Source organism: Virgibacillus kimchii, from assembly GCF_055379185.1.
The window spans coordinates 2,881,116-2,938,786 of the sequence record NZ_AP043951.1 but is presented as its reverse complement, the minus strand read 5'-3'; the positions used below and the strand labels follow the sequence as shown (position 1 = coordinate 2,938,786).

The 57,671-nt window shown below is 41.6% G+C and carries 48 protein-coding genes, 1 pseudogene and 1 riboswitch (2 of these 50 cut by a window edge); of the genes and pseudogenes, 27 read left to right on the top strand and 22 right to left on the bottom strand.

Annotated features, from left to right (window positions below; all coding sequences use genetic code 11):
- Positions 1-115 carry the 5' portion of an NADP-dependent oxidoreductase gene (locus ACZ42C_RS14045; protein ID WP_461182153.1) on the bottom strand. It extends 845 nt beyond the left edge of the window, so the window shows 115 of its 960 coding nt (coding positions 1-115); it begins with the start codon at positions 113-115; the stop codon falls past the left edge of the window.
- Positions 116-772: 657 nt separating this feature from the next.
- Here ACZ42C_RS14045 and nadX point away from each other — a divergent pair.
- Positions 773-1,549, top strand: coding sequence for an aspartate dehydrogenase (gene nadX / locus ACZ42C_RS14040; RefSeq protein ID WP_461182154.1), 777 nt, complete (start codon positions 773-775; stop codon positions 1,547-1,549).
- Positions 1,550-1,888: 339 nt separating this feature from the next.
- Here the strand turns inward: nadX and ACZ42C_RS14035 are convergent, their stop codons facing one another.
- Positions 1,889-3,112, bottom strand: a complete 1,224-nt coding sequence (locus ACZ42C_RS14035; RefSeq protein ID WP_461182155.1) for a dicarboxylate/amino acid:cation symporter — start codon at positions 3,110-3,112, stop codon at positions 1,889-1,891.
- Between the two features lie 260 nt (positions 3,113-3,372).
- Between ACZ42C_RS14035 and ACZ42C_RS14030 the strand changes: the two genes are divergently transcribed.
- The 5 genes from ACZ42C_RS14030 (at position 3,373) to betB (ending at position 8,941) form a co-directional block, all read left to right on the top strand.
- Positions 3,373-4,512: a hypothetical protein gene (locus ACZ42C_RS14030; protein ID WP_461182156.1), complete on the top strand. Its 1,140-nt coding sequence runs from the start codon at positions 3,373-3,375 to the stop codon at positions 4,510-4,512.
- A 122-nt stretch (positions 4,513-4,634) separates the two neighbouring features.
- Positions 4,635-5,105 (top strand): signal peptidase II, encoded by a 471-nt coding sequence (lspA, locus tag ACZ42C_RS14025; RefSeq protein ID WP_461182157.1) that lies wholly within the window; start codon positions 4,635-4,637, stop codon positions 5,103-5,105.
- Positions 5,106-5,519: 414 nt separating this feature from the next.
- A complete protein-coding gene (deoC, locus tag ACZ42C_RS14020; RefSeq protein ID WP_461182158.1) occupies positions 5,520-6,266 on the top strand; it encodes a deoxyribose-phosphate aldolase in 747 nt (248 codons plus the stop codon).
- 197 nt (positions 6,267-6,463) lie between these two features.
- A complete protein-coding gene (locus ACZ42C_RS14015) occupies positions 6,464-7,336 on the top strand; it encodes a glycine betaine ABC transporter substrate-binding protein (RefSeq protein WP_461182159.1) in 873 nt (290 codons plus the stop codon).
- 138 nt (positions 7,337-7,474) lie between these two features.
- The gene (gene betB / locus ACZ42C_RS14010) at positions 7,475-8,941 is read left to right on the top strand and encodes a betaine-aldehyde dehydrogenase (RefSeq protein WP_461182176.1); all 1,467 of its coding nucleotides are present in this window, start codon (positions 7,475-7,477) and stop codon (positions 8,939-8,941) included.
- 429 nt (positions 8,942-9,370) lie between these two features.
- Here the strand turns inward: betB and ACZ42C_RS14005 are convergent, their stop codons facing one another.
- The 3 genes from ACZ42C_RS14005 to ACZ42C_RS13995 all read right to left on the bottom strand — a co-directional run bounded on the left by ACZ42C_RS14005 (position 9,371) and on the right by ACZ42C_RS13995 (position 12,621).
- Entirely contained in the window at positions 9,371-9,976 is a 606-nt protein-coding gene (locus ACZ42C_RS14005) for a TetR/AcrR family transcriptional regulator (protein ID WP_461182160.1), read from the bottom strand.
- A 222-nt stretch (positions 9,977-10,198) separates the two neighbouring features.
- Complete coding sequence (locus ACZ42C_RS14000) at positions 10,199-10,819, bottom strand: DUF3298 and DUF4163 domain-containing protein (protein ID WP_461182161.1); 621 nt, start codon at positions 10,817-10,819, stop codon at positions 10,199-10,201.
- A gap of 305 nt (positions 10,820-11,124) precedes the next feature.
- Entirely contained in the window at positions 11,125-12,621 is a 1,497-nt protein-coding gene (locus tag ACZ42C_RS13995) for a S8 family serine peptidase (RefSeq protein WP_461182162.1), read from the bottom strand.
- Between the two features lie 602 nt (positions 12,622-13,223).
- Here ACZ42C_RS13995 and ACZ42C_RS13990 point away from each other — a divergent pair.
- On the top strand, positions 13,224-17,582 hold the full coding sequence (locus tag ACZ42C_RS13990; RefSeq protein ID WP_461182163.1) for a S8 family serine peptidase: 4,359 nt from the start codon (positions 13,224-13,226) through the stop codon (positions 17,580-17,582).
- Between the two features lie 206 nt (positions 17,583-17,788).
- On the opposite strand, the gene ACZ42C_RS13985 is transcribed toward ACZ42C_RS13990, so the two are convergent.
- Positions 17,789-17,953: an anti-repressor SinI family protein gene (locus ACZ42C_RS13985; RefSeq protein ID WP_461182164.1), complete on the bottom strand. Its 165-nt coding sequence runs from the start codon at positions 17,951-17,953 to the stop codon at positions 17,789-17,791.
- Positions 17,954-17,970: 17 nt separating this feature from the next.
- Positions 17,971-18,061: riboswitch (cyclic di-GMP riboswitch) on the bottom strand.
- A gap of 412 nt (positions 18,062-18,473) precedes the next feature.
- Complete coding sequence (locus ACZ42C_RS13980; protein WP_461182165.1) at positions 18,474-19,856, bottom strand: DUF6612 family protein; 1,383 nt, start codon at positions 19,854-19,856, stop codon at positions 18,474-18,476.
- 196 nt (positions 19,857-20,052) lie between these two features.
- Between ACZ42C_RS13980 and ACZ42C_RS13975 the strand changes: the two genes are divergently transcribed.
- Positions 20,053-20,736, top strand: a complete 684-nt coding sequence (locus ACZ42C_RS13975) for a peroxiredoxin (protein WP_461182166.1) — start codon at positions 20,053-20,055, stop codon at positions 20,734-20,736.
- A gap of 129 nt (positions 20,737-20,865) precedes the next feature.
- On the opposite strand, the gene hmpA is transcribed toward ACZ42C_RS13975, so the two are convergent.
- Positions 20,866-22,095: an NO-inducible flavohemoprotein gene (gene hmpA / locus ACZ42C_RS13970; RefSeq protein ID WP_461182167.1), complete on the bottom strand. Its 1,230-nt coding sequence runs from the start codon at positions 22,093-22,095 to the stop codon at positions 20,866-20,868.
- Between the two features lie 137 nt (positions 22,096-22,232).
- Here hmpA and ACZ42C_RS13965 point away from each other — a divergent pair, with 137 nt between their 5' ends.
- Together ACZ42C_RS13965 and ACZ42C_RS13960 are read left to right on the top strand one after the other, a co-directional pair.
- On the top strand, positions 22,233-22,667 hold the full coding sequence (locus ACZ42C_RS13965; RefSeq protein WP_461182168.1) for an Rrf2 family transcriptional regulator: 435 nt from the start codon (positions 22,233-22,235) through the stop codon (positions 22,665-22,667).
- Positions 22,668-22,864: 197 nt separating this feature from the next.
- Positions 22,865-23,005, top strand: a complete 141-nt coding sequence (locus ACZ42C_RS13960; protein WP_461182169.1) for a hypothetical protein — start codon at positions 22,865-22,867, stop codon at positions 23,003-23,005.
- Between the two features lie 143 nt (positions 23,006-23,148).
- Here the strand turns inward: ACZ42C_RS13960 and ACZ42C_RS13955 are convergent, their stop codons facing one another.
- Positions 23,149-23,274: an FbpB family small basic protein gene (locus ACZ42C_RS13955; protein WP_461182170.1), complete on the bottom strand. Its 126-nt coding sequence runs from the start codon at positions 23,272-23,274 to the stop codon at positions 23,149-23,151.
- A 435-nt stretch (positions 23,275-23,709) separates the two neighbouring features.
- On the opposite strand from ACZ42C_RS13955, the gene ACZ42C_RS13950 reads away from it, so the two are divergent.
- The 6 genes from ACZ42C_RS13950 (at position 23,710) to ACZ42C_RS13925 (ending at position 29,647) form a co-directional block, all read left to right on the top strand.
- Positions 23,710-24,549 carry a malate synthase gene (locus ACZ42C_RS13950; protein WP_461182171.1) on the top strand — a complete coding sequence of 280 codons (840 nt, stop codon included), beginning with the start codon at positions 23,710-23,712 and terminating at the stop codon, positions 24,547-24,549.
- A gap of 407 nt (positions 24,550-24,956) precedes the next feature.
- Positions 24,957-26,129 (top strand): Alp7A family actin-like protein, encoded by a 1,173-nt coding sequence (locus ACZ42C_RS13945; protein ID WP_461182172.1) that lies wholly within the window; start codon positions 24,957-24,959, stop codon positions 26,127-26,129.
- Positions 26,130-26,144: 15 nt separating this feature from the next.
- Positions 26,145-26,756, top strand: a complete 612-nt coding sequence (locus ACZ42C_RS13940; protein WP_461182173.1) for a hypothetical protein — start codon at positions 26,145-26,147, stop codon at positions 26,754-26,756.
- 343 nt (positions 26,757-27,099) lie between these two features.
- On the top strand, positions 27,100-27,327 hold the full coding sequence (locus tag ACZ42C_RS13935; RefSeq protein ID WP_461182174.1) for a helix-turn-helix domain-containing protein: 228 nt from the start codon (positions 27,100-27,102) through the stop codon (positions 27,325-27,327).
- Entirely contained in the window at positions 27,324-28,085 is a 762-nt protein-coding gene (locus ACZ42C_RS13930; protein WP_461182175.1) for a DnaD domain-containing protein, read from the top strand. The genes ACZ42C_RS13935 and ACZ42C_RS13930 overlap by 4 nt, the downstream gene beginning before the upstream one ends.
- Positions 28,086-28,207: 122 nt before the next feature.
- Complete coding sequence (locus ACZ42C_RS13925) at positions 28,208-29,647, top strand: IS6 family transposase (protein WP_464891278.1); 1,440 nt, start codon at positions 28,208-28,210, stop codon at positions 29,645-29,647.
- A gap of 502 nt (positions 29,648-30,149) precedes the next feature.
- On the opposite strand, the gene ACZ42C_RS13920 is transcribed toward ACZ42C_RS13925, so the two are convergent.
- On the bottom strand, positions 30,150-30,746 hold the full coding sequence (locus ACZ42C_RS13920) for a hypothetical protein (RefSeq protein ID WP_461181682.1): 597 nt from the start codon (positions 30,744-30,746) through the stop codon (positions 30,150-30,152).
- A gap of 60 nt (positions 30,747-30,806) precedes the next feature.
- Here ACZ42C_RS13920 and ACZ42C_RS13915 point away from each other — a divergent pair, with 60 nt between their 5' ends.
- The 3 genes from ACZ42C_RS13915 to ahpF all read left to right on the top strand — a co-directional run bounded on the left by ACZ42C_RS13915 (position 30,807) and on the right by ahpF (position 33,395).
- A complete protein-coding gene (locus tag ACZ42C_RS13915) occupies positions 30,807-31,079 on the top strand; it encodes an acylphosphatase (RefSeq protein WP_461181681.1) in 273 nt (90 codons plus the stop codon).
- A 158-nt stretch (positions 31,080-31,237) separates the two neighbouring features.
- Complete coding sequence (ahpC, locus tag ACZ42C_RS13910) at positions 31,238-31,804, top strand: alkyl hydroperoxide reductase subunit C (protein ID WP_461181680.1); 567 nt, start codon at positions 31,238-31,240, stop codon at positions 31,802-31,804.
- Between the two features lie 58 nt (positions 31,805-31,862).
- Complete coding sequence (gene ahpF / locus ACZ42C_RS13905) at positions 31,863-33,395, top strand: alkyl hydroperoxide reductase subunit F (protein WP_461181679.1); 1,533 nt, start codon at positions 31,863-31,865, stop codon at positions 33,393-33,395.
- 73 nt (positions 33,396-33,468) lie between these two features.
- On the opposite strand, the gene ACZ42C_RS13900 is transcribed toward ahpF, so the two are convergent.
- The 3 genes and pseudogenes from ACZ42C_RS13900 to ACZ42C_RS13890 all read right to left on the bottom strand — a co-directional run.
- On the bottom strand, positions 33,469-33,903 hold the full coding sequence (locus ACZ42C_RS13900; protein ID WP_461181678.1) for a VOC family protein: 435 nt from the start codon (positions 33,901-33,903) through the stop codon (positions 33,469-33,471).
- 146 nt (positions 33,904-34,049) lie between these two features.
- Positions 34,050-34,448, bottom strand: coding sequence for a hypothetical protein (locus tag ACZ42C_RS13895; RefSeq protein ID WP_464891277.1), 399 nt, complete (start codon positions 34,446-34,448; stop codon positions 34,050-34,052).
- Positions 34,449-34,638: 190 nt separating this feature from the next.
- A pseudogene (locus tag ACZ42C_RS13890) lies at positions 34,639-34,944 on the bottom strand (glutathione-dependent formaldehyde dehydrogenase); the annotation flags it as partial.
- A gap of 340 nt (positions 34,945-35,284) precedes the next feature.
- Here ACZ42C_RS13890 and ACZ42C_RS13885 point away from each other — a divergent pair.
- Complete coding sequence (locus ACZ42C_RS13885; RefSeq protein WP_461181676.1) at positions 35,285-36,640, top strand: cyclic 2,3-diphosphoglycerate synthase; 1,356 nt, start codon at positions 35,285-35,287, stop codon at positions 36,638-36,640.
- 143 nt (positions 36,641-36,783) lie between these two features.
- Here the strand turns inward: ACZ42C_RS13885 and ACZ42C_RS13880 are convergent, their stop codons facing one another.
- Positions 36,784-37,263 (bottom strand): GNAT family N-acetyltransferase, encoded by a 480-nt coding sequence (locus ACZ42C_RS13880; RefSeq protein ID WP_461181675.1) that lies wholly within the window; start codon positions 37,261-37,263, stop codon positions 36,784-36,786.
- A gap of 266 nt (positions 37,264-37,529) precedes the next feature.
- Between ACZ42C_RS13880 and ACZ42C_RS13875 the strand changes: the two genes are divergently transcribed.
- Positions 37,530-38,054, top strand: a complete 525-nt coding sequence (locus ACZ42C_RS13875; RefSeq protein WP_461181674.1) for a sigma-70 family RNA polymerase sigma factor — start codon at positions 37,530-37,532, stop codon at positions 38,052-38,054.
- The gene (locus tag ACZ42C_RS13870) at positions 38,047-38,922 is read left to right on the top strand and encodes an LCP family glycopolymer transferase (RefSeq protein ID WP_461181673.1); all 876 of its coding nucleotides are present in this window, start codon (positions 38,047-38,049) and stop codon (positions 38,920-38,922) included. Before ACZ42C_RS13875 ends, ACZ42C_RS13870 begins: the two co-directional genes overlap by 8 nt.
- Before the next feature lie 272 nt (positions 38,923-39,194).
- Here the strand turns inward: ACZ42C_RS13870 and ACZ42C_RS13865 are convergent, their stop codons facing one another.
- Complete coding sequence (locus ACZ42C_RS13865) at positions 39,195-40,598, bottom strand: purine-cytosine permease family protein (RefSeq protein WP_461181672.1); 1,404 nt, start codon at positions 40,596-40,598, stop codon at positions 39,195-39,197.
- A gap of 314 nt (positions 40,599-40,912) precedes the next feature.
- On the opposite strand from ACZ42C_RS13865, the gene ACZ42C_RS13860 reads away from it, so the two are divergent.
- The 3 genes from ACZ42C_RS13860 (at position 40,913) to ACZ42C_RS13850 (ending at position 45,497) form a co-directional block, all read left to right on the top strand.
- Positions 40,913-41,116 (top strand): hypothetical protein, encoded by a 204-nt coding sequence (locus ACZ42C_RS13860; protein ID WP_461181671.1) that lies wholly within the window; start codon positions 40,913-40,915, stop codon positions 41,114-41,116.
- A gap of 420 nt (positions 41,117-41,536) precedes the next feature.
- Positions 41,537-44,821: an ATP-binding protein gene (locus ACZ42C_RS13855; RefSeq protein ID WP_461181670.1), complete on the top strand. Its 3,285-nt coding sequence runs from the start codon at positions 41,537-41,539 to the stop codon at positions 44,819-44,821.
- Positions 44,814-45,497, top strand: a complete 684-nt coding sequence (locus ACZ42C_RS13850; protein ID WP_461181669.1) for a response regulator transcription factor — start codon at positions 44,814-44,816, stop codon at positions 45,495-45,497. Before ACZ42C_RS13855 ends, ACZ42C_RS13850 begins: the two co-directional genes overlap by 8 nt.
- Before the next feature lie 78 nt (positions 45,498-45,575).
- Here the strand turns inward: ACZ42C_RS13850 and ACZ42C_RS13845 are convergent, their stop codons facing one another.
- The 4 genes from ACZ42C_RS13845 to ACZ42C_RS13830 form a co-directional block, all read right to left on the bottom strand.
- The gene (locus ACZ42C_RS13845) at positions 45,576-45,917 is read right to left on the bottom strand and encodes a DUF4870 domain-containing protein (RefSeq protein ID WP_461181668.1); all 342 of its coding nucleotides are present in this window, start codon (positions 45,915-45,917) and stop codon (positions 45,576-45,578) included.
- 342 nt (positions 45,918-46,259) lie between these two features.
- Positions 46,260-47,783: an AbgT family transporter gene (locus ACZ42C_RS13840; protein ID WP_461181667.1), complete on the bottom strand. Its 1,524-nt coding sequence runs from the start codon at positions 47,781-47,783 to the stop codon at positions 46,260-46,262.
- Between the two features lie 210 nt (positions 47,784-47,993).
- A complete protein-coding gene (locus ACZ42C_RS13835; protein ID WP_461181666.1) occupies positions 47,994-48,452 on the bottom strand; it encodes a Dps family protein in 459 nt (152 codons plus the stop codon).
- Between the two features lie 171 nt (positions 48,453-48,623).
- The gene (locus tag ACZ42C_RS13830) at positions 48,624-49,745 is read right to left on the bottom strand and encodes an NADH-dependent flavin oxidoreductase (RefSeq protein WP_461181665.1); all 1,122 of its coding nucleotides are present in this window, start codon (positions 49,743-49,745) and stop codon (positions 48,624-48,626) included.
- A gap of 531 nt (positions 49,746-50,276) precedes the next feature.
- Between ACZ42C_RS13830 and mqo the strand changes: the two genes are divergently transcribed.
- Entirely contained in the window at positions 50,277-51,785 is a 1,509-nt protein-coding gene (mqo, locus tag ACZ42C_RS13825) for a malate dehydrogenase (quinone) (RefSeq protein ID WP_461181664.1), read from the top strand.
- A gap of 393 nt (positions 51,786-52,178) precedes the next feature.
- On the opposite strand, the gene ACZ42C_RS13820 is transcribed toward mqo, so the two are convergent.
- The 3 genes from ACZ42C_RS13820 to ACZ42C_RS13810 form a co-directional block, all read right to left on the bottom strand.
- Complete coding sequence (locus ACZ42C_RS13820) at positions 52,179-53,444, bottom strand: glutamate-5-semialdehyde dehydrogenase (RefSeq protein ID WP_461181663.1); 1,266 nt, start codon at positions 53,442-53,444, stop codon at positions 52,179-52,181.
- A complete protein-coding gene (gene proB, locus ACZ42C_RS13815; RefSeq protein ID WP_461181662.1) occupies positions 53,401-54,555 on the bottom strand; it encodes a glutamate 5-kinase in 1,155 nt (384 codons plus the stop codon). The genes ACZ42C_RS13820 and proB overlap by 44 nt, the downstream gene beginning before the upstream one ends.
- Before the next feature lie 474 nt (positions 54,556-55,029).
- Entirely contained in the window at positions 55,030-55,665 is a 636-nt protein-coding gene (locus ACZ42C_RS13810; protein WP_461181661.1) for an SGNH/GDSL hydrolase family protein, read from the bottom strand.
- 583 nt (positions 55,666-56,248) lie between these two features.
- Between ACZ42C_RS13810 and ACZ42C_RS13805 the strand changes: the two genes are divergently transcribed.
- Positions 56,249-57,671, top strand: partial view of a 5'-nucleotidase C-terminal domain-containing protein gene (locus ACZ42C_RS13805; protein WP_461181660.1) — the start only. 3,440 nt of this gene lie beyond the right edge of the window; the window shows 1,423 of its 4,863 coding nt (coding positions 1-1,423); it begins with the start codon at positions 56,249-56,251; the stop codon falls past the right edge of the window.

Below are 57,671 nucleotides of genomic sequence, written 5' to 3'. Positions count from 1 at the left end.
TAATTAATACTTCCTCCGGACCGACTTCAGGAATAGGTACTTCCCTTAATTCAATCACATCCGTATCTCCATACTGATTATATACAGCGGCTTGCATCTTATTCTTTACTGACATATTTCAGCCCTCCTGTCCTCGCTACTTTGTATCATGACCGTATTTATTAAAATTCATCGGTGTATCTTATACATTGATGAGGCGGTAAATTTTTATTGTATTATCAAATATACCATAATATATTGGTTTGTTTAGTGAATTGCTCACGTCGTAATTATTCTGTATGTACTGTACGATTGATAGCGATAAACTCCAAATTACAAATGTTTTAACTTATGTAGTCCTGAACATGATGACTATCTTTTGTGACAAAATGACAAATATATGGTAAATGAGGGATGAATGTCTCTGAGAGCGCTTCTCTCGGCCTTCTCGCCTGGGAAATAGGGTGAAAATGTCCATGAGAAGCATTCTCTCAGCCCTTTCACAAGGAAATAGAGGTAAAATTGTCCAGGAGCGCAGATCTATTCATTATAATATGAGAGTTTCATATCACTACTGTTCACCAATGACGGCTTGTATTTTCCACCCATCTGTTTGGACAGGAGAAGCATCAAATTTTATTCCCCAATGACAAGTTCTCTTTCCATATAGTTGATTACCTAAATATGATAGGATAGTAATACATTATGAAGTTCATGATACTCAACCCTCTGTGGACCCCGCTGTAACATACAATTCAAAGCTTGAAAATCATTAAAATTTGGAGGATGAAAAATGGAAGTAGGTTTAATAGGTGCAGGAGCCATTGGAACATACTTACTTGAAGAGCTAAATAGTAAAAAAGATAAAGATATCCGAATCACAAGTATTTATGTTCGTAATCTGGAAAAGTACCAACATTTACAGGAACAATATGATATAAGGCTGTATACAAACCTGGATAATTTTTTGGACTCGAATATTGATGTTGTTGTGGAAGCAGCAAATGTCCAAGCGGCGAGAGAAATGCTGCCAAAAATAGTAATACGAAAAGACACTGTAGTTATTAGTATTGGTGCTTTGGCGGAAGAGAAGTTTCTTAATGAAATAAAAGAGATGATGGAAGTAAATGGTCATAAACTTTATTTGCCTTCGGGGGCGATTGGAGGGCTTGATCTCATTGAAAATGTTGCTGCTGTGGGAATTATCGATACTGTATCCCTGGTTACACGGAAGCCGGCCCATACATTAACGAACAAATCTATCGATGAGGCTGAGGCTGTATTTAAAGGCAATGCGGCGGAAGCCATCAAGCAATACCCTAAAAATATAAATGTATCCATTGCGCTTGCGCTGGCGGGAATTGGCTTTAAGCAAACAAACGTGACATTGATAGCTGATCCGACTATAAATGAAAATATTCATTCCATCCAGGTTGATGGCGATTTTGGAACAGCATCCTTTGAAATCAGGAATAAAGCCCTGCCAACGAATAAAAATACGAGTTACCTTGCTGCTGTAAGTGTCATTGGTACTTTAAAGAAGATGATGAACCAGGTGAATATTGGTTAATGGCATTACAGAGACGAATGCGGAGAATAACTGATACACTAAAACATTTCATGGGTTTTAGATTTCCGTTAATTTATGAAAATGTTAAAAAGGCTTATACAAGAGTTCGACTCTTGAGTAAAAAAATCTGCCTTCTTATCAAGTTCTATCTGGCACTTGGATAAGAAGGCATCGTTTTTGGAGAACTACAACTATTGAACTTTCGCGTGTAAATTCACATCAAAAAGAAAAAGCATCAAATAATCCCACCTGTTTCGAAGTGAAATTATTTGACGCTGATTATGCACATATACCATGCTGGCTTGTGATCATCTATAAAAATCTATGTTTTACCATTCCTTACCCTTTCTGCATTTTCCTATCCCGTCGGTTCTCCCACTGCTGCAACAAACTCGCATTTGCTGTGTTGCCAAACACGTTCAACAAGGTGCGGAAACCTTCCGTTACCCGGTCGATCCCGGCTACAATCGCAATACCTTCCAACGGCAGGTTTGCTGCAGAAAGCACCGTGGTCATCATGATGATCCCCGCACCAGGCACACCGGCTGTACTAAACGAGACGAGCAATGCGCTCAGGAATACGGCGAGCACAAGTTCAACCGTAATATCCACGCCAAATAATTGCGCTACGAAAATCGCATTGAATCCTTGTAAAATTCCCGCGCCATCTCTTTTCAGCGCGGTGCCGAATGGAATGGCGAAACCGGATAATTCGCTTTGCAGTTCGGCTTTTTTAGCGCCATTGAGTGCCAGAGGCAGCGCTGCATTGGAGCTTGCCGTACCGAAGGCCAGTGTCAGCGCCGAACCGAATCCCCGGAAAAAAGTCTTTAGTTTCACACCAGCGATAAATAGGATTAAAATATATAATCCGACCATAATCATGATGGCTAAAATCAAGCCGAGTATATACACGGCCAGGTTGCCGATAATGCCAAAGCCCTGTGTGGCCACTACAGAGGTAATTAAGGCAAAAACCCCGTACGGTGCAATTTTCAACACAAGCTGCAGGATTTTCTGCACAATCTCGTACATACTTTCCACGACATTGTAGAATGGCCGGGTTTGCTCATCCTTCAGCAGGTTAATTGCCGTACCTACGAGAGCCGCAATGACAATGACCTGCAAAAGATTTCCCGATGCCAACGCTTCAAACGGGTTGGAAGGCACAATGCTTACAAGCCATTCCACCAGGGAATACCCTTCATCAGCGGCTGCTGTGTCTCCCGTTGTAATCGCATCTGCATTGTCACCGGGACGGACGATAAAAGCAACCACAAGGCCAAGGATGATGGCCATGGCTGATGTCCCCACATACAGGCTCATTAACTTCGTGCTATACCTGGCAATATAGCCGGTCCCCCTTAACTGTGTGATACCCATAATCAAGGCTGCAAAGACGAGCGGCACCACAATTAATTGAATGGCACGTAAAAATACGTCCCCTACAGGCTGTAATACATATTCATCAAGTGGCTCCACCCAGCCCGGCGCAAGCAGGTTCAGCAAACCACCAAATAATACACCGGCACCTAATGCCACAAAAATTCTGGTTGATAAGGCCATTTTGTACACTTCCTTTAATCCATATATTCTACTAATTATCTATAATAGCATGGTAAGTAGATAATTCCTATCTTTTTAGTTTGATTTAAAAGTTTTTAGGAAATTATTCATTTGATAGAAAGGTAGTGCTATACCTCATGTAGGTTTTTTGCGGGGAATCCGTCTAACCATGCTTTTGATTGTTGGGTGGAGTAAATGTTTGAAAAAGTAAACTGTGACGGTAGATAATAATCTTAGAATAAAAAATCAAGGGGACCGCTATGATTAAACCAAATATCTTTACCTTCGCTACTGGAGAATTATCGCAGGATGCATTTATTTGCTGGAGTTTGTCCTGGGGGCGGCAGTATGAAAATAAGCAAATGCGCAGCTATGGATTATCGCTGCTGAATGCCATGCTGGAAAAACATCAATATCATATAGAAGACCTCGGACGTATGATGATAGACGATGTGGCAAACCAAGTTAACTCCATCGATGTGCTGGTGAAATTCAGGATTGATGAGCAGGAATTCGAACTGATCATTGAAGATAAAACAAACACGACGATGCACTCCAATCAAATAAAGCGTTATTTTGACCAGAGGAAGGAGAAAAACCCCGACAAGGTGATTCTGGCAATTTATTATAAAACCGGCTTTATTTTTGATGACGAAGAATTAAAGCTAAAAGCATTATGTGATAAAAATTATCCCGTAAAAAGCTTTGATAAAGAAGCTATCCTTAATTTTATGCGTCCATACCTGGATGTAACGAATAGTGATATTTTTCATGATTACTACCAATATATAAAAGAAAAATTCGATGGAGAAAAAGCGGTTTTGCAAAACATTTACAGCCCTGATTTAGAGCGCCTGGAAGAAAGTTTACAGACGCCATTCGGTCAGGTGGAAGCGATCAAGTCTATATTTGGCCATGTACCTATTAGTAGAGGAAACAGTTATGGGAGGCCATGGGTCCATTATTCCTTTAAAAAAGGGAGTCATAAATCCCCTTTGCCGGACAGGTTATTTTACCGTATAGATAAAAAGAAAAAAGGCTTTTATTTATCCCTCCGTCAGTACAGCAATTTAAAGGATGTGGCGAGACGAAGAGACAGGGACTATAGTATGGAAACATTAAAGCAAAATAAATTGGAGCGGCTGCATGAACTAACGCGGATTTTTGATGATGTCCTAACAGAAATGAAGAATGAAACTCCGGAAATCTACATTGAACCGGGTAAAAAAACGACTGACCGGAGTGGACATAATGAATCGGAAGTTGGTGTGTTTTATTTTACAGCAGAAAACACAGTGGAACGATTCAGCCACTTTTTTAATATTTTTCATAACCGGTATTGTGATCAAGTGGAAGCGGCTTTTGGTATAGATGGGTTAGAGCGCATAAATGTAAATTGATAAAGGAGTTGTTGAGGCAGCCTTGAAAAAATACAAACTGTATTCATGCCGGAAGCAGGCAGGATACTGGTCGTGCTGATCGCAGGGCAAAACGTGTCAATCATGTCAGCAAAGAAAGAGTGATGTTTATCCTTTTTTATCGAGTTGTTCTTCTCGTCATTTTCATTGATCAGGTTTCGAAGTATTGGATCCGTGCACAGCTGGAAGTGGGCGAGTCGTTGGTCATTTGGGAAGGCGTGTTAAATTTTACCCACATTCAAAACAGCGGTGCTGCTTTCGGTTTATTTGAAGGATATGGCCGTCTGTTCATCCCCGTTGCCTTTATCATTACGCTGGTATGTATTTATGCACTGCAGAAAGGTTATATTCATGGAAGGCTGTTGCAAACAGGGATTGCGATGTATGTCGGCGGTGCAATTGGAAATGCCATTGATCGTATTTTATTCAATCAGGTAACCGATTTTATTCATTTTTCCTTTCGTGATGCGGTGCCCAATTTAGCCGATTATGCGCTTATTCTTGGTATAGTTTTAATTTTTGTGGATGTGGTTGTAGGATGGTTGAGGAAAAAGAGGGTGGAAAACCATAGTTAATTTTTCCTGCTAATCTTGATTTACTGACCAGCGAAGTATGAAGGAGTACGCTGTGAATGCTGTATTTGAGGGAGATACAGAGTTAATAGATTGTGAGCAAGAAGTTTTTGAAAGTATTAGTCCCATTGAACTCTAACCAAATTTAGAGTTCTTTTTTTATATTAAAAATACAGAAGTGATGTGTTAAATTACTTAAACATAAAGGAATAAAAGTAGATTTATTGTAAATGTTTGTTTCCATTCATTGGATTTATTTATTTTTAAAGTAAAAAACGACTCTCTTGTTTTTTTAAGTCAACTGTATTACAATAATATTTATTCAAGAATACCTTCGAAATTATCCCCCAAAACACATTTAAATGTATTAAATCAAAAGCTTGGCAGCCAAGAAATGAACAAGAAGGATGATTAAATATGAATAAAGCGGAGTTTTGCAAGACAATAGATCATTCTATTCTATGGCAAAACAGAAGTAAGGAATCAATAGAAAAACGAAGCAACGAAGTGATTAAATACGGTTTTGCTGGTCTATGCTGTTATCCGACGGACGTTGCCGTAGCCAAAAATATTATAGGTGATAAAGCAAATATTAGCGGTGTAGTCGGGTTTCCGATGGGCTTTGAAACGACTGAGGCCAAAATTGTTGATGCTTTGGCAGCAATTGACCATGGTGCTAACGAATTGGACCTTGTAATGAACATCGCTCGCTTTAAAGATGGTGACTATGACTATGTGCTGGGTGAGCTAAAACAAATTGTTGAAGCAGCTAAAAAAAGAAGAAGTGACTGTGCTGTTAAAGTGATCATTGAGACACCTCACCTTAAAGACAGGGAAGAGTTAGCCAAAGCATGTGAATTGGTGATTGATTCCGGAGCCGATTATGTGAAAAACGCTACAGGATTTGCTGTGGGATATGACGGGACTGGAGAAGCTGGTTATACCGATGAAATGGTAGAGCCTTATGATAATGCGGGATTCGATAACGTAAAAGCAATGCGTGATATTGTAGGCGACAGAATCAAGATCAAAGCTTCCGGTAACCCTGAAAATTTGGATGAATGTCTCTATTATATCGAAGAATTAGGTGTCTCCCGAATAGGTAATGATTATATTATTCAATGGCTCGAAGAAGTAGGAGAAGATTACTGGAAAGATAAATAAACGATGTAATTTACGCCTGATATCGATTGGCTTCATGATGGTGAAGAATTAATTTTCATAAAGTTAAAGTTTAATGGTGCAAATGAATCAGAGATGATTATTATTATTCTATGATAGCCAGCAATGGCCTGAGTAATTTTTACACATGATAAGTTTGAATTATTATTTCTAACAAATTGAAAGGATTGGGTTTTGTAATGAAGAAAATAATGGTGATGATAACAGTCTTACTATTAGGATTGTACGGATGTGGAGCAGTCGAAAATGGAGATGAAAATGAAGAAGTAAATGGTGAAGTAAATCAAGAAGAACAGGAATTAGTCGTGGGTTTAACAACTTGGACAAGTACGGTCCCACCAACCGAAATTATTATAGATATACTGGAAGATAGAGGTTATAGCATTGAAGTAGAAGAAGCAGATATCGGCGTTATTTATGCCGGCCTGGCAAATGGAGAAATAGATATTTATATGGACTCTTGGTATCCACAACAGACACAATACTTGGAGGAATACTCTGATACCATTGAACAACTTGCACCAATTTATGAAGATGCAAATGCTGGAATGGTCGTGCCAAATTATATGGAGGACATCAATGATGTTTCAGATTTAATTGGCAAAGAAGATATGGTGAATAATGAGGTTATTGCAATTGAAGATGGTGACCCTGCCATGGACGAATTGCAGGAACTTATAGATGCTTATGAGCTTGATGTTGAATTAGTGAATTCTTCAGAGGGAGCGATGCTTGCTGCAGCCAAAGCAAGTACAGATCAAAATGAACCGATTTTATTATATGGCTGGGATCCCCACTCCATGTTTAATGATATGGGCTTAAAAATACTGACGAATGAAGAGCATCCGGAATTTTTTAATGGAAGTTCGGTTCACCCTATTGTTCATCAAGATGTAAAAGAAAAAGCGCCTGAAGCCTATGAACTTCTAGAGGATTGGACAATAAGCATTGATGATATGGCAGATATGATTACTGAAATCGATAACGGGGCAGATGCTGAAGAAGTAGCCCAAGAATGGCTTGATGATAACCCGGAGTGGTTAAACAATTAAAATAAGATGGATGGATAGCAAGCATTACAATTAAGGTTTCACCACTTATACAACGAAAATTCCACCGACTTGCCTGCCTATCCATCTGTTCCATACTATGTCAATTAAAATACGAGGAAGAGAGTGTTTGCTTTGGAAATGAAAAAAATGTACATCAATGGTGAATGGATTGAGTCAAGTTCCGGCAATGTCCGTGATATAATCAATCCCTACAACCAGGAAATTATCGCAACTGTTTCAGAAGGTGATAAAGGTGAGGCAAAGAATGCAATTGCCGCAGCGCGAAAAGCTTTTAATGAGAGTGATTGGTCTGCCATCCCAGCCATTGAGCGGGGCAAAGTGGTTCATAAAATTGCTGATTTGATCGAACGTGACCGGGGAGAACTGGCTGATCTAGAATCACTTGATACAGGTAAAACTCTTGCGGAAAGCCTGATAGATATGGATGATATTGCGGCTGTTTTCCGGTATTATGCGAAAATGGTCGATAAAGAAGCTGATGGGGAGATTATCACCTCACCAATCCCAAACTCAACCAGTAAAATTGTTCGTGAGCCTGTTGGTGTATGTGCGCAAATTACACCATGGAATTACCCATTACTGCAGGCATCCTGGAAGCTGGCACCTGCACTTACAGCAGGCAATACACTTGTTATGAAGCCAAGTGAGATTACACCACTGACATCGATTAAAGTATTTGAATTAATGGAAGAAGCTGGTGTACCTAAAGGTGTAGTTAATTTAGTGCTTGGTCCTGGCCATTCCGTTGGGGAAGAAATGGCTTCGAATGATGATGTTGATCTGGTTTCATTCACTGGCGGACTTGAAACAGGGAAGAAAATTATGAAAGCTGCCAGCTCCAATGTGAAGAAACTGGCACTTGAGCTGGGTGGAAAAAACCCAAATGTGATCTTTGCTGATGCTGATTTCGAAACAGCAGTGGATCAGGCCATGAATGCCGTGTTTTTCCATGCGGGCCAAGTTTGTTCGGCAGGTACACGATTGATTGTGGAAGAAAGTATTCACGATCAATTCGTTGAGGCATTGGTCGAGCGAACAAAAAACATTCGACTTGGCAGTGGTTTTGATGAATCCACGCAAATGGGACCGCTTATTTCAAAGGAGCATTTAAATAAAGTAATTGATTATGTAGAAAAAGGGAAACATGAAGGAGCGACTGTTGCTGTGGGCGGCGGGATCCCTGAAGATCCTGAATTACAAAACGGCTTTTTCTACCTGCCAACGGTCTTAACAGATTGCACGACAGATATGTGTGTGGTACAAGATGAAGGGTTCGGTCCGGTCATTACTGTGGAAAAATTCACGACCGAAGCGGAGGCTGTTCAGCTGGCTAATGACTCTATTTACGGACTTTCCGGCGGGATTTTTACCAATGACATTGCAAAAGCCGAGCGGTGTGTAGCTAAAATGCGCATGGGCACGGTCTGGATCAATGATGTGAATCTTTACTTTCCACAAGCACCATGGGGAGGTTACAAGCAATCCGGTATTGGCCGTGAGCTTGGCAAGACAGGCCTTGAAGAATATCAGGAAATAAAGCATGTTTTCCGTAATTTGAAGCCCGAGCCATTGAATTGGTTTTAGTAAGAATTAATATAGACGAGGCTTTAGCATTTGTAATACATCTGCCCGACAACATTACTTTAGCCATAGCATATACATGGCGGCCAGGCTTGTTGCGATTTCCATCGGATTCTGTTAGTTATAATGGGAATCGATGTAGAAAGGGTGGATGTTTTTTAATGTAAGGGAGAAAAAAGTTAATTAGCGAGTTCTCATCAATCCTGGTTTCAGTAACCTGAAGGATTGATTTTTTATGAAACTTTCAATCGTTCCAATGTTTATTTCAAGACAATACTATATGCTTACAAAATAAGAACAGGGTACGCTTTGATCGCTGTACTCACTGCATGAGCAGCTTTAATCAATTGAAGTTTGGCGGAATCGTTAGAGGATGGTGGGTGAGGTGGGGGTTAATTATATATTGATTTGCGAATCCCTGTTCTTCTTAATTCAACTGGTTTCCTTACAAATGTTTGTTAAATATTCTCTTACTTTTTGTTCAACCACTTCATGGTTGTATAGTTGAGGATAAATTACAGACTCAAACGTCAACCCAGTGATGAATATAATCAACGAATGCGCTTTTTCCTCAATATTTATGTTCCTTGAAAGGTATCCATTATCATAAAGTGTGCTTATAATGTTCTTTGCAAAATTTAAGTTTATTTTTCGATAATTTTCTTTAAGCTCCTGGTATTCCGGGTTCATCGTAGCCATCAGGGTAAATTTCACCCATATATCATTTTCCATTCTTTCTACGTCTGTATGAACTTGGACAATCTGTTTTGCCATATGGACGGCATTATAAAAAACATCTTCATCTATTTGTTCTACTTTTTGCATTCTTTGTTCAAACCTTTGGAAAACGACGTCCATGGCGTACGTATATATATCCTTTTGCTTTGGAAAGAAATGTTGAACGGAACCTAATGATAACCCAGCTTTTTTGGCAATTTCCCGTAATGTCGTTTTTTCAAAACCATAATTGTAAATAACATCAAACGTTGCTTTAACAATTTTATCCTTTCTTTGATTATGGTCTACTATTTTAGGCATATAATTGCTCCTTTGGTTTTTTTAAGTTAATTGTATTGTAACACTTTTAGTGACTGTGTGGTTATTATTGATGTTACGTTGTAGGTGATTGGTACAGGGTGGAGTGGTTTAGCAATATTAATTCCTAAGGAGTCTTACGAATGGTTAAACCGAGATAAATTGAATACGTATTATTAAATTAATTTTTATTGAAATGAAATTAATTATTTGTAGTTCAAGCATTCAATTATTCACTGCCAGTCTGGCAAGTGGACCATCTTCATTAATAATATCCTGTATAGCGTAAACGGAAATGGGGAACATTGGAAAACCAAATGCATAGGGAGCCAGTTCATATAGCTGAAAATAAATGACCAGCGTTCTGTCTGCAATGTAGTAGTCCTGATTCGGTGCAATTCCCTCAAATTCATTAATCACCGGGACATCACGCTGATTAATTTGTTCCTGAATTATTTGGGAGAGTCTTTCCACATAATTGCTGTTCGGTTTAAATAAATCCTCCAGTGTACAAGCTTTTTGTTTTTGCAGGTCATATGTTAAGGAGTTGATATAGGTCATTCCGTGGGCGGCCTGGTAATGGTATGCGTAGTTGGAAAAAGTGAAGCTCAGTACATCACGTTGGTTGTTTTTAACTTCATAATAACCAATCATTTCTACGAGTGTTGATGGTGCGTCGGCTGTTTGCAGGTCAATTAACTGCTGGGTTTTCAGAGTGATGTCCTGGTTAATTGAATGCTGCAGGCTGTGATGATCTTTGAGGGAAACTTGAGGGTAATATACTGTTTTATTGGTGTCATCACCAATCTTGAGTGTCTGTATATCTACAGGTAGGGTAATAGGCATTTTTCTCATCCTTTTTCACTTCATTTTATGTTGGGAAAGTGGGATTGTGATGAATGTTTAAGGAGAATTAGAAGTACATGACAATCACCTGGCCAAGTCCATTTGTGGCATTTCGCATTCTAAAAGGCAAATTCTTGAAAGAATAGACTAATAAAACAGAGAAGAGCGAGTAAATTATAATCATTTACGATTCACCTGGTCCTTTCGGTTAGCTCAACAAATAAAGATAGGGACAAAGGCAGTGCCCTTGTCCCTATTCCCATATAATAGTTTCCCCGAACCCTGCAAAGTTAGGGGAGTTACTATTACCTCGGACTCCAATACAGCGGATCATTCGGCGGTTCCCATCCAGGGAAAGATAGGTGTGAATAGTTGCAAACATATACTTGTCCATTGTAAGTCACTTCATCACCAGCAGCATAAAATGTGTATGCTTGCCACTCAGGTGCTTGCGGTGGATCACCATCACCACCATCACCACCATCACCGTTATCACCGTCATCGCCATCTGTCATCTGCTGTATAGCTGCATATGCATCAACGATACCGTTTCCATATTCAAAAGCACTACCCACTTCTTCGGCAGTGTTGTTCATGGCGTCGCGTACTTCTGCTACAGAAGCATCAGGATCGGCTGCGCGCAATAAACCGGCCACTCCTGCCACATGCGGAGATGCCATGGAAGTTCCTGACAAACTATTATAACCATTATTCGGTACCGTACTGTAAATATTTGAGCCAGGGGCCATTAAATCCAGTCCATTTCCATAATTGGAGAAAGGAGATCTGCTTTTATTGGAGGTTACTGAACCTACTGCAATGACACTTTCATATGCAGCCGGGTAAGAGATGCTGCTCTGATACTCATTCCCTGATGCTGCGACGACAATTGTACCAGCGTTCACAGCTGTCTGTACAGCATCATCAAAACTCTGGTTATAGCCGCCTCCACCTAAAGACATATTAATGACATCTGCGTCAACGCTCACGGAATGAAGCACACCCTCAATAATTCCGAAAATGGAACCGCTTCCATCATCGCCCAATACTTTTACCGGGATGAGTGTTGCCTCCTGCATAACACCTGAAACAGAACCATAACTGGCTACTGTTCCGGCAACATGCGTACCATGCCCTTGGTAATCCATTGTTGAACTCCCACCGACAAAGTTCCCTCCGAGATCAGTCCTTACCAAATCACGAAGGCTTTGGTGGTTGTGGTCGATACCTGTGTCGAGTACAGCGACCCTTACGTCACTGGAACCATTTGTTGTATCCCAGGCTTCAGGTGCATTAACCATTTCATAGTGCCATGCCTGCTCCGGGTGAAGATCTGCAGCCACATTGTTCATTACCGTGCTCTCAGTCGTGTATACCTCTTCATTTTGCGAGATATGCCTCACTTTCAATCCTTCATCTTTAAGTGCTTTTTGTAATGCAGATTCAGCTTCTTCAAATGACTTGTAATCTGATGCATTGTATTCTACCAGGTAAACCCAACCCATTTCTTTTACCATTAGTTTCTTTAATTGCTGATTTTCTTCAGCTTGCCATGTAGTTGAGTCCTCATCGAATACAGAGTCTACAACTTGAAAACCTAAATTTGCTAAATTATTACTGTTATTCATGATGCCTGCAGGTGACTTTTCAATGGAATTTTCCGACTCAATCGATATGATCATCTGATTTTCAAAGCTATGCTTCTGATCATTCTTTGATGTATGATCATCATTGGCTAAAGCAACCGACGAAGTTCCCATGGTTATAATGATTACTGTGAAAATTAGAAAAAATTTCTTCAAGCTTTCAGCCTCCTTTAGATTGTGGCCCTGTGAATTGAAAAGTGGTTTAAAGACTATAAAACTAGCTACCCCCTTTCTTTAAAAATTAGGAAAATTTAGTTTTGGTATTTTTTACAAGGCCAACTTGAATTTAACATTTTATTCAAGGTTATACTATAACGAAAACGTTAAAATATTATTAACAACAAGTTACATTATTTTACAAAAGTTGTATTAAAGATACAAATCTCATAATATACCTTATATAGAAATGGGGGTGCAGGTTTGCGGGGGAAAAGAAGATGGGTAACCAGGGAGTGGTTTGAAAACCCACTTTTTTTACTGATGCGCATTCGGTTGAACAAGTGGAGTGCCAAAAGTTTTGCAACTTCTATCCTGTGTTTAATAGAAATATAGTTATTTTGATTTGTTGTAAAGATCGTTTTATATAGTACCTTTCTATTAATTTTTTATAAATGAAAAGGAAACGACAATATTCGATGGAATCTATAAATCCCACCTGCTAGTGTACAGATGTATCCGTTGTCATAACAACTACAGGGAAGGGAGGTTAGATTCAACTGTTTGCAGCGGTTAAATAGCAGGAGAGGAGAAATTTACGGATGAAAAAAATACATAAGAAAAAATGGGAGAAAAATCTTTCCATTTTTCTTGTTCTATTAATGACGTTATCATTAGTTTTCCCGGCTGGTAGCCTTGCAAAAGATTCGACCACAGCAGGTAAGCATCAGCAAAAACAGGGCGATACTAAAGTGGATGCAGCCTTACTGGAGGCTTTTGAGAAGGAAGAACACGTACCTTTTATCGTAATACTGAAGGAACAGACTGATACGGAGGAGATTGCTCAACATGCAAAAGACAGCGCTGCAAAGCAATCCCTATCAGCGGATGAAACAAAGGGACGTGTCCAGGAAGCTGTCGTATCCGAATTACAAAATAATGCCGAAATGACACAAAAGAACATTATTTCCTATTTGGACAACCACGGCAGTATCAAGGATTATCAAAGCTTTTATATTGTGAATGCTTTAGCGGTGACCGGCACGGAAAAAACAGCACATGAAATTGCGAGTCGTCCGGAAGTTAAGTCTGTTATATTGGACAAAAATGAAAAGCTGACACCGATTGAGAATAAATCCTTTGAAAACAGTGGTATTGAATGGAACATTGATCGTGTTGGTGCTCCGGAAGTGTGGGAAGACGATGTTACCGGAGAAGGAGTTGTCATCGCCAACCTCGACAGCGGAGTGTCCTGGCAGCATCCGGCTCTAAAAAGACAGTATCGTGGGTTCGATCCGGATGATCCTGATAATGCCTCCCATGAGTTTAACTGGCATGACGCAGTACTTGGAGCGAATAGTCCGATGGATTCGGATGGCCACGGTACGCATACGATGGGTACTATGGTTGGTCAGGAAGAAGATGGGGCAAATCAGATAGGCGTAGCCCCCGGTGCCGAATGGATCGCGGTACGTGCATTTTATGGGGGTTCAGGCTACGATCACCATATCTTGGAAGCGGCTGAGTGGGTGCTTGCCCCGACGGATGAATATGGTGTACCTCATCCGGACAAAGCACCCGATATCGTGAATAATTCTTGGGGAGGCAGACCAGTAAATAATGACTGGTTTCTTCCTATGGTACAAGCCTGGCGTGCTGCAGGAATTGTTCCTGTATTTTCTGTAGGGAATGCTGGATTATTTGATGATCCTGTGCCCGGTTCCGCTGCTGCGCCTGGAAATTATGAAGAATCCATTGCTGTTGGAGCTACCGATGAAGACGATATACTGGCGGAATTTTCCTTGAGAGGACCTTCTGAAATGGGAGTCCTTAAACCTGACCTGGCAGCCCCGGGTGTTAATATTCGCTCCTCTACTAGAGATGATTCCTATACAGAAAACAATGGAACATCTATGGCTGCCCCGCATGTGGCGGCTACAATCTCGCTGATGTTGGAAGTGGATCCCGATCTGACCATTGAGCAGATAGAAGATGTATTAAAATTAACAGCAGCTGAACGGACCGATGAGGATTACCCGGATTCCCCAAATAATGGATATGGGTATGGACTGCTTGATGCTGCAGCTGCAGTTGAAGCAGTACAAGAAGGCATTGGCACTATTGATGGGCAGGTGACCGCCCCGGGTATAGATGATGAGGCTCCAACCTATGAGCATGATCCCAGAGAATCCCTGTATAAGAATAAAGATGAGGAATTTCTAATCAGGGCAAGTGACAATGTAAGTGTCAATGAAGTGACATTAACTCTAACACTGGATAACGGTACGGAAAAATCCTTCGAAGCTGAAGCGGTAGAAGGTGACCATCTGGATGGGGTGTATGAAGCAGTAGTTCCCAAAGATGAGATTATTGGAGACACGTTGGATTATAGGTGGTCCATCCATGATTTTAATGGAAACGAAACAGTAACCGATGTTTATACCGTGAGTATTGAAGAGGGTGTGGGCGAGGGATATATTGAAGATTTTGAAGGATATCCCGACGGCTGGTACTCTTTTGGCAGAAACAATAGCTGGGAATGGGGTATCCCGACATACGGTCCGGATGGCGCGCCTTCCGGGGAAAAAGTAGCAGGTACCAATTTGCGAGGGCTTTATGCCATGGATGCAGACATGACGCTGATGATGCCACCTGTATTTGTTGAAGAAGACACTGTTCTCCGGTTTAAAAACTGGTACAAATTAACATTACTTGGACAAGATACAGGTACAGTTTTCGTTTCAACTGATGGAGAGAGCTGGGATCCTTTATATCAAGTGAGACAGGAGAATACACGCTGGCATGAAATAGGATTGGATTTATCGGATTATGCAGGAGAGCAAGTCTATATTGCATTTAACCTGGAGTCCTCCTCCAATGAAAATGACGGCTGGTATATAGATGATGTTAAGGTGGTCAACGATAGTTCGGGAGTGAGCATTGCAAATCAAGTATATGATGAAAACGCAACGTTGAACATACCGGAAGAACAAGTGAATGATAAATTACAGCCGATGTTGGAATTTAATGGAGTGGAGAAGGAATCGGAAAACACAAGAGAAGGAAATGAAGCATTCAATGAAGGAATTATACCTGTTGAGGCAACAATTAAGGTTGAAGAGACCGGTTGGGAGACCGAAACAGATTTAAGAGATGGCAGTTTTGCTGTCCACCATAAACCAGGTGAATATACGCTGCACGTAGATGCTTATGGGTACGAACAGGAGACTGTAGCCGTCTCACTTACAGAAAAAGAAACCATCTCACCGGAAATCCAAATGACTCCTTTACCAAGGCAATCTATTTCCGGAACGGTAGAAAGCACCATGGGACAGGAGATTGAAGACGCGACAGTCTTTTTACTGGAAGATGAAAACAGCGGTCGCATTTCTACCAATGAAGATGGAACATACCAACTTGAAGCCATCGAGGGAACCTATTCGTTAAAAGCATATGCCGATGGTTATTACGCTAAAACGGAAGAGATCACCGTTGTAGAAGGAGAAGATTTACAGCTGGATATTACACTGGAACCTTTCTATGAAGCGGGAGACTCAGAAATAGCATATGACAGTGGATCCTATGCGAGAAATCTTGCGTTCAGCAAAAAAGGAAGCGGATTTGCTGTGAGAATGTCTCTGGAGGAAGGGGGATCTTCCGCCATGCTTACCGGCGCCAAATTGCAGTTTTGGGCGGATCATGTACCACAACCTGGCGGGACGGACATAATGATTGCTGTTTATGATGCCAATGGGGAAAATGGTGCACCCGGAAATAAACTGGCCGGTCCGGTAGAGGCGACAGCAGTTCGTGATTTAGATACGTGGACAGAAGTTGATTTGACGCATTTAGGTGTTGTGGTCGAAGATGATTTTTATATTGTCTATCTGCAGGCAGACGATTATCCGTATATTCCGGGATTTGTTGCAGATGGAGAATCCAATAATTATGCTGATCGAAGCTGGCAGTATGCAGGTGGACAATGGACCAAATCGGATGGCGGTTCAGGCAACTTTATGATTCGTGCAAATGTGGATTACGGCGAAGAGCCGGAGTATGTGGCTCCAGAAATTACTGCTCCTGAGGATGGGCTTATTACCAATGAAGAAGAGATCGTCGTAGAGGGAACGGGAAACCCAAATACAGCTGTTCACATTACAAGTGACAGTAATACGGTCGGAACAGGCATTGCAGATGAAAATGGGGAGTTTTCCATTAATGCCACATTGGAAGAAGGGGCAAACGAATTGCAGGCCATCACATTTGTTGATGATGAGCCCGTGGCGGAATCCAATGTAGTATCTGTGGTACTGGATACGCTGGCACCTGAGCTTCGTATAGAGAGCCCTGAAGAGGGAGAGACCCTTACAGAAACATTCGTAATGGTAGAAGGGACAGTGGAGGATCAGCATCTTGACAGGGTTGAAGTGGAAGGAATGGAAGCTGATGTGGACGACAGTGGGCATTACTCCAGGGAAATATCGCTGGGGCCAGGAGAGCAGACAATCGAAGTGACTGCATATGATGCAGCTGGAAACTTTGCCCATAATCATGTGACAGTTTTCGTGGAAACAGAGGAGGAAGAAGAGGGGCCGGTGATTGAAAATGTAACACCGGAAGAAAATATTTATCTCTCTACCGGTGAAAGTGTCAAAATCACATTTGACAGTGAACCGGGTCTTCGGTCAACCTTCCAAATTTACTTGCCACTGGCAGAAAGTTTTTCGCAGATATCCGGACCGGGGCCGATAGAATTGCCGATGATGGAAATAGAAAACGGTAAATATGTAGGTTACTGGACCGTGCCGACAAACTTGACGGCAGCCGGAGCGCAAATTCAGGTTAAGGGAGTAGATCAGGCAGGAAATGAAGCAACGGAGCTGGCAGATGGCAGATTATTTATAAATGTAGAAGAAGAACAGGATGAGCAGGCTTCATTGTTTTTGAATCGGCTAAAGTAAGTGCCCTGATGTGTAATTGACTTTCGGCAACCTCTCGGACCATGAAGGGCGGGAGGTTGCTTGTTAATAAAGTATTCGATGTAGGACTTATTGCATTTTAGTTCATATTCTCAAAAATAAAAAAGAGGACAGAAAATTGTCCTCATCGGCAACTTTATATTCACTCTTACGCACTTGAATTCTCAGCTGTCCCAAAAATCGTTATACTATGTTCCTTTTTCGTTAAACATTATCCATTTCACATATGTAAAGTTATAAAGAAGGTGTCGGACTTCCAGTTTGGTAAGTCCACTGTTTTTTGCCATTTTTATTAATTCAACCCATTCTTCATCAAGATGCCTAATTTCCACTGAATTTTCTTGTTTTACCATGTCAATTAACCCCCAATTGAGGCAGCCCAGCCACCATAGGAGTATAATATAACCCTTAGGTCTGCAGCTTTGCGTATCAACCTTTCGGAAGAATTGCCTTTTCACTCTTGATGTAGTGCTATTTTACTATATTTGTTAAGCATGTACTACCACTTTTTTACAAGATTCGTTCGACATATTTCGCAGATAATCTATAACCAGGTTGTTTAGTTCGAGCTTTTCCAATAACAATTGCTTCAAATTCTTTCATTTCTCAGTAATAAACCATAGGAACTTGATAACGAAACTCCCCGCAATTTTGGATCAATTTCAACTATCGCTACCCACAGTAAACTTGAAGAATATGTTTACTCTCGGAGTAGATAGGACGAAGGTTACGTTATTCATTCATCCGAGACACTTAACATAAGGATATACTACAGAATTTTGGGCTTATTGGACGTATGCTGATTTTAATGTAACCATTGAATGATACAAAAAGCTCCCGCCAGCAATATCTGTTCGGGAGCCATTCTATCTTTTACTGTACAAACCCTGCTAAATATTGATCCTGCATGAGGACCGTATAGGTGCCGGCGCCGTCCAGCATGACGTGGACTTCGACTTCTATAGGGTCAAGGAGTTCATCAATGTCATAATATTTTTCGGTTAATAATTCAAGGTTCTTGGAATCAAGTTCATCATCTGCAATTTCGCCTTCTTCATAAAGCGCGATCAGTTCCTGTTCTGTTTCGAGATACACGGACGTATCACTGAAACCTTCCACTGAAACGGTGACCGTAATATTTTCTGCCGACTGGGCATCTGCACCGGTTATTTCATACTCCGTCGTGGATAATGCATGTATAAATGCGTCTGCTAAATCTATGATTTCTTCCTCTGTTACATTGGCACCCGCCATATTTTGCTGGGTATTCTGGATGTATATTTCCTTGAAAAAGTCCCGTTGCATTTCAGCCTCGGATACTTTTTCCTCTTCCGGATAATTGTCCGGTGCCCGGTTGATAAATTCTTCGGCATTCTGAAAGACAGTCGCCTGAATCAGCGCATCAAGATAAGCGGCTGCTTCCGTTTCCAAGGTTTCCCGCTCTTCATCACTTATTGAAATCTGCCCGGGGACATCAGTGTCAGTGCTGTTGTCAGGATCTTCAGCAGTATCTTCTTCCATGGTTACAGCCGGTAATGCCACTTCTTCGGTTTCATTGTAATTTGTATAGGTATAAACATAGCTTTCATCCTGGGAAAAGTCATGTTCTTCGATAGAATAGCTTATATCCTGTTCCACATGCTGAATCAGATTTGTTTCTTTATCAATAATGATTTCTAATACATAATTATCAATGTGAATATTGGAAAGTTCAATATTGCTTCCCAAGAAATTAGACAGGGAGTCGATGGATGGCTCTACAAAACCCCTGCCAATCTCGTCTATGTCTGCTTCCTCACCGTTGTATGTAAAGACATAGTAATCTTCCTGCTCTTCCCAATCAAATTTTTCATACAGGTTCTCATTCAGTTCTCCAAAGAAGACAAGTGGACCTTTCATAAATCTAAATTGCCTGTCTAAGGCGCTTTCCACTTCATTTGCATCCGCTCCGGTTTCTGCAATCGCATCTGCTACTATTCCGTCATCATATTCAATCAGAAAGTCATCATTACTTTTATAGAGGGCAAAACCCGGTTCGTTCATCCTGTAGTAGTCCACATTGTTATCAAAATCAAAAATGGCATTTCCGGTAACTGTTTCCCCTCCGTCCGTTTCTTCAAATTCCACTTCCACTGAAGTCAGCTCCTGCTGCGCTTGGTTTGCTTCTTCAAGAATCTCTGCAGGGCCCGGCTCTGCACATGCTGCTAAAAATAAACAGATGATGAGTGCAACCCCGGCCATGTACTTTTTCACCACATTCTTCGTCTCCCTTCATTTTCCGTATAAAAGTTCCACATGAATTATACGGGAGGCCCGGAGGATTTACTACAGTTGGACAGCAAAATGGGAGGAAAGTCCCGAGGATGGCGGGCTTGTCCACTTTACTTATTAACCATATTTTCACGAGAATAAATATAGGCGAATATATATAGTGGTAAAAGGAGGAAAATTTATGATACATCATCATGAAAAGGAAAATGTGCCGCGAATCGGGGATCGCTTTCCATCCATAAATGCGCACTCTACGCTTGGAAATATAAGTTTGCCGTCCGATTACGAAGGGCGATGGTTTATGTTATTCAGTCATCCGGGTGACTTTACACCAGTATGTACGACAGAGTTTATTTCTTTTGCAAAGAATCAAGCTGCATTTCAACAGCTGAATTGTGAACTTATCGGACTATCGATTGATACAGCATTTGCCCATATGAAATGGGTCGAGTGGATTCAGCAGAAAATTGGTGTCAGTATACAATTCCCTATAATAGCCGATGAGCTGGGAGTGGTATCCCGCCGTCTGGGTATGATACCGGCGGAAGGGGTAACACGAACGGTCCGGTCCGTATTTTTTGTTGATCCAGCCGGTTATATTCGACTTATGCTTACTTATCCAAATGAATTGGGCCGCAATACAAATGAATTACTGAGGATCCTAAAGGGGCTGCAAACTGCTGATGCTTATGGTGTTGCCATGCCGGCTAATTGGCCGAATAATGAGTTGCTGGGTGATCAGGTCATTTTACCGCCGGCCAACACTGTGATGAAAGCCAGAGAACGTGTAGAACAGGCAGAAAAGAGTGAAATCGACTGTTTGGATTGGTGGTTTTGTTATGAGGAACTGCCTGGGGGGTTGTAGAGAATGCAGGAGGTTAGTATTCCTCTAATTGACGTGCTGTCTGACTGTATCTTGATTTGGATGTCCGGCTACGGCCACATAATATAAATAAGAGGACAGAAGGCCTGTCCTCTTCGACATGTGTAGATCCTACGCACTCATATCTTCAGCAGGTCCAAATACTTCATAATGAATATCTGTATCTGCTACATCCAATTTTCTTAAGTTCTGATATGCTGCACGCATGAATCCTTTTGGTCCACAGAAATAAAATGCGGCGTCATTTGTCGGTATAATGGATTGCAGCCAGTCATAGTCAATGTGACCTGTTTTATCACACTGTTCTCCTTCGGCAGGACTATCGTAAACGATGTAACTTGTTACATTCGTATGTTCCCTGCAAATTTCCTCCACGCGTTCTTTCATCGCATGGTATTTCTCTGATCTGGCAGCATGAATATATATGACTTCACGTTCCGGCTGTGTTTTAATCACTGTCTCCAGCATACTCATCATTGGAGTTAAACCAACACCGCCGCTCATTAATACGAGTGGGCGATTGTCTTTTTGATCAAGGAAAAAGTCGCCGCCTGGCGCGCTGATTGGCAAAATGCTGCCTTCATATATGTGATCATGCAGGAAGTTGGACACGACACCTTCCGGGAACTCTCCATTTCCTTCTTCCCGTTTTACACTAATCCGGTAGTATTCTCCACCTGGCGCCTGTGATAAGCTGTATTGTCTCAAATGATGATGAGGTTCTCCTTCGATTTCAGCTTTTACAGTAATATATTGACCGGGCTCATAAAGCGGGAATACACCGCCATCTGCGGGCTCTAAATAGAAGGAGGTGATAACATCACTTTCCACCACTTTTTTGGCCACTCTGAAGTTACGGAAGTCCACCCAGCCGCCGGGTGTGTTTTCCACTGCTTTGTACATGTTTGCTTCCACGGAAATAAATACATCCGCAATGGCGCCATAAGCTTTTTCCCAGGCATTCATAATATCATCTGTTGCGGCATCACCGAGAACATCTTTGATTCCCATTAATAAATACTTGCCGACAATCGGGTAATGTTCAGGTTTGATATTCAGGCTTCTATGTTTTTCCGCAATTTGTTTTACGACAGGTAAAATAGCTTCTAAGTTATCGATGTGCAATGCTGCAGCGTAAACCGTGTTGGCCAGTGCTTTCGGCTGGTCGCCTTTGCGCTGATTTGTTTGATTGAAGATGTTTTTTAATTCAGGATGATCATTAAACATTTGACGGTAAAAGCTTTTTGTAATTGCAGTACCATGTTCTTCCAATACAGGCACAGTTGATTTCACAATATCTCTTGTTTCCTGATCAAGTACATGAGTTGTTTGTGTTGTCATTACATAGCACTCCTTGTTATTTTAAACATGTATTTCGTATACATCTTTAATTGTAAATGACTATTATCACTGTATCAATAGTGAAAACCCGTTATATGTTACAATTATTTGAAGTAATAATCTTAAGGAGAAGAACAATGCAATTAAAAAAATATACGGATTATGCCTTGCGTGTACTTATATTCACAGGGACGAAACCGGATGGGGAGCTCTCCAGTATTAAGGAGATTTCAGAGGTGTTTCATATATCCTCGCATCATTTGGGGAAAATTGTATTTGAATTAAATAAGATGGGATTATTGGAAACCGTACGCGGGAGAAACGGGGGAATCCGTTTAGCCAAGCCACCAGAGGAAATTAATGTCGGATTGCTTGTCCGGCGGCTGGAAAGTGATTTAAATCTGCTGGAGTGCTTTGATCAAGAAACCAACCATTGTGTCATTACACCCGCATGCACATTAAAGCATGCGTTAAATAAAGCATTGCACGCCTTTTTCAGCGTACTTGATGAATACACAGTAAAAGATTTAATCAGGAATGAAGAGGAATTGCGGGAATTGATGGGGATTTAGCAAATATCTTCCAGCCTGGTAAAAAAAGAGCGTATCCTATGGTGTGTAGGTGCTTTACAATCTGAATCATTATCTATACTACGTAAACTAAAAAAGAAAATTGTTATGTTCTTTGCCCGTTTCATAAATTTGAACCTGAAAGAGTTTTGCAGCGTGATAGTTTACATTCAACAATTTATAATGATAGGAGAATCGTAATGTCTAATAAAAACACCATTTTACTGTTTGTGTTTTTTACTGTTTCCATCGCCGGCCTGCTTGATTTGAAATATAAAGGGCTGTTTTATCGGTTGCTTCCCGAATCCATGCAGAATTATGTGGGTAAGCAATTAAAGTAAGCAGGAGGTGCCTGCCCCTGCACGGCCAGGCACCCGATTAACTTAATGCGGGTCCTTGAACATAGTAGTCTCCATCGCAGAAAATTTTACAAATCAGATAAATAACAAAGCTCAGCAGATCCAATGTCTGCTGAGCTGTAATATTACATTTCCTTTGAATGTTTTTCTTCAAGTTTTCGCTCGATTTCGTCCAGCGCCTCACTGTCTTCGAGCAAAGCCTGTTTATTTTGTTCAATCAGTTCTTCCATACTTCTTTGTTGTCCAAGCATAACTTTATCCCTTCCTTCGTCATACTATTTCAACTATAAGTATAATATAAAAAGAAGGTAAATAACCAACGCAATTATGACAAATGTGTGAAAATTCGTCTTTTGTTTGTGTTTGGTAAGAATCGCTTGTCTAATGGTGAATATCCTTTGCATATACATAAAATTAATATAAACAAAATATTATACAATGGTTAATTATAACTTGTCAACGAAAATATTGCATTTTTTTAAGATGTATGATAATCTATATTTAGAATCATAATAATACGGAGAAAACATTCGGTGATCGTGCGCAATTTCTTCTAAAAGAATTGAAGTGCGGTTTTTTATTTTGGTTACCGTGTTTTGTTCCCTTAGTAACATTGTTGGAGACGGATGTTTAGTCAATGACAGGGTGAAAATAAACGCCTTGCTACAAATAAGGAGAGTGTGTTAATGAATTTACTAAAAGAAGAAATAACGCATGAAGTTTTTGGTAAAGGAGATATCGTGGATCAGGATGAATCTTTCATCACCATTGATTTCAAAGAGGGTACCAAAAAATTTGTTTACCCGGATGCTTTTGGAAAATTTATCACACTGAAGGACCAGGACACGGCAAATTCTTTGAAGAAAGTTGTTTCTCAAAGGAAGAAGGAAAAAGAAGCGCGAGAAAAGAAACAGGAAGAAGAAAGAGAACAGTTGGCACTTGAGCAGCAGCTCAGGGAAAAAATGAAAAACCATAAAATCCATGAAAGCTCTCAAATAGTCTTTTGGCTGGATGAAGAAGAGCAACAAAATGTTTTTAATGAGTGGCGAGTGTCTACAGGTAAGATTCAAAGCGGAAAAAATGCAGGCGAGCCCAACAGTCCGGCCCGATTGCGTCTGAATAGCGCAGCCCTGTTGACCGCAAAAGCACCTGATCAACCTGAAACGGAAAGACAGATTCTCGGTCTCTATATGGTAAATGAAATGTTTACTGGCCAGCTTGGCGATGATGGCATGATCCCGGCTCATACGGAATTCAAAATTAAGCTTACGGATCAGGAAGCGGAAAAAATGCTTTTCTGGAATTATTATATTAATAAGGCTTACCCGCATCGGAAGACGTGGAAGTCTGGTAAATATCGTTATTTTGATAATGTGTGGACCGCTCAAATCCTGAAAGATATTATTGCATTAAAAACGGATGAAGCGGAAATCAAAGCAGCTGAAAGCTTTTTGGAATACTTCTGTAAAATGAATGCCATTGATGTGGCTAATATTCCGGAGGCAGACGGAGTTTTAAAACAATAGTAATCAGATTATTTAAAGGGGCGATTCCCAAGCTATGGGGAATCGTCCTTTTTTGTGTTTTTTGAAATTTTCCATCTTCCCCCTCTCTACATGTCAGTAATCGTACTAATAACCATCACAGGTAAACATGTAAACGAAATTGTACACAAATGTTTACATGTGAGTATACATGTAAACAAAAGCGTTTACTTCGTACTGTGGTAACGTGTTCACCGTTTTGAGAATATTGTTTACATAAATGTATACAAAAATCAGGATGTTTACTGAATGTTTACAGGTTTACATTTATATTTCTTTTTCATGAATGCCATTGAAGAAACGAATAATCTCTTTTAACGTTGATACACAGTACAATTTTACTTAGTACAAGGTATTAAATAATCTTTAAATGGAAAAGGATGAATGAAATGTCTGATTCGAGAATTGCAGCTGTTGATGTTGGTAATGATTCGATTAAAGCTATCTTTGGAGAAATGGATTATGAATTAAATATTCCCAATATCATTGCCAGAGATACAGAAGACCGTCCGGTAATTGGAATAGAAGATTTGGACAATAAGGATCCGCTAGAGGGAATTCATGTAAAGGTGCATTCCCCGGCTTTAGAAGAAAATAATGCAATTTATCGTATCGGCCACTTAGCCACGAAAAGCAGTAATGCAACAGAGCTGGACCCGGGAAGCAGTAAATCGGAGGAAGATCAAACATTGATTATGCTCCTGGCCACATTGGCACTGGATGCTGTTCGGAAAGAGAATGAGTCGGTTTTTCCGTGCGAAAAGAATGTGGTAGATGCTAAATACACACTGGGGACGGGGCTCCCTCTTCGTGAAGCGAAAGAGGGAAAGGATGCCGGTTATCGCTCGAAATTAACAGGAGGCGTGCATCAGGTGGAATTTCTCGTTACACCAAAGTACCAGGGTTTGAAAGTGAATGTTAAATTTGATGAAGTTAAAGTATACCCTGAGGGGTTTGCCGCCTATATTAACCTTGTCATGGATAATAATCTTAACGTGATTAATAAAGACCTAATCGATAAGAGAATTTTAATTCAGGACATTGGTGGGTTGTCTACAGATATCGCCGTAATTAGAAACCGGAATGTGGATGATGATAAGGCGCAAGGATTCCATCTTGGTGTATCTGAATCATTAGAAGCGATAAGAGAGGAAATCCGGTCCAAACATGGGGTGGAATTGGATAGCCGCCGCGATGTGATTGATATAATCACAAGGAAAAATAATCGTAATCATATTATGGTCAAAGGAAACCGGACAAACATTCATGATATTACAGATCGAATACTATTGGAACTGGCCAAAAAACAATATCGTTTATTGCGGAATATATGGCAGAAGAACTCTCAAACAGAGATTTGTTATTTTGTTGGTGGCGGCTCCAGTGCTTTAAAAGATTATTTAAAATCGATAAATAATAGTTTGGATGGATATAATATTGAGTTTTTTGAAGATGAAAAAGAGAGTATATGGATGATGGCAAACGCTTATTACAAGCTCATCAACGACCATGTAAAGAAGACCGAGAAGAAAAAGGCGCCGAAGGAAAAGGCGAAAAATTAAAGTTAAGGTGATTCTATGAAAAAGCCCGGCTCAAATGAGGTGAAAAGGGGACAAGCAATCTCTTTCCGCGTCCCTGCTGATACACCGGATCATTTACTAAAACAGCTGCAGAAGCTAAAAGAAACAGAAAGAAGGAATTTTTCCAGTAAAATTGCCGAGTTTGTAATGCAGGGGGTAGGGCAGTCCCTCTCAAGGGAAAAAGAAGTGCTTTCCATTCCCCTCCCCCATAAGTTAACGAAAGCACAGCGGAATTGGTTGAAGCATGAACATTCGGAGGCGTTGCTTGGCAGCATTATCTATCAACTTTTAATGGACCCGGCCCGAGCTGCTTCCCTGCTTGCATCGATAAACAGCAATTCCTTGGATTTGGATGAGGCTCTGTATCTTCAGGAAGAAAGTGATATGGATGAAGGTGGCACAGAAGAATCAAACAAGGAAGACCATTTATCTTCAAAGCAGAAAACAACTTCAACTGAGATGTTAAATAAGTCCGGTGATGACTTGGATGCATTGAAGCTGGAAAACATAAAAGAAGCTCAAGCCGAAGAAAAGGAAGAAAAAGAGGATTCATCGGATGATGATTTAGATAGTCTGTTAGGTGATTTTCTTGCAGAAATGAATAAGTAGTAAGCATAAGTGAGTTAAAATATTAAGAGAGTAAAAATAAAAATTGTTAATGACAGTAGAATTAGGTAGAGCGCTAAATTTATTAAAGTTTGCCCGCGCTGTTTCATGGAGCGGCCACAATAGACTGTTCCCCGCCAAGATGGCTAGGCTGCGTAGAGAATAATCCCTCATGTACCTGCAAAAGCGCATGAGGATTTTTTTAATGGTTATTATTTTCGTAGATTGTAAAATAAGTGACCTGAACAGGAAAGTGTAATCATTAAAAAAATCCAACCTAAAATGCCACCAACCTTCCTTATTGTTCGATTAATAGTCATGAAAGAACAAAAGGGAGGTTTATTATATGAAAAGAAAATCAATGACCGTAAAGGAAATGGCTGCATATTTAGGTATTCACCGCGATACCGTCTACAAGATGGTGCGGGCAGGAGAAATACCGCATTACCGGCTTCGGGGAAAGATTCAATTTTCCCCAGAAATGGTGGATGCCTGGATTCGGGAGCAGGAACTGCAGGGATATTATGATGGGGCGGCTGAAGTGATGAAAACAACACGTGGGACGGAACAATGAACTATATAAAAGAATTAAATGCTTTCCGAAATTGGCTGTTGCTGCACGATTTATCAAGTGGTGCCATATTGTTATGGCACACCTTGATGTCCATTAATAATATGGCCGGGTGGAGCAGCAAATTCAATGCAAATGAAAAGATAATTCATCAGCTGACCGGTTTACCGGAAAACAGACTTGCTGAAGCTCATAAACAGCTCCTGGACCACGACTTAATCGTTTATCATAAAGGATGTAAAGGAAGATCTTCTGTCTATCAAATGGTTTCCATGGATGAAAAAATGAACCAAAGCACCGGCAAAAGTCAGCATCAAGATGCTAAACAATACAACCCTCCATTGGCCCGGTTTGAAGGAAAAAACGAGGAGGGATGGCGGGTTCCATTCCGGACTGATTCCGTTGCGATACATAATCATCATAAAGAAGAACAAGTACAAAGCAGACACGCATACGAGTGTGAAAATCCATTTGATGTGTACAGGAAAAACTTTGGTATTTTGGGCCCTGTTGCCATAGAAGCGATTAGTGCGTGGTGCCGCGAGCTGGGGGATGAAATCGTGATTGCCGGAATAAAGCTGGCAGTGAAAAGAGGTGGACTTTCGCTTAGGTGTATTGAGGAAATTTTGAAGGAATGGACAATTTCCGGGCTTGTATCGATGGAGCAGGTATGGGCGTATGAGAAACAAAAAAGCGGAGAACATAAAAAATTGCATAGACTTCCCCCGGCGTGCCGTTGCGTATTGTCAAAAGTTTCTTAGTAAAAACCTGTGTTTTTGTTGTTCTAAAGCGTTTTTTAACGAAAAAACTTGCCACCCCCTTAAAAATAGGCTATTAATGAGGTAACCACACACCCAAAAACGCCTAAAAAGGAAGTGACAAGTTGTTACCTCAATTTATAACTTATTTGCTTGCTTATATCAAGTTTCAAGAGATAATTATTTTTGGTCTCTTAGGAATAATTCTTGGTAAGTCTGTTGCCAGAGACCTATTTGATGAACCTGTTAATAAGCCTTATCGAAAATTAGAAGTTGATGATATGCCAGTGATTGAAACCCTGGAAAAACTGGATTATCAGGAACTTCTGAAAGATTATCAAGCTACCCATGGAAAGGAACTAAAACCAGTCAAACGTCATAAAAATAGTGTGGTTAACATACCAACGATGATGACTTGCCCTAAATGTTCAGCACCTGAAGCCTATTTATATGCCAACAATGGTGAAAAAGGTCAGTATCAATGTAAAGTGTGTGCATGTCTGTTTAGTAAACAAAACCGGTATCTGAAAGAAGCTGTCCTTAAATGCCCACATTGTTTAAAAACCTTAGAAAAGATCAAGGAACGTAAAGACTTCTACGTTTTTAAGTGTAAAAACGATAACTGTTTGTACTACAAAAAGAAAATCCAGCAAATGTCGAAAGAAGAAAAGAAACGTTTTAAACAAGATCCGCAGGCATTTAAAGTCCGGTACATCTTTCGGGAATTTCACTTTGACTTTAAACCGTTATCCAAGGATACTCCCGTGAAACCCAAGGTTGATCTTTCACGCATTTACGTTTCGTCACATACACTTGGGTTAATCTTAACCTATCATGTGAACTACGGGCTTTCAGCTCGTAAAACAGCTGCATTGATGTTCGATGTGCACCAGGTTAAAGTTTCACACCAGACAATATTGAATTACATGAATAGTGTTGCTCTCATCACAAAACCGTTTGTCGATCACTATCCTTACGAACTGTCTAATAGCTTTTGTGGTGATGAGACATATATTCGTGTAAAGGGCCGATGGCACTACTTGTTCTTTTTCTTTGATGCGGTAAAAAAAATTATTCTATCGTACCCTGTCTCACCAAATCGTGATACATTGTCAGCCATCAAAGCTTTGGATCAGGTGCTTCAAAAGTTCAAGAAAATACCTGAGGATCTAATGTTTGTCGTAGATGGCAATCCCATTTACATTCTGGCACAGCACTATTTCGCTCAACATGGCATTCACTTTGATGTTCATAAAGTAATTGGGTTAACCAATGATGATCCAGTTTCAAAGGAATATCGTCCCTTAAAACAAATTATTGAACGGTTAAATCGTACGTTCAAAGGCAATTATCGAGCAACAACCGGGTTTGGTTCTCAGGCAGGCTCCGTCTCTTATGTGACACTTTTTGTGGCGTATTTCAATTTCTTGCGCCCACATGCCACACTAGAGTATAAATCTCCTGTGATCATCCCAGAGCTTAAAAGAATGCCTAATATGCCCGAAAGATGGGTGAAATTAATTGACATGGCTCAGGATTTCGTGGTTGACAAGCAGGCATCCTAGATTGAATTTTCCTGACCAGAGTTTTTCCTTTGTTTGCCTTGGCGACATTACCTTAGATGGATGTGAGGTTGTCAAGTGCTTTCCTTGACTACCTCTCATTCATCTGAGACCATGCGAAGCAGCAAACAAGGAAGGATAATTAACCGCAGTTTCATCGGTTTATTTGGTATGTCTTTTTTTATTTATAGTACAAGTCTTAAAAGCTAATTTCTTATTTCTTAGACTGTTTTTAGACGTTTCAGATCAGCGAAGTGACAAGTATTTTATTTTCACTTGTTTTTCATAGAACTTTTTACACTACCTGCCGTTGACAACCCTTGTTTTGCGTTTTACAAGTTCAGTTATTGGACTGCGGGAGATGACAGGCACCGGAGATGGTCCGCTGGTTACTTGGTATCTAGCTTATGATGGAAATGAAATATATCTTTTGTATAAGAAAAGCCTTCAAATACTACATGTTTAAACGATTGAAGGCAATTTCTTATGGTAAAAGAAGAGAAACTCAGGAATGAAGATCACTTTTTTTGGCTTTCCTGAAACCAGCGATAATATCGTAAATCAAGTACGTAATAATCGAAACGACAATGACCCATAAGATTAAATAAGGAAAAATCTCCATATAATCCATCGGCAGGTTAAATTTCTCTGATAGATCAGCTAAGTAAGCTGTATTAAACAGATTAGCCTGACTGGAGATAATGATAAGGAAAGTCATATAAATTAAATGATAAACTCCATTTATGACTGCAATTGATTGACTCCACCAGCCTTTCAGCCATTGATAACCAATCAGCCCGCCTTTTAAAATCAGCAAGCCGATAACGAATGGGAAAAAGGATTGGAGCATGGATTCATTAAATACGACTTCATCCAGTATTACTGTATAGCCTGCAACTGCGAAATACAAAGCAGCAGCAATAACTGTCATTACGATGCTCGACAGGATGGCGGTTTTTGAAATTTTCTTTTTCAGCGGCATGGAGGTCATGCTATTCAGGTCATCAGGCTCCCATGGCTTTCCGGTTGCGGCAGAGACCTTTTCATCACTATATACGCCGATAAATTCCAGGGGTGGAAACCATGGAGATAATAGCAGCACTTTCTAAATCAGATGTGGATCCCGTTAATTTTTGTTACGATCAACATAGAGGTGATAAGCATGAGATATGTAAAAGTTAACGTACAAGGTGATGTGCAGGGGGTCGGCTTTCGTTATTTTACACAGAAAATGGCCATGAAGTACACCATTGTTGGCTGGGTGAAAAATGAGCGGGATGGCAGTGTACTTATAAAAGCCTTTGGGGAGGAAGCGGCTATCTCGGACTTCTTGAATGAAATTAAAAAAGGACCTCCAGGGTCGTCGGTAAAAGAAATGGATGTAACAGATCTGAAGGATGAGCCGGCATTTACGGATTTTAGAATTACAGGGTAAAAAACCGATGGACTGTGGTGCCTGTCACTCCCCGAAATTGCTCGAAATTTGTCGAATCCTTAAATGGGCTGTTCTGCACTCTTTGCCCGACTTATAATTAAAAAGTTTTTGGTCAAAACTACTTTAGTATGCAGAAGAAATTTAAGGAGGAGCTACATATGTCTTTGGTAGGAAAAGAAATATCATCATTTAAAGCGCAGGCCTTCCGGGCTGGCGAGGATTTTTTTGAGGTAACGGAAGAGGATTTAAAAGGAAAATGGAGCATTGTTGTTTTCTACCCGGCGGATTTTTCTTTTGTTTGTCCAACGGAACTGGAGGATGTGCAGGAACAATTACCCGAGCTGGAGAAGCTTGGCGTACAAGTATATTCCGTTTCCACGGACACACACTTTGTCCACAAGGCATGGCATGACCATTCCGATGCAATCAGCAAAATTACTTATACCATGATTGGGGACCCGTCACAGCAGATTTCCCGGAACTTTGAAGTCCTTGACGAAGAATCCGGGTTGGCCCAACGTGGCACATTCATTATTGACCCCGACGGTGTGATTCAAACAGTTGAAATTAACGCAGACGGTATTGGTCGTGATGCGAGCACCTTGATTGATAAAATCAAAGCCGCCCAATACGTGCGCAAAAATCCGGGAGAAGTTTGTCCGGCGAATTGGGAAGAGGGAGAGGAAACGCTGAAGCCGAGCCTCGACCTTGTAGGCAAAATTTAAGTATTTTTTGGCCAGGGCCTGCTTTTTCAAATGCAGGTTCATAGAAGGAGAGATTAACGTGTTGGATGAGAACATTAAGCAGCAGCTGGAACAATATATGCAGCTCATGGAGAATGATACCGTCATTAGATTGAGTGTGGGAGCAGATGATCTGTCCAAGCAGATGGCAGAATTAATAGATGAGTTGGCGGCTATGTCTTCCAAAATCAGTGTGGAAGAAACCACTCTGAAAAGAACACCAAGTTTCAGCGTGAACCGGCCAGGGGAAGATACTGGCATAACGTTTGCCGGCCTGCCGCTTGGCGAAGAATTTACCTCCCTTGTTCTGGCACTGCTGCAGGTGAGCGGTCGTCCGCCCAAAGTGGATGAAAAACTGGTAAGCCGCATTGGGAAGCTGGACGGGGAATATCACTTTGAAACATACGTCAGCTTAAGCTGCCACAATTGCCCTGTTGTGGTGCAGGCACTTAATGTAATGGCGGTTCTGCACCCCGGCATTTCCCATACGATGATTGAAGGCGGCGCCTATAAAGATGAAGTGGAAAACAAGCATATTATGGGGGTGCCGACTGTTTTCCTGAACGGGGAAGAATGGGGCGGCGGCCGGATGGAATTGGAAGAGATACTTCAAAAATTAGGGAGCACATCCGATCCATCTGAATTTGAAAATAAAGCACCCTATGATGTGCTGGTGATAGGCGGTGGTCCGGCTGGCGGCAGTGCTGCTGTCTATGCAGCAAGAAAAGGTATCCGTACCGGCATTGTTGCTGATCGTTTTGGCGGTCAGGTGCTTGATACCAGTTCAATAGAGAATTTTATCAGTGTAAAAGAAACAACGGGTGACTCGCTTGCCGCAAGTATCAGGGAACATGTGGACCAATATGGAATAGATGTAATGAATACACAGCGGGCGAAAAACGTGGAGAGAAAAGTGGATTTCATTGAAGTAGAGCTGGAAAATGGCGCTGTGCTGAAAAGTAAAACAGTAATTGTTGCTACAGGTGCCCGCTGGCGAAATGTCAATGTTCCCGGCGAGCATGATTATAAGACAAAAGGTGTAGCTTACTGCCCGCATTGTGATGCGCCTTTATTTGAAGGGAAGGACGTCGCTGTGATCGGCGGCGGGAACTCAGGAATTGAAGCAGCAATCGACCTGGCCGGTATTGTAAAGCATGTGACGGTGCTTGAATTTGCGGATGAACTGAAAGCAGACTCCGTACTTCAGGATCGCTTAAACAGTCTGTCAAATACCAAAGTGATAAAAAGTGCTGCCACGAAGGAAATTCATGGTGACAGCACGAAAGTTACCGGACTGAGCTATACGGATCTCACGCTCGGTGAGGACAAGCATATCGCGTTGGATGGTGTTTTTGTACAAATTGGACTGGTGCCAAACACGGAATGGATTGGTGGCGCCATTGAAAAAACAAAAACAGGTGAGATTATCGTAGATCAACAAGGTGCAACAAATGTACCCGGCATATTTGCTGCGGGGGACTGTACAGACAGTGCATATAAACAAATCATCATCTCCATGGGATCCGGAGCCACAGCAGCATTAGGCGCATTCGATTATTTAATTCGAAATTAGAACGGTGGAGAGGTGCCTGGCTGGGCGAGGTGCGGGACGAGCATTTAGCGCAGTCCCAGGCACCCACCACAATTTACCCCTCTCTATTCTCTTCCCAAAGCTGAACTCTTTCTTCAAAGCTCACTTCCCTGTGCACCTCATGCAGCATCCAATGGTAACCGAAAGGATCGTTAAAGCTGGCATTGGACACACCGAAATCAGCCAATTCCGTAACTGCCTGCATCTCCTTGCAACCGGCTTCCATCGCTTTGGCATAGATTTCCTTAATGTCAGGAACAGTAATATTAAACCACATCGTTTGGTGCGCATCCGCAGCAGGTGCTTTCAACCCAAATTGCGGATTTTCATCCAGCATGTGAAAATGCATGCCATACAGGGAGAAAATTACTTCATTCTCTCCTTTGGGGAAATTTGTGACCTCCACACGTTTAATATCAAATATTTTTTCGTACACCTCCAGTGCCTTCAGACTGTCCGGGACAATGAAATCTATTTCTACTCCTGTCATGAGCCACCCTCCTTTAATGAGTTTCATTCATCCTTCTTTAGTATAACCCTGTAATGGATTTAATTAGTCCTTCAGGCCAGGTATTAACCATGCATGTATTTTTGCGTAAATATAAACTATTTCAGATTAGGCATCCCCATAATAGATTACTCATCTTCCAGGTGTTTTAATGGTTGATTTGTTTCCCTATGTACAGCATCCACCTGCACAATTTGGTCGGTATCTTGCTTGTAGGAGTAAAAATAGTGCACGGCCGGTTCATCTTTAAATGTCACGACCACAGCTTTCATTCTTTCGTCCTTACCTGCATTTACAATAACCGTTTCTTCAATATGAGCTTCTATGTCATAACCTTTTTCTTCCAAGTGGGAAATCGTATCTTCTCTCAGTGCGTTTTCTTCCTGTTGTGCCATATATAAACGAACCCCGTTAAATAAAATAAATACAATAATAATTAAAAGCACAATATGTTTTTTTCGAATAATAACAACTCCCGTATTGAGGAAAACCAAAACCTGTTTCCAAAGTCGCAAAAACTCAAACATAAATACTGCTTTCATTTGCTGTTCATTATCTCAATTCTTTAATGCACGTGCAATAGTTTGTTAAATATTTATCATTCGTCTTCAATGCAGTCAAATACAAAAAGCCTGCTCTCCAATAGTTTATGGAAAACAGGCTCTTTGATGGTAAGCCGCCGCTCAATTTGTGAATGGGCAAAAGACTGACAGATTATTACGGCTTGAAAATAATTTTAATTGATCCGTCTTCTTTCTTATTAAATATATCATAAGCTTTTGCTGCTTCATCCAGGCTGACTCGGTGTGTAATAATATCTGTCGGGTCAAACGCATTGTTCTCAATCATCTCATACAGTTTCGGCATGATATTTATGACGGGAGCTTGTCCCGTTTTTAGAGAAACATTTCGTGTGAAAAAATTCCCAAGCGGAAAGTTATTTGCTTCTGTGCCGTATACGCCTGTAACCTGAACCGACCCGAATTTACGTACAGATTGTGATGCAGTGATAAGCGGGCATAAGTGAAGGTCTGAACCGCATATTCCACTCGCGGTAATACGTACAATCATATCCGTACTTTCCTGGATTTGCGGGTCATCCACCTTTTTTGCCTCCATTGCCTCTTTTCCCTGAAAGGTTACAGCCTTCATGTGAATCACATCCTTCTTCATAATATGTATAAAGTCTGTTACCATAATTACATATAAATAAACACAGGATAAAAAAATAGTTTCATTTTCATCCTTTTCCCTTTTGTATTCGAGTTAAGCGGATTGCAGACATTATAAAAAAACCATTGAATAATTATACATTTTTAGTTATAATTATAACAATTCATTTTAACGTACAGGAGAGAGTGCCATGGAAACAAAAAATGTTATTATTATCGGTGCGGCAGGAAGAGACTTTCATAATTTCAACACGTATTATCGTGATAATAGTGCATATAACGTCGTTGCTTTTACAGCAGCACAAATTCCGGATATCGATGGAAGGAAATACCCGGCTGAACTCGCAGGCGAATTGTATCCGGAAGGAATTCCAATTTACGCCCAGGAGCAGTTACCGGAGTTAATTAAGAAATACGAAGTAGATGAATGTGCTTTTGCATACAGTGATGTGAGTTACGAAACGGTGATGGGAGTCAGTGCAATCGTGAATGCAGCCGGCGCCAGTTTTACGTTGCTCGGTCCGAATCAAACCATGTTGAAAAGCAAGAAGCCGGTTATTTCCGTATGCGCTGTACGTACGGGTACCGGCAAAAGCCAAACGTCCAGAAAAGTTGTAGAAACATTGCTGGAGCAGGGTTTAAAGGTGATCGCTGTGAGACACCCCATGCCTTACGGTGATTTAACTGCACAGCGGGTCCAGCGTTTTGCGACAGTGGAAGATTTGAAAAAACATAATTGTACCATTGAAGAAATGGAAGAATATGAACCGCATGTAGCACGGGGGAATACGGTGTATGCCGGTGTGGATTACGCGGATATTCTCGATGCAGCGGAAAACGACCCTGATGGTTGTGATGTGATTTTGTGGGACGGGGGAAATAATGACTTTTCTTTCTTCGAGCCTGACCTGGCGATCACCGTGCTGGACCCACATCGACCGGGCCATGAACTGAAATATTATCCTGGTGAGGTCTGCATGAGAACAAGCGATGTGTCCATTATTAATAAGGTGGACAGTGCAGAAGAAGCCGCTGTTCAAACAGTGGAAAGCAATATTAAGGCTGCCAATCCGGACAGCACGATTATCAAAGCTGAATCCACCATTACTGTTGACCAGCCCGACAGTATTGCAGGAAAACGCGTACTAATCGTGGAAGACGGTCCGACGCTGACCCACGGAGAGATGAAACTTGGTGCTGGGACAGTAGCGGCAGAACGCCTTGGAGCCAAGGAAATTGTGGACCCGCGTCCATTTGCAGTAGGTACGCTGAAGGACACGTTAAATAAATATGACCATATTGGAAATGTGCTTCCGGCCATGGGGTATGGTGAGCAGCAGTTAAAAGATCTGGAAGAGACGATTAATCAGACAGACTGCGATGCTGTTATTATCGGCACGCCGATTGACCTGACCCGGGTCATTTCCATTAATAAACCGACAACCCGTGTACACTATGACCTTGATGAAATCGACGGCCCGAATCTAAACGAAATACTGAAAAACTTTACCGAGAAACATCAGCTGAATAAGAAACAGACCGTATAGAACAGGTGGTGCTTGGGACTACGGCACAGTAGTTCCTCGTCCCACCAAAAAACTGTCACTCCCCGCAAATGCTCGAATTTTGTCGAATAGCAAAAAGAGGGGGTGGCAGGCTTTTTCATGCTGTTAAGAATTTTTCACACCTACTATAATATTTTTTTAATAAACCACGTATCCATGGTGCTGTGCTCGGAACCTTCGAGCGGTTTCTCGAGTTCCTGAAAGCCTAGCCGAACATAAAGCTGATTGGCTGCCTGGAGTTTCTCCATGGTTTCCAAATAACAGTATGTATAATGTTCTTGTGCGAAGTCAAGCGCCGTTTTCATCAGCTCCTTAGCCAACCCTCTTCCCTGGTATTCCGGTGAAATATACAGTTTTTGCAGCTCACAGACTCCCGGCTCTTCTCCAAACGGGGCAATTCCCACACCGCCGGCCACTTCATTTTGTTCATTCACTACAACCCAATAGTTTGCATTTGGCTGCTCCCTGTAATATTGGGCAAGACTGCCCAGCTGCGGATCAAAATAGGCTGTTCCCGGAATATCCAATCCAAATGACTCCAATGAACGTTTAATAATCTGCTCCATTGTTTTATTATCTTTTTCTTCTATTTGACGTATTTGCATAAACTAATCCCCTCGTGCTCTATTTATCTTTCATAGATTTTAACATATATATTGAGAAAAAGTTTTTCGATTTGCTTGTAAAGATCATTTAACCAGGGAGCCGCCTTTATGTAACAGGTGTGGATGAGGTAAGATTGAATGCATATGCATAAGGGTGCAATACGACAATCCAGCAATAACTCAACCATTAATGAATGTTTGAAACCATTTTCGTCCCGCTGTCGTCAAAAGGTTAAATATATATCAGGCTGAAAAGAGGAGGAGTCATGGAAGAGGGGAAGAAAGAAGCGCTTTTGGAGCAAATCATGGTGGAATATGGCAGTGATTTGGTTCGATTGGCATATAGTTACGTCAAAGATACAGAAACAGCAAAGGATTTGGTTCAAACTACCTTCATTAAGTGCTATGAAAAACTGGACCATTTTCGTTTTGAGTCATCGATAAAAACATGGCTGTACAGGATTACCATCAATCAGTGCAAGGATTATTTAAGAAGTTGGCACTTTCGGAAAGTACAGGCCAGAAGTGTACTGGAAAGTGCGATTGGGTCATTCTTACCTTCAGCAGAAGATAAGGTGATAAAGCTTACTCAATCCGAAGAGGTGGAGCGGCTTGTCTTTTCTCTATCCAAACATTACCGGGAAGTTATCTTCTTGTATTACTATAAATCTTTTACCATTAAGGAAATAGCCGAATTAACAGACCATAATGTTAACACAGTGAAGACAAGACTAAGGCGGGCAAAGCAAAAGCTGAAAGTTTTACTGGAGGAGGGGAATATTTATGGATAGAAGAAGGAAGAAAAAGTTTTTTTCCTATTTGGAAAAGGAAGAGCTGGAATTTACGGAAAAAGACCGGGTGGAAACCGTACATAAGATTCGGGAAAGGAAGTATAAACAACAGCAAACACTGCTGTACAAAAGCAAACGCTATATTGTTCCTGTATTTGGTACTGTTACAGCACTTATTCTGGCAATCATTCTCCTTTTTCCAAATCTCGACTTTGGTAATGAAATTGTTCAGGAGAACCCTCATCAGGCAACACAACAGGAACATTCCTCTTTTTCCATCTTAATATTGGGGAAAGATACCGCTGATGAAACAAATCGCAGAAACAGTTTAAACATATTGCTTACGTACAATAGTCATGAAAACAATTTGAATGTCGTGTATATCCCTCGTAATGCGTATGTGGAAGTTGTTGACACAGAAGGGGACGTGATGACCGAGGATAAGTTAATACATGCTTCTGCCTATGGAGGTGGACCGGAAGCTGCTGTATTAACGGTGTCGAACTTATTGGATATCACCATCGATTATTACGCCGTTAATTCGGAAGAACGTATATATGAAAAGCTGGGAATTGGCAAGGCGGATGTGAAAGAAAATCGAAAGGTAATCAGTGACATGGGAGAACTAATAAAAGAGGAATTGACTGCACCAAAAATTAAAATGCTGCTGGAAGAAAGCAGTGTCACCAATATTTCAAGTAATGTACTGAATATGATGGAGGATATGGATTCCGTATCAACAAGAGTGATTGATATGGCGGAAGGTGCTCAAGAAAAATTTATGGACGGTATTTATTATTTAGAAATTGATCCTGCATTATCGAAAAAAACTTCTCAAACGTTAAATGAACATGTGGAAGAAAACTAGTTGAATATACCTCAGGATAAGAATTGCAGCATGGACAAAAAAGCAATGTATCCTGAAAATTGAGGGAAATATAAAAGGGATGTACTTTCCACCTGCAGTATGACTTAAGTGGAGGTGCATGACAAATGCTGAGAAAAGCAGAAAAGCCGCAAACACTATAAGTTTGCGGCTTTTCCCCGTAAATTATGATTGCCATTCGACAAAATCCGAGCTATTTCGGGAAGTGACAGGCACTCTCCCAGGCACTCTCCCAGGCACTCTCCCAGGCACCCTCAGGTACGAATGAAATCTTCTTTTGGTATATCGCCGGTTTCTTTTTTTATATAATATTTTCCTTTTGTAAAAATAGCGAGTATAACGGTTATGACAGCTGCCAGGATGGATGCAAAAAATGCTGCGGTGCTTTGCAGGAATTCTCCCATTAACCCTATGGCAGCTACGGTTCCCAGAACACTTGCAATAAGCAGGGAAACGACACCGACCGGATTCCACTTAAACAAGTTATCCTGTCTGGCCTCATAATAACCTGGTCCGAGTTTCAGGAACCGTTTAACGATAATGGCATCCGTTACCAGAATACTCGCCCAGGTCATCAGAAATACACCCTGGAAAGTCATGACAAGTGTCAAATGGTCCACGATCTTCCCGAGCATTAAAATAATTGCAGTTATACCTGTAACTACTACCCAGAATCTTCTCCCGGGTGTAAATTTAAATATGTTTTCAAAAAAGGATGACAAGGATAGAGAACCACTGTAAATATTTGTTATATTAATGCGAATTTGTGTCAGCATGGTAAATAAAACTCCCCAGAATCCAAGAAGCAGAACGATATAAGTTCCGGGGTTGGGTTCTCCCAGACGAACACCAAACCAAATTCCAAGTCCTCCCATGACTCCAAAACAAAAAATCTGCGGAATGAATCCGATGGCAAAGATGCCCACTTTCATGTCTTTTGGTTTCAGGAAACGGGCATAGTCTGATGCAAGTAATGGTGTCAGTCCCATAATCCCATGCTGCATGCCAATACATAAAAGCAGTGCCGTCCCGCCAACCTGAACTCCTTCAGGCATGTACGTCCAGAAAGTTCCTTCATATCCGGAAGGCGTCAAAGCAGCCATAATGATGGCAGCAAATAAAAATAGAAAGAATAATGGTAAGGACCATTTTTGCAATTTGTCCAACTGCTTGATACCAAACCAGTTAAGCGGGATTACAACTGTTCCAAATATAAGAATCCACACCCATTCCGGTACACTTGGAAAGAATACATGAAACGCTGCTACTAAAATGAGTCCTTCCAGTGCGCAATACATAATAAAATTGGTGGCATAGATAAATGAGGTCAAAGATGCACCAATGTAACCAAACCCGCCGCCTCTTGAGAGCAGGTTCACGTTCATCCCTGATTTTGCGGATAAATAGGCAATGAAGGTGCCGAGTATTCCGGCAACAATAATAGCGTATATGGCAGATATGAGCGCATTGACGGCTCCGAACTGGAGAGCCATGACGCTGCCCATTTGAAAATAAAAAATAGCTGTCGCAATACCAAAGGTAATATTGGTTATACTTAGCCATCCCATGTTTCTTTTGCCCCGGGGCACTCTGTCCAATGAATAATCGTCCCCCAGGTCGTCAGTATTTTGTTTTGCTGTAAGTTCCTTAGCTTCCATCGTACGTTACTCCTTCTTGTAAAGTTATTCACATAATCGTTGTTTGGAATAAACACCTACTTTCCCGATATGATTTTTTGACACTATGTAAAGATACCAATTTAAAGATAGTTCAACAAACGCGATAATGGACTGTAAACCGACATAAAACTGTCACATTTGTCGATATCTGTCGAATACTGCATTTATCATAGGTATAGTACTTTTATGATGGGTGCTTGATACTTTCTGAACTTTGTCACTTTTAACTTCCTATCATACATATACCTGCCCTGTTCGGAAATACTAGAGGTTAAAAACGGAGGTGATTGCAAGTGTGGAATGATATACGTAATAAAAAGCATCTGCGTAATGTGCGGAAGGAAACCGATAATCCTGCTATATTGAATGATGTTATTGATAGTGGAATGGAGCAGGAGCAGAATGAATCTCCTGGAAAAGGGAACCCATTATCTCCACTGCAGGAAATTGTCCGAAATAACACGGACGGAAAAACGTGGCAGAATGTGGATGAATAAAAGTTCACGAATAAGTCGTTCCATTTTCCGATTCGGCTTTGACATCAAAACGGCGGGGATGCATAGAGGCATCGTTGTAGCCGAAAATACGGCCAAAAAAATGCAGCCAGCAGCTATTATACTGCTGGCACTGTACTTTCCCATTTCGATGTCTGCAAGTAAATCTAATATTACAGAGCTTATGAGCTACTGTATAAGCAAATATACCCACACTTCACAATGTTCTTCAGGAAATAACTATACTCCTAAAAAGATTACAGGCCTAACTGTCACACCTTATCTCCTTATACTACGTCAAACTAGCCCATTTACCTGTCCTGTTCCAATTCCAAAACAAAATTTTAATTATTCCCTATTTTCATCATTCACCTTCCAATTACCTATTAATGTACGTTATAATGTACACAGAAGGGGGGTGGCATGGTGAGGTTTCTGTTGGCTGGTATTTGCTTTTTCATTTTAACATTGCCCACCGGTTTTACCGATACTGTGTTTGCTGAAACGAATGCGCTTATTTTGGATGATGACACCGAAGTGTTGGATGTGTATGAGGAAATGCTTTTGTTCAAAGACCGGGAAGATGAAATAACGATAACGGATCTGGAAAATCGCATAGCAGAAATCCCTTTTGTGCGCGAAGCGGAAATTCAGCAACAACCGGGTTTTTTTATGAGGAGCAATTGGCTTCGGTTTGAAGTGGAAAATCAATCGGCAACTGACGAATGGCTGTTGGAATTTGCCTTCCCGCTTATTTACGAATTGCAGATTTATCAGCAAGCAGATGACGGGATGGAGGCCTTATATGATACAGGAGCCGTCCACCCTTTCGATCACCGTCCCACCCTTTACCGGAACTTTGTTTTTGATTTGGAAATCGAACCGAATACAACAGAAACCTATTTTGTGAGAGCGGTAGGCAGCGGTGATCTGCATCCCCCGATTAACATATGGGATACGCCATCATTTTTGGAAAAACAGCAAGTGGAATTAATTTTGTTGGGCATTTTCTACGGTACGGTTCTGGTTATGATCTTATACAATTTCTTTTTATATCTCAGTTTGCGGATGCGCAGTTACCTTTACTACGTATTGGTTATCCTTTTGACATTAATGGGGAAATTGTCCATTAACGGATTGGGGTTTCAGTATCTTTGGCCGGACTTTCCTGAATGGAATGCCATAGCAACACCTGTATGGGTCAGTTTGGCTTGTATTATGATTGTGATTTTTTCCAGGTCTTTTCTGGATTTGGATTATTACTTGCCAAAAGTAAAATACATACTCTATCTTCTTGTCATCTTGAACGTAACGGTGATTTTATTACTGTTTTTTAATCACTTCTGGGCATTGTCCATGATGGTGATCAGTGCGTTGGCTACCTTTATTACCATCATCCTTGCTGCTGGGATCAGCCTGCTTCGCGGGGCCAGGCAGGCGAGGTTTTTTCTGGCGGGCTGGCTTATATTTTTAACAGGAGTTTCCATTACTATATTGGAAAGAACTGCTGTCCTCCCGTTTAATCTGTTCACGGAATATGCAGGGCAGGGAGCATTGACATTGGAGGTTGTGCTTCTCTCCTTTGCGTTGGCTGATAAAATCAATATGATGCGGAGAGAGAAAGAAGCAGCAGAAGCAGAAGCAGCGAAGAACCAGGAAAAGGCCCTGGAAAATTTGAAACAGGCGGATAAATTAAAGGACGAATTTATTGCTGTAACCTCCCATGAATTACGCACGCCACTATACGGAATGATTGGCATTGCCGAAAGTATAAGGGAAGGCGGATACGGACCGGTAAATCCTGCGCTGCGTAATCAATTGTCCATGATTATGGCAAGCGGACAACGTCTCACCCAATTGGTGAATGATATTTTGGATTTATCTGTAATGAATCAGCGATCATTAAAATTAAAGCGGAAAAAAGTCCATGCTTCTAATATTGTGGAAAACGTCTGTCTAATGTGTCAGGTGCTGGTGAAAGGAAAACCCGTGGAACTGATTAACCGTGTCGGACAGGAGCTTGCGCCCATATATGCAGATCCGGCCCGGCTGCAGCAAGTAATGTATAATTTGGTTGACAATGCGGTGAAGTATACGGAAGAAGGCAGTGTCATTATTGAAGCTGAAGAAGTGGAAGGCATGATAAGGATTGACGTGAAAGATACCGGTATCGGCATCTCAGAAGAAGATGTGGACCGGATTTTTCTTCCATTTCAGCAGTTGAATCCCCACGTCGACAGGGAAACGGCAGGTTTGGGGCTTGGTCTTGCTATTACAAGACGGCTCGTTGACATGCATGAGGGGAGGATGGAAGTCTCCTCCTTCCCCGGGGAAGGTACTGAGTTTTCCGTTCAGATTCCTTTGTATAGGACAAAATGGGAAGGGTCTGCAGAGCAACACCCGACGGTATCGGAAGCTCCCATTCCATCTTCTCTTTTTCCAATGAATACCGATTACCATGTAGATTTGCCTGAAGTGGAAAGTAAAAAAATGAATGGAACGATACTGGTCGTGGATGATGAACTGGTAAATGTACAAATTATGATCAATCATTTGGCGATGGAGCATTTCCGCGTACTTCATACGACAGATGGGAATGAAGCCTATGAAATATTGGAGAATCACGAAATTGATCTGGTCATTTTGGATTTAATGATGCCGTCGATCTCCGGTTATCAAGTATGCCGGAAAATCAGAGAATGTTATTCATTGCTGGATTTGCCGATCCTCATGCTGACAGCCACCAGTCAAAGCCAAAGCAAGGTGACTGCATTTGAATCCGGGGCTAATGATTATCTGGTAAAGCCTTTTGATAAATCAGAACTACTATCTCGTGTAAAAACGCTGGTGCGAATAAAGAAGTTTAATCGTGAACTCATGGATCTAAATCAGCATCTGGAAGAAAAAGTGGAAGATAGAACGGCCGCCTTGCATAAACTGAACCATGAACTGATGGGTATGAATGAGCAATTAATTCAAATGGCAAAGTCACGTCGTGATATGCTGCAAAACATTGCCCATGAACTTGGAACTCCCGTGACAATCATTCACAGTTATATGCAATCTTTAAAAGAAGGATTGGTAGCGCCTGATGATGCAGCATATGCCAAATTGGTCACCAACAAGCTGAATATTTTACAAAGATTGATTCAGGATTTATATGAACTGGCTCTCCTGGAGAATGGCAGATCAAGCCTGATTTTACATACCTATCATCTTGGAAACTGGTTATCTGATCAATCAGCCCAAATTAGACTGGCAGTCCAGCAGAAAAATAGAAGGTTTGAAGGCTCGCCTGTTCCAGAGCGAGCATCAGCATATGAGATACAGGTAGACCGGGAAAGGATGGGCCAGGTATTTTTAAATTTAATTTCCAATGCGGTAAAGCATACAAGTGATAAGGAAGGCGCTATAGCATTTAAACTTGCCCTGGATGAACAGGAACAGGTGCTTACCATTCACTTTTCGGATAATGGAACAGGTATGTCCGACGATGCTCTTCCGCAAATTTTTGAACGGTTTTATAAAGGTCAGCCAAAAGAAGCAGAGACACAGGAAAGCATCGGCTTGGGACTTGCAATTGTAAAAAAAGTAATGGATGCCCATCAGGGGCAAATCAGTGTGAATAGTAAAATCGGAAAAGGAACAACATTTTCCCTCCGGCTGCCGGTGCATAAAATGGAAGGAAAGGAGCTTGAACATGTCTGAATATAAAATTCTAACCGTGGAAGATGAATATGCTTTAAGGGATATGGTGCGCATGTATCTTGAAAAAAAGGGATACAGCGTAATTTCTACTGCTGATGGGCGAAAGGTATTGTCCCTCATGGAAGCCCACGAACCCGATCTCATCCTTCTGGATATAGAAATGCCCGGGATAGATGGGTTTGAAGTATGCCGGCAAGTGAGAAAGAATAGTGATATACCCATCATTTTTATCAGTGTAAGAAGAGAAACCATCGATAAAATAAAATCCTTGGAACTGGGAGGCGATGATTACCTGACCAAACCATTTGAATTCGGTGAACTGGAGGCAAGAATTAAAGCGCTCCTCAGAAGGACGGGTCGGGGTATAGATACATCTCATCAACTTGTTTTTGGTGATTTGCGGCTGGATGTCAAAAGGTATCAATGCTTCCTGAAAGAGGAAGAGATCCGGTTATCCAAAAAAGAAATGGAATTATTATTGCTGCTTGCCGGTAATCCAAACAGGGTGTGGTCTTCCGAAGATCTGTATGACCGGGTATGGGGAATTGACTCCATGGGAAATGTAGAAACTGTGAAAGTGCATATCAGCATGCTGAGAAGGAAGATTGAGCCGGATCCTGACGGGCCAAAATATATTAAAACAATAAGAGGCTTTGGCTATACATTTCGTGAATAATTGGACCCGGCCATTTTACGCTTTTGGACTTTCTCTGTTTCTGTATTTGTCGTGTCGGGAACTGTCATCTTAGTCAGCTCAAGCAGCTTTTTCCACTTGGTCCTTTGCAATCTTGCCAATCATAGGCAGTTGGAAATCACTCCCATTGTAAGCTTTTACCATGCAGTATATCCATAAAATGAGGCCAACCGGCATGAGCAGTAAAGAGATGACCCAACCAATAATCGGTACCATTCCAGCGACAAAGCCGATAATAAAAAGACCGGCCCATAGGAAAATGGATTGAAAAGCATGATAACGAACAAACTTATTGTCCTTTTCAATAAATAAGAAAATAATGCCGGTAATAAAACCGAAAAGATAGCAAAGTGCACCAGACACGTTTGGTGTCATGCCGGATTCTGTTTTTTCTTCCATCATAAAACCCCCTCCTCATACTTATTTACTATATTGTATAAAGCGAAGGTTAAATTCAGGTTAAATAACCGGGAAAACTCACAATTATTGCTTAGTTTTATAATGAAAAGAAAGTTTTATGGTTCTTTGTCAAAAGAAGGGTGGGATCCGGGTATACTGGAGCTATATTATAACTGAGGGAGCAGAAAACATGTTTTGTTTAGGGAGGAAAACATGGTTTTTTAATCTGCAGTCCCATAATTGGTTTTTAAGTAATGGGAGCATGTATGAATATCATAGCAGTGCCCAGACATGAAGTACTTGCTGCTGGAACAGGCAGAAAGGAGCCCTGTCCCCACTGTCCAGCTACAAGTAAATCTCAATCCCCGGTCCGATTGGTATCCCCAGAAAAACAAAAATCAATAGCAGCAGTGTCCATATGGTGAGAAATGTGATCGTATACGGGAGCATTAAAGCGATCAGCGTGCCAATCCCAGCCTTCTTATCGTACTCTTTCATAAAACCAAGAATGACGACAAAATAAGGGTTCATCGGCGTAATTATTCCCGTGGATGATTCGGCCAGCCGGTATGCTGCCTGGATAAATGCCGGGTGATACCCAAGGAAATAAAACATTTGCAGGAAAATCGGCGCCTGCAGCGTCCATTGAGCAGCCCCGCTGAAAATAAGCAGGTTTAACAAAGCTGAGAAAAAGATGAAAACAACTATAACCCCAATGCCGGTCATTCCTGCAGATTCCAGGAAAGTGGCTCCACTTACGGCAATCCAGGAACCCATATTGGTCCAGTCAAAATAGGCGATGAATTGGGACGCGGCAAAAATCAGCACAATAAACCCGGACATGTCTTTCATGGCTTCTCCCATCAGCTGGGCTACAGAACGGGAGCTTTCAATTTTTTTCGTCGTCCGTCCATACGCAATAGCAACGGTAATAAAAAACAGCATAATGATCGGTACAATACTGGCCAGGAATGGGGATGGCACCATGCCTCCGTCCTCGTTGCGAAGCGGGGAATCCGGGAAAAACAGCACAAACAGCAGCAGTGCAATATAACCGGCAGCAGCCAAAGCGGCGTGCTTCAGTGCCTTTTTCTCCACCGGCTTCACGGGCTCAAATTCTTTATCCTTATTGCCTTCATATTTGCCAAGCTGCGGCTCCACCAGTTTTTCTGTAATCAATCCGCCCGCGATGGTCAGCAGGAAGACAGAAGTGAGCATGAAAAAGTAATTATCCACCGGCGTAACGGTGACGTCCGTATTCAATGTTGCCATAACATCCGCAGAAATACCTGCGAGCACCGCATCTGTATTGGCAATAATGATGTTGGCGGTGAAGCCGGCGCCAACCCCGGCAAAACCTGCAGCAAGACCTGCCAGCGGATGCCGTCCGATACTGTAAAATACCATCGCTGCCAGCGGCGGAACAATAATAAAAGCTGCATCAGCAGCAAGGTTTGCGATAATGCCGGTGAAAATAACAGCATACGTTACAAGGGATCGTGGTGCTTTTAAAATCGTCCGCTTAATTACTGTCTCGATCAGACCAACTTTATTGGCCAGCCCGATGCCGAGCATCATGGTCAGTACAATGCCAAGCGGGCCAAAACCAATGAAGTTGTCAATCATGGAAGTGAGCATGAATTGCAGGCCTTCCGCAGAAATGAGGCTTTGGATGGCAATTACCTCATCTTCCCCTGGCACGGTGAAGGTAATATCAAATAAGGAAATAACCCATGATAAAATAATGACAATTACCGCCAACATAATAAATAAAATAAATGGATCCGGCAGTTTATTGCCGATTCGCTCAATGCCCTGCAATATTCGGCTTCCTTTTCCTTTTTGTTTCGCATCCCGCTGTGCAGCCATTTGTCCCACTTCCTTTACATTGCGTCGTTAATTATGCTATCAGCATACTAAACTTTTCCCATAGAATATGTCAAGTATGTAAGATTTTACTGGTAAAATATCAATAAGCCAAACGAAGTGTATTCACGCTATCAAAAAAGCCCTGGAATCACCAGAGCTTTTCGCATAATCGGCCGGGGTGTTTGCCCGCTGCTGTCTTTTGTCTTTATTTTATTTCGCTTCATTGCCAAGATAGGCCTGCAGCATCCAAACATTCAGGTCAATTTTCTCTTTTATTGCTATCGACATATCAGCGGAAACGTGATCCCCTTTGTCTTCTGCCAGCTCAATTCCTTCTGACAGGAACTCACCCAGTTTTTTGTAATCATCTACAAGCGCACGAACCATGTCGTCTGCGGATAGGTTTTTGTCCGCCGCTTTTTCTTCTATAATGGAATGCTCATTGAACTCTGCCAATGTAGAATACGGCTCTCCGCCGATCGCAAGTAAACGTTCCGCTACATCATCCAGGTCCGCACTTACATCATTATATAATTCTTCAAATTTCTCATGAAGCGTGTAGAAATGCGGTCCCTTTACATACCAATGAAATTGATGCAGCCGAGCGTATAATACCCCTTTCGTTGCCACCAGCTGATTCAAAAAGTCTTTTACTTCTGTGTGTGCCATTAATTTTTTCCTCCCTTTATATAATTGAAATAAAAATAAAGCAAAATCAGATGCTGTTTGTACAAAGTTTTATTTAAAAATTATTATAATCTAAGCGTCTTTTGATTGCAAACAAAAACATGTGGAAAATATAAAGGAATAGATGGGATGCCTGCCTGTTGCTTTCACTGTCTATTTTTTATCAAGTCCTGGAAGAGGTGGCAGTATGGAACCTTCCATGTTAAACCAGTCAATGGCTTTCTTCGGGATGCTAAGCTCCTCCAGATTTTCCACTGTGGTACGAATTTCACTTACACGGTTTTCTTTGATTTTCTTTATAAATTCCGGCTCCAGCAATGCGGCTCGTCCCACCGCTGTAATATCCCCATGGTTCAGTGCATCCAATGCATCATCTGCTGTAAAAATATTGGATACAATAATAACCGGGCACCTTCCGTTGATTTGCTCTTTTACCAGTTTCCCGTATGATTTGTTATACCCTTTTGGACGGCTTGCATAACCTGTCCAAAGTGAAATATGGACATAATCAGCTTTTTCGGAGACAACTTTCTCAATTAACTGCAGTGATTCATCGATGCGGTATCCCACATTTTCTCCATGAACTTCATCCGGAGAGATCCGGTAACCGACTATAAAATCATCTTTGCCTTTTTCTTTTACGGCACGCTTTACTTCTTTTAATACAGCCAGCGGGAATGCCATACGCTTCTCCAAGGAACCGCCCCATTCGTCTGTGCGACGATTTGAGTACACGGAGAAAAACTGCTGCAGTAAATAATGGTTGGCACCGTGCACTTCCACTCCGTCAAAGCCTGCTTCCACTGCTCGTTCCGCTGCTTTTCCAAAATCCTGTATCGTATTTTCAATCTCTTCTGCGGTCATTTCATCAGGTACATGGTCAAGGAAAGGAAACTCCACGGCACTGGGAGCGACAGTCCGCCCCAATTTTTCATGAACTGCTTCACGTCCGGCGTGGTGCAACTGGATTATGGCTTTGTTTCCATCTTTTTTAATGGTTTTTACCAGTTTTTTCAGGCCTTCTATATCCTCGTCCTTTGAAATGGATATTTGCCCATCAAACCCATAGCCAGCTTCATTTACATATGCCGCACCTGTAATAATCAGGCCTGCAACATCCGAACGTTTTTCAAAATACTTCACGTCCAGATCAGATATGGTTCCATCGTCATGGGCACCCTTCGCAACCATGGGAGCCATTGCGGTTCGGCTGGGAAGTTCTGCACCATTTGGTAAAGTAATTGGTTTTAATAAGTTTTCATAAGCATTTCTCATAATAAATCCCTCCTTCATATAATGTGACCGATGCCACAGGTGGACTTTGGAGTACTCATCAGTTCACATATCTATCGTAACACAGTAATCATGTAAGCAGTTTACAATACCGCATAATGTAACAGAAGGTTCATTAACACTATAGTGGTAGGGAAAAAGGCAAGGCCATTTGCCAATTTGATTTCACAAAGAGATAAAATGAACGATGTTTCCTATAAAAAGTTTCTGCCATCGTCAAAATGATTTCCGGAAGCTTAAAAGCTCTAAATATGAAGAAGAGATTCACTTCCTTATAAAATGCCACCCAATGTAAAAAAATTACTTCTGCCCCGCAGCAATAGGAAGCCAGCCCTTTTGTTTAAAAAGTGAATTTCTTTGGAAAACAAGTATAACAATCGATCGGGAATGTGATATAATATAGTAAACTAATAATCATTCAAAAAGGTGTGTTTCAACGCGCCTTGTTTTTCTGCGAATTTAAACGGAGTATTTACATATTTTTTCTAAATTTAAAATGTAAGGAAGGTTGTCATGAAGAATAAACAAGTCAGCACAGATGTTATCTTAATTGGTGCCGGTATCATGAGCGGCACATTGGGAACACTCTTAAAAGAATTGGCGCCGGACTGGAAAATTACTGTATTTGAGAAGCTGGCACAAGCGGGAGAGGAAAGCTCCCATGAGATGAATAATGCCGGGACAGGACACGCAGCACTCTGTGAGTTAAACTACACAAAAGAAGGCCCCGATGGGTCGATTGATATTAGTAAAGCAAAAAAAATCAATGAACAATTCCGCGTTTCCCTGCAGTACTGGTCATACCTTGTAAACAAAGGCCTGCTGCCAAACCCGGAAGAATTCATCATGCCATTGCCGCATTTGAGTATGGTTCAGGGCGAGGCGAATGTGAACTTTCTAAAAAAACGTTTTGAGGCCATGTCCAACGATCCGCTTTTTGAAGGGATGGAATTTTCCGATGATCCGGAAACGCTGAAGGAATGGATGCCGCTTGTTATGGAAAACCGTACGTCCAAAGAACCTATTGCCGCAACGAAAATAGATACGGGCACAGACGTCAACTTTGGCGCATTAACCCGTAAAATGTTCGATCATCTCGAGAAAACAGATGTCGAAGTGAATTACAGACATAGTGTGGAGGACATTAAGCGTACCGAAGATGGGGCATGGGAAGTCCGAGTCATTGATTATGAAAACCATGTGATAGAATACCATACAGCAAAGTTCGTCTTTATCGGAGGCGGTGGTGGCAGTCTGCATCTACTGCAAAAAACTGGTATTCCGGAAAGCAAGCATATTGGCGGGTTCCCGGTAAGCGGGCTTTTCATGGTGTGCAAAAATCCGGAAATCGTGGAGAAGCATCATGGGAAAGTGTACGGAAAGGCAAAAGTGGGCGCACCCCCGATGTCTGTACCGCATCTGGATACCCGTTACATTGATGGGGAAAAGTCATTGTTATTCGGACCGTTTGCCGGATTTTCACCGAAGTTTTTAAAAACAGGATCCCTACTTGACCTGATGACCTCCGTCAAGCCGAACAATGTTTTTACGATGCTTTCTGCAGGGGCAAAAGAACTGCCGCTGACGAAGTATCTTATTCAGCAGGTGATGTCATCCAAAGAACAGCGAATGCAAGAGCTGCGTGAATTTATCCCGGCTGCCAAAGCTGATGATTGGGGTCTTGTTGTTGCAGGCCAGCGCGTACAGGTAATCAAGGATACCGAAGATGGTAAAGGAACCCTTCAGTTTGGAACTGAAGTGGTAACCGGCGCGGAAGGTACAGTGGCGGCGTTGCTGGGGGCGTCTCCAGGTGCTTCTACAGCTGTAAATGTCATGCTGGAAATTCTCGATAAGTGCTTCCCGGAAGAAATGAAAGCCTGGGAACCAAAGATTAAGGAAATGATTCCTTCCTACGGCAAGCTGCTGGCGGAAAATCCGCAACTGCTTCAGGAAACCGATGCTCATACTGACAAAGTGCTAGGTTTAAACAAAATGGAAAAAAAAGAGATAGCAATCGGCTAAATTTATAGTGTGCATGAGACAAAATAAACCTTTCATCTTTTTGTGGGATGAAAGGTTTATTTTAATTGGAAGGAAGTGTGATTTAATGACCAAGATATGTTTTGAAGCATGGCGAGCTTAGCTTCTGGAAACATCCTGTTTTTTAGATGCGATAAGAATGTATGATATCTGGATTGACTTAGCGGGAGTTAAGGCTGCAGGAATTGGTGAAAGGAGCAGTTAGAGGGTTGTACACATTTCTCTTTGTCTCATACCATTTTATGTAATCATTCTACAGTCGGTTTAGCATTGTTTTCTACATAATTGCATCACTATTCCGTTAAAAACAGGGTACTAATCAAATTTGATGAGTACCCTTAAATGCAAGTCCATTATTTATAATCAAAAGCCAACCTACTCCCTGACAATTCCATTCCCTTTAATAAAAAACTTGCTCGACGTCAGGGCAGGCAACCCCATTGGACCCCGTGCATGCAGCTTTTGCGTGCTGATGCCGATTTCTGCGCCATAACCAAATTCAAACCCATCCGTAAATCTTGTGGAAACATTATGGTATACCGCCGCTGCGTCCACGCCCTGCTGAAACAGGAAAGCATTGTCTTGATTCTCGGTAATAATCGCTTCGGAATGTCTTGTGCCATATTGATTGATATGCTGGATGGCTGCTTTCACATCATCTGCCAATTTCACACTGATGGTAAGGCCGAGGTATTCGGTATGCCAATCTTCGTCGGTTGCCGGCTTTGCATTGGGAAAAGCCTGAGCCGTTTTTTCATCTGCTATAATATCCACGCCTTCTTCACTCAACTTCTCCAGCAGGGCCACACCATACTGGTTGAACCATGCAGGATGGATCAGCAGTGATTCGACCGCATTACAGACAGAAGGACGCTGCAGTTTTGCATTCAATACAATTTGTTCAGCCATCTCCTGTTCTGCTGATTCATCAATGTATACATGACAGTTTCCCGCACCGGTTTCAATCACCGGAACCGTGGATTCACGGACGACCGTATCAATCAGATTTTTTCCGCCGCGGGGGATTAGTACATCCAGGTATTCATTCAGCCGGAAAAGTTCTTTCGCTGTCTCCCTGCTCGTATCTTCAATCAATTGTACCGCGTCTTTCGGTACATTGCTTTTTTCCAGGGCGGCATGGATGGATGTGACCAGCGCGATATTCGAATGCTTGGCTGAGGAACTTCCACGCAAAATCACTGCATTTCCTGTCTTTAATGAAAGCGCCGCCGCATCAATGGTAACGTTTGGCCTTGCTTCGTAAATCATGCCGACAACACCAATCGGCACCCGTTTTTTTTCCACAAACAGGCCGTTCTCTTTATCAATCGTCTCTAAAGTTTCTCCAATAGGATCGGTCAGCTCGATCACCTGTTTGATCCCTTCTGCCATAGCTTCAACCCGTTCCGGCGTAAGCAGAATGCGATCCAGTATGGCTTCAGAGGTTCCTTTGTCTTTTCCTTCTGCAATATCTTTTTGGTTTTCCTGCAGAATAAATTCCTGGTCTTCTAAAATCTGCGCGGCCACAAACTGCAATGCGCTGTTTTTCTCTTCCGTTGTTAAAGCAGTCATGCTGTAGCTGGCTTCCTGTGCCTGTTTACCCTTTAACTGTACTTCGTTTTTCACCTGTACGTTGCTCATTCTCGAAATCCTCCTTTTGTGTAGTCAAGTCAACCCAATGATCCCCGCGTATCACTTTGAGTGCCGGTTTCCGGACTCCTTTTTTCCGGCTATTCATCCATTCTTTTAATTCATGGGAAGAGCACTTTACTTGCCCTTTGCCAAGCAGGCCATTCTGACTCAACACCTCCACCACATCGCCTGCTTCAAACATTCCCTTTACTTTAAACACACCAGCGGACAAGAGGCTTTTACTCTTAAATCGAATTGCTTCTTCCGCTCCCTGATCCACATAAATTTTTCCGGATGATTCGGAATGAAGCCCAATCCATTGTTTTTTCGTATTGACCCAGTGGAGTCCGGGATTGGCAATGTAGGTGCCATTCCCTTCCCCCTTTATGACATCGAGCAGCTTATTTTTCCCCTTACCCTGGCCGACAAAGACCGGGACACCTAAAGAGAGTGCGGTCTTTGCTGCAAGAAGTTTTGATTTCATGCCTCCGGTACCAACTTTCGAGCCATTTTCATCTGCGGCTTGAATCATGGAATCCGTAATATTTTCAAGGTAATGCAGCTTTTGTGCATTTGCGTTGGTTTTCGGATTGCCATCATAGATGCCATCAATGTCTGTTAAAATAATTAAACGGTCGGCATGGACAAAACCGCTTACCAGTGCGGAGAGCATATCATTATCCCCGAAAGTTAATTCATCCACGGAAACCGTGTCGTTTTCATTAATAATGGGCAAAACACCACGATCAAGCAGTTCGCTTATCGTGGCAAAGGCATTCTGATACCGCTCCCGATTGGAAAAGTCAGATCTGGTCAGCAGCAATAAGGCGGCAGTGACATTGTATGCATTCAGTTTTTCCAAATAGGTTTGGATTAAAAGGCTTTGGCCGACAGCGGCTGCCGCCTGCCTTCCTTTTAAACTGGCCGGTCTGCAGGCGTAACCCAGTCTCTTAAACCCGGCTGCCACGGCACCGGACGAAACTAAAATTACGTCGTGTCTTTTCTTTCTTAATGCTGCAATCGCATGCACGTGATCCTCGAGCTTTTGATAATTAATTTCCCCATTATCGTTTGTCAGAGAACTGCTGCCGATTTTCACAACAATCCGTTCTTTTGTCATGTTCATTACCCCTGAATATATATTAAGCCTATTTTGTCGTGTGAAGGAAAATACAGTGGTATGCAACATTCACACAGGCTCTATTTATCTAGTAAAGTTTTGTATACTTATTTTATATTAGATACTGCAGGGAATAGAGCGTTTTTTACATTTTCCTGTTCACAATATCTTTTGGTGTTTTCAGTTTCTTATATGTATAAGTAATTATGAATTATTATGCATCATGTTGAATAAATACTCAAGAGGGAATCCATTTTATTTTAAAAAATTCTATTTTTGGATTTGGGATTAGGGAAGGTGGTGAAGAAACATTGCATATTACTAATCTATCTTGTGGCTTAACAGTAAGGCTTGGAGTACATAAACGGGGTTAAAAGAAGAGTGTGTCCTTCGCTCCCCATAATCCGGTATAAATCATTGCTGTCATCCAACACTTCTTCATTTGAAACCAAGTGAAGGGGAGCCATCGAAACACTATTGTCCTTCAATGAGCCCCAGGCTTTCCAGCCAAATCATTGTCATCAGCATTCTTCCAAGTGAATTCATATGTACGCCATCGGTAGTCAGCTTATTATCGGGGAATTTTTTAATATATTCCATAAATCTATGATGCATGGGAACGAGAACGGCATCGAACTCTTTGCTAAGCATGCTCGTTATCGCCACATATTCCTTCAGCAGTTTATTACCTTCCGCATGCTCATTTTCCTCTATGATCGTAGGCTCCAGAATAATTAGCTTTGCTTGTGTATTCTCTTTTACACGTTTCAGCAAATCCCGGTAAATATCCATAAATGCAGCCGGAGAAACCTGTTCTATATTGGGTTGGTCCAACTGGCGCCATACATCATTGATTCCAATGGAAACAGAAAGCCATTCAGGGTCCTCATCCATCACATCTTTTTCCCAGCGATCCTGTAAATCTGTCACTCTATTACCGCTGATTCCCTTATTCACTATTTGCAAAGAAAGTTCCGGATGACGTAAAGCAAAAAAATCATGTATGTGCCTGACGTAGCCAGAACCTAATCCATCTGCATCCTGGAAACGTTCATCCTCTGTAATACTGTCTCCGATAAATACAATTTTTTCTCCGGATTTGAACTTCATTGAACACCCTCCACCATACACTCGTTTAATAGGTATCATAACATACTATTGGTAAAGGGATGATGAGGATTGTAAATCTACCATAAAATCAACCTTAAAAGTATGTAAATTTTTCGAAATTCAATTCACAATAGTACGGCGGTCTGTTTAAATGAAAGCGAACGCCGGTATTTGCTTCAAGTTTTGCAACTGAAGGATTGGGTCTTTAAACCCGCAGGAGGTGATCCTTTTGACCTGATAGCTTGGCTAAAATGGTTATTTTCTCATATGGTAATTCCATGCTAAGTTACTTATGCTGAAATTAGCAGACTTTACCGTGAAGCAGATTCGGTTTCTTTCATCACGATTGGCTTTGCCGGCAGAAAAACTTCCACTAGCTTCATAGCAGTCTCCATGCGCATAAAACAGGTTTGTTAGCTAAATATAACCATGCAAAAGGTAATATGTTTATAGTCAGATCGGGGAAGGAATGCGCAACAGCTGGAGAAGGGAATCGGGTAACTCCTGTCACCAATCCAAATACATACATGATAAGAAGAGTCCGCTTTTGCCCAACGGTAAATGCAAAAAGGAGGAGAAGCGATTGCACGTACGAACAAAAAGAAAACATGTAAGTATGATGATGATTTTTGTTTTGGTGTTGAGCATGCTGACGCCCATGGCGGAACCCGTAAGCTTGTACGCAGCTGAAGCGGAATCGCCTATTACGGTTGGAGAAGCTATTGAGCTGGATAATGATGGGAGCAGTCAGACGGTTGCCGGGTACATTGTTGGGTATGTTATAAGTCCTGATAATGTTTCAGACCATGATTTTCGAGAGGATTATAATGTGGCACTGGCAGACGAACCCGGGGAAACAGATATTGATAACATGTTGTTTGTTCAAGTGACCAGTCCCTACCGCTCAGCATTCGGTTTGGCTTCAAACCCGGGTAACCTGGGAGAAGAAATTATCGTTACCGGTAATATAGAAGCATACCACGGTCACTATGGTCTAAGAAGCCCAACCGATATGCGGTTTGCCGACGAAAATCCGGACGAGCCCCTTGAATTGCAGACGATCGCAGAAGTAAGGGAGCAAGCCACCGGTGAGGCGAAAACCAAAGGCATCGTGACTGCCAAACTGAGAAACACGATCCAGATTCAGGACGATACAGCAGCAATTGCTGTACGCCCAACATCACTTGATGTGGATGTGGGCGATGAAATCACCATCACCGGCGATTTGTATAATTACCGGGGCTTATTGCAGCTGCAAAATGCCTTGGTGGATGATAAAACAGCAGATACAAATATTCCTGACCCTGTTAGCCTGCAGGGAAATGAGCTGGAAAATCACCAATCGAAACTCGCAGTTGTTGATCATGTAACGCTAACCGATGTCAACGAAGGCGGTGATTGGGCGAATTACACAGCTGAAGATGAATCCGGAAACACTTTTGTCGTACGTGACGAAACAGGAGAACTAAACCTGGACACGGGTGTTGTCTATGATTCTATTACCGGTATCGTCATTCAGTTTGATGACGATCAGCAAATCATTCCGCGCAGCCAGGCGGATATTATTGAAGATGTTACTACGGTACAGCCGGTGACAGCGAGTCCTGGTCCGGGTGTGATTCCATCTGGATCGGAAGTTACCCTGACAACGGCGACAGAGGATGCGGAAATCTTTTACACGAAAGATGGCAGTGATCCGTCCTCAGAAAATGGGGAACCCTACAGCGGAGCAATCACTGTTGATGAGGATGTAACAATCAAAGCGATGGCTGAAAAAGATGGATTAACAGCCAGCCGTGTAACTGAATTTCATTATACTGTTTACGATGCTGAAGATGGTATCATGATCCATCATATTCAGGGAGAAGGTCATGAATCACCGCTTGTGGGCAGTATAGTAGAAGATGTGGAAGGTATTGTTACCTATAAGTATGAATTAAGAGGTGCGCATTATTTTCATATGCAAACACCTGAAGATGATTATGACGGAAATGAGAAAACATCGG

Excerpts from the sequence above, each read along its gene's own strand:
- ACZ42C_RS13850 (WP_461181669.1), top strand. The coding sequence starts at position 44,814 with ATGTCTGAATATAAAATTCTAACCGTGGAAGATGAATATGCTTTAAGG.
- ACZ42C_RS13840 (WP_461181667.1), bottom strand. The coding sequence starts at position 47,783 with ATGGCTGCACAGCGGGATGCGAAACAAAAAGGAAAAGGAAGCCGAATA.
- ACZ42C_RS13870 (WP_461181673.1), top strand. The coding sequence starts at position 38,047 with ATGGATAGAAGAAGGAAGAAAAAGTTTTTTTCCTATTTGGAAAAGGAA.
- ACZ42C_RS13830 (WP_461181665.1), bottom strand. The coding sequence starts at position 49,745 with ATGAGAAATGCTTATGAAAACTTATTAAAACCAATTACTTTACCAAAT.
- ACZ42C_RS13930 (WP_461182175.1), top strand. The coding sequence starts at position 27,324 with ATGAACTATATAAAAGAATTAAATGCTTTCCGAAATTGGCTGTTGCTG.
- ACZ42C_RS13855 (WP_461181670.1), top strand. The coding sequence starts at position 41,537 with ATGGTGAGGTTTCTGTTGGCTGGTATTTGCTTTTTCATTTTAACATTG.
- ACZ42C_RS13945 (WP_461182172.1), top strand. The coding sequence starts at position 24,957 with ATGTCTGATTCGAGAATTGCAGCTGTTGATGTTGGTAATGATTCGATT.
- ACZ42C_RS13950 (WP_461182171.1), top strand. The coding sequence starts at position 23,710 with ATGAATTTACTAAAAGAAGAAATAACGCATGAAGTTTTTGGTAAAGGA.
- ACZ42C_RS14030 (WP_461182156.1), top strand. The coding sequence starts at position 3,373 with ATGATTAAACCAAATATCTTTACCTTCGCTACTGGAGAATTATCGCAG.
- mqo (WP_461181664.1), top strand. The coding sequence starts at position 50,277 with ATGAAGAATAAACAAGTCAGCACAGATGTTATCTTAATTGGTGCCGGT.
- ACZ42C_RS14000 (WP_461182161.1), bottom strand. The coding sequence starts at position 10,819 with ATGCCTATTACCCTACCTGTAGATATACAGACACTCAAGATTGGTGAT.
- nadX (WP_461182154.1), top strand. The coding sequence starts at position 773 with ATGGAAGTAGGTTTAATAGGTGCAGGAGCCATTGGAACATACTTACTT.
- ACZ42C_RS13820 (WP_461181663.1), bottom strand. The coding sequence starts at position 53,444 with ATGAGCAACGTACAGGTGAAAAACGAAGTACAGTTAAAGGGTAAACAG.
- ACZ42C_RS14015 (WP_461182159.1), top strand. The coding sequence starts at position 6,464 with ATGAAGAAAATAATGGTGATGATAACAGTCTTACTATTAGGATTGTAC.
- betB (WP_461182176.1), top strand. The coding sequence starts at position 7,475 with ATGAAAAAAATGTACATCAATGGTGAATGGATTGAGTCAAGTTCCGGC.
- lspA (WP_461182157.1), top strand. The coding sequence starts at position 4,635 with ATGTTTATCCTTTTTTATCGAGTTGTTCTTCTCGTCATTTTCATTGAT.
- ACZ42C_RS13935 (WP_461182174.1), top strand. The coding sequence starts at position 27,100 with ATGAAAAGAAAATCAATGACCGTAAAGGAAATGGCTGCATATTTAGGT.
- ACZ42C_RS13900 (WP_461181678.1), bottom strand. The coding sequence starts at position 33,903 with ATGACAGGAGTAGAAATAGATTTCATTGTCCCGGACAGTCTGAAGGCA.
- ahpC (WP_461181680.1), top strand. The coding sequence starts at position 31,238 with ATGTCTTTGGTAGGAAAAGAAATATCATCATTTAAAGCGCAGGCCTTC.
- proB (WP_461181662.1), bottom strand. The coding sequence starts at position 54,555 with ATGACAAAAGAACGGATTGTTGTGAAAATCGGCAGCAGTTCTCTGACA.
- ACZ42C_RS13975 (WP_461182166.1), top strand. The coding sequence starts at position 20,053 with ATGATACATCATCATGAAAAGGAAAATGTGCCGCGAATCGGGGATCGC.
- ACZ42C_RS13865 (WP_461181672.1), bottom strand. The coding sequence starts at position 40,598 with ATGGAAGCTAAGGAACTTACAGCAAAACAAAATACTGACGACCTGGGG.
- ACZ42C_RS13940 (WP_461182173.1), top strand. The coding sequence starts at position 26,145 with ATGAAAAAGCCCGGCTCAAATGAGGTGAAAAGGGGACAAGCAATCTCT.
- ACZ42C_RS13810 (WP_461181661.1), bottom strand. The coding sequence starts at position 55,665 with ATGAAGTTCAAATCCGGAGAAAAAATTGTATTTATCGGAGACAGTATT.
- ACZ42C_RS13885 (WP_461181676.1), top strand. The coding sequence starts at position 35,285 with ATGGAAACAAAAAATGTTATTATTATCGGTGCGGCAGGAAGAGACTTT.
- ACZ42C_RS13990 (WP_461182163.1), top strand. The coding sequence starts at position 13,224 with ATGAAAAAAATACATAAGAAAAAATGGGAGAAAAATCTTTCCATTTTT.
- ACZ42C_RS13955 (WP_461182170.1), bottom strand. The coding sequence starts at position 23,274 with ATGCTTGGACAACAAAGAAGTATGGAAGAACTGATTGAACAAAATAAA.
- hmpA (WP_461182167.1), bottom strand. The coding sequence starts at position 22,095 with ATGACAACACAAACAACTCATGTACTTGATCAGGAAACAAGAGATATT.
- ACZ42C_RS13965 (WP_461182168.1), top strand. The coding sequence starts at position 22,233 with ATGCAATTAAAAAAATATACGGATTATGCCTTGCGTGTACTTATATTC.
- ACZ42C_RS13915 (WP_461181681.1), top strand. The coding sequence starts at position 30,807 with ATGAGATATGTAAAAGTTAACGTACAAGGTGATGTGCAGGGGGTCGGC.
- ACZ42C_RS13835 (WP_461181666.1), bottom strand. The coding sequence starts at position 48,452 with ATGGCACACACAGAAGTAAAAGACTTTTTGAATCAGCTGGTGGCAACG.
- ACZ42C_RS13880 (WP_461181675.1), bottom strand. The coding sequence starts at position 37,263 with ATGCAAATACGTCAAATAGAAGAAAAAGATAATAAAACAATGGAGCAG.
- ACZ42C_RS13845 (WP_461181668.1), bottom strand. The coding sequence starts at position 45,917 with ATGATGGAAGAAAAAACAGAATCCGGCATGACACCAAACGTGTCTGGT.
- deoC (WP_461182158.1), top strand. The coding sequence starts at position 5,520 with ATGAATAAAGCGGAGTTTTGCAAGACAATAGATCATTCTATTCTATGG.
- ACZ42C_RS14005 (WP_461182160.1), bottom strand. The coding sequence starts at position 9,976 with ATGCCTAAAATAGTAGACCATAATCAAAGAAAGGATAAAATTGTTAAA.
- ACZ42C_RS14035 (WP_461182155.1), bottom strand. The coding sequence starts at position 3,112 with ATGGCCTTATCAACCAGAATTTTTGTGGCATTAGGTGCCGGTGTATTA.
- ACZ42C_RS13985 (WP_461182164.1), bottom strand. The coding sequence starts at position 17,953 with ATGGTAAAACAAGAAAATTCAGTGGAAATTAGGCATCTTGATGAAGAA.
- ACZ42C_RS13895 (WP_464891277.1), bottom strand. The coding sequence starts at position 34,448 with ATGTTTGAGTTTTTGCGACTTTGGAAACAGGTTTTGGTTTTCCTCAAT.
- ACZ42C_RS13875 (WP_461181674.1), top strand. The coding sequence starts at position 37,530 with ATGGAAGAGGGGAAGAAAGAAGCGCTTTTGGAGCAAATCATGGTGGAA.
- ACZ42C_RS13960 (WP_461182169.1), top strand. The coding sequence starts at position 22,865 with ATGTCTAATAAAAACACCATTTTACTGTTTGTGTTTTTTACTGTTTCC.